Annotated in this window: 57 protein-coding genes and 1 pseudogene (1 of these 58 running past the window's edge); 23 read left to right on the forward strand and 35 right to left on the reverse strand. The window is 71.7% G+C overall.

Features of this window, described 5'->3' with window-relative positions; genetic code table 11:
• Window positions 1-127, reverse strand: partial view of an SOS response-associated peptidase gene (locus ACIP84_RS00580; protein ID WP_401792811.1) — the beginning only. It extends 608 nt beyond the left edge of the window; only the first 127 of its 735 coding nucleotides appear in the window; it begins with the start codon at window positions 125-127; its stop codon lies off the left edge, out of view.
• 239 nt (window positions 128-366) lie between these two features.
• Here ACIP84_RS00580 and ACIP84_RS00585 point away from each other — a divergent pair, with 239 nt between their 5' ends.
• Window positions 367-1311: a YihY/virulence factor BrkB family protein gene (locus tag ACIP84_RS00585; protein WP_401792814.1), complete on the forward strand. Its 945-nt coding sequence runs from the start codon at window positions 367-369 to the stop codon at window positions 1309-1311.
• Between the two features lie 177 nt (window positions 1312-1488).
• On the opposite strand, the gene ACIP84_RS00590 is transcribed toward ACIP84_RS00585, so the two are convergent.
• The 6 genes from ACIP84_RS00590 to ACIP84_RS00615 all read right to left on the reverse strand — a co-directional run bounded on the left by ACIP84_RS00590 (window position 1489) and on the right by ACIP84_RS00615 (window position 6781).
• Window positions 1489-2427, reverse strand: coding sequence for an NAD-dependent protein deacetylase (locus tag ACIP84_RS00590; RefSeq protein ID WP_401792817.1), 939 nt, complete (start codon window positions 2425-2427; stop codon window positions 1489-1491).
• 318 nt (window positions 2428-2745) lie between these two features.
• A complete protein-coding gene (locus ACIP84_RS00595; RefSeq protein ID WP_401792820.1) occupies window positions 2746-3543 on the reverse strand; it encodes an SDR family NAD(P)-dependent oxidoreductase in 798 nt (265 codons plus the stop codon).
• A 27-nt stretch (window positions 3544-3570) separates the two neighbouring features.
• Entirely contained in the window at window positions 3571-4605 is a 1035-nt protein-coding gene (locus ACIP84_RS00600) for a DNA topoisomerase IB (protein ID WP_401792823.1), read from the reverse strand.
• An 8-nt stretch (window positions 4606-4613) separates the two neighbouring features.
• Window positions 4614-4805: a hypothetical protein gene (locus tag ACIP84_RS00605; protein WP_355962110.1), complete on the reverse strand. Its 192-nt coding sequence runs from the start codon at window positions 4803-4805 to the stop codon at window positions 4614-4616.
• A 166-nt stretch (window positions 4806-4971) separates the two neighbouring features.
• Window positions 4972-5346: a VOC family protein gene (locus ACIP84_RS00610; RefSeq protein WP_401792826.1), complete on the reverse strand. Its 375-nt coding sequence runs from the start codon at window positions 5344-5346 to the stop codon at window positions 4972-4974.
• 307 nt (window positions 5347-5653) lie between these two features.
• Complete coding sequence (locus ACIP84_RS00615; RefSeq protein WP_401792829.1) at window positions 5654-6781, reverse strand: hypothetical protein; 1128 nt, start codon at window positions 6779-6781, stop codon at window positions 5654-5656.
• 554 nt (window positions 6782-7335) lie between these two features.
• Here ACIP84_RS00615 and ACIP84_RS00620 point away from each other — a divergent pair.
• Complete coding sequence (locus ACIP84_RS00620) at window positions 7336-7689, forward strand: STAS domain-containing protein (RefSeq protein ID WP_355962119.1); 354 nt, start codon at window positions 7336-7338, stop codon at window positions 7687-7689.
• A gap of 347 nt (window positions 7690-8036) precedes the next feature.
• Here the strand turns inward: ACIP84_RS00620 and ACIP84_RS00625 are convergent, their stop codons facing one another.
• The gene (locus tag ACIP84_RS00625) at window positions 8037-8309 is read right to left on the reverse strand and encodes a DUF3253 domain-containing protein (RefSeq protein ID WP_401792832.1); all 273 of its coding nucleotides are present in this window, start codon (window positions 8307-8309) and stop codon (window positions 8037-8039) included.
• A 339-nt stretch (window positions 8310-8648) separates the two neighbouring features.
• Here ACIP84_RS00625 and ACIP84_RS00630 point away from each other — a divergent pair, with 339 nt between their 5' ends.
• The 3 genes from ACIP84_RS00630 to ACIP84_RS00640 are packed head-to-tail and all read left to right on the forward strand — an operon-like array spanning window position 8649 to window position 11117.
• Window positions 8649-9008 (forward strand): BatC protein, encoded by a 360-nt coding sequence (locus ACIP84_RS00630; RefSeq protein WP_401792835.1) that lies wholly within the window; start codon window positions 8649-8651, stop codon window positions 9006-9008.
• Window positions 9009-9019: 11 nt separating this feature from the next.
• On the forward strand, window positions 9020-10210 hold the full coding sequence (locus ACIP84_RS00635; RefSeq protein ID WP_401792838.1) for a cupin domain-containing protein: 1191 nt from the start codon (window positions 9020-9022) through the stop codon (window positions 10208-10210).
• Window positions 10211-10220: 10 nt separating this feature from the next.
• Window positions 10221-11117, forward strand: coding sequence for a sucrase ferredoxin (locus tag ACIP84_RS00640; RefSeq protein WP_401792841.1), 897 nt, complete (start codon window positions 10221-10223; stop codon window positions 11115-11117).
• Between the two features lie 78 nt (window positions 11118-11195).
• Here ACIP84_RS00640 and ACIP84_RS00645 read toward each other — a convergent pair whose 3' ends face one another.
• From ACIP84_RS00645 to ACIP84_RS00655, 3 genes are all read right to left on the reverse strand, one after another.
• A complete protein-coding gene (locus ACIP84_RS00645; protein ID WP_401792844.1) occupies window positions 11196-13241 on the reverse strand; it encodes a CocE/NonD family hydrolase in 2046 nt (681 codons plus the stop codon).
• A 73-nt stretch (window positions 13242-13314) separates the two neighbouring features.
• On the reverse strand, window positions 13315-14595 hold the full coding sequence (locus ACIP84_RS00650; RefSeq protein WP_401792847.1) for an ATP-grasp domain-containing protein: 1281 nt from the start codon (window positions 14593-14595) through the stop codon (window positions 13315-13317).
• 170 nt (window positions 14596-14765) lie between these two features.
• Window positions 14766-15896, reverse strand: a complete 1131-nt coding sequence (locus ACIP84_RS00655) for an aromatic acid exporter family protein (protein WP_401792850.1) — start codon at window positions 15894-15896, stop codon at window positions 14766-14768.
• A gap of 186 nt (window positions 15897-16082) precedes the next feature.
• Here ACIP84_RS00655 and ACIP84_RS00660 point away from each other — a divergent pair, with 186 nt between their 5' ends.
• From ACIP84_RS00660 to ACIP84_RS00670, 3 genes are all read left to right on the forward strand, one after another.
• Complete coding sequence (locus ACIP84_RS00660) at window positions 16083-16643, forward strand: hypothetical protein (protein WP_355962139.1); 561 nt, start codon at window positions 16083-16085, stop codon at window positions 16641-16643.
• Between the two features lie 99 nt (window positions 16644-16742).
• On the forward strand, window positions 16743-17309 hold the full coding sequence (locus tag ACIP84_RS00665; protein ID WP_401792853.1) for a hypothetical protein: 567 nt from the start codon (window positions 16743-16745) through the stop codon (window positions 17307-17309).
• Between the two features lie 431 nt (window positions 17310-17740).
• Window positions 17741-19555, forward strand: coding sequence for a thiamine pyrophosphate-requiring protein (locus ACIP84_RS00670; RefSeq protein WP_401792856.1), 1815 nt, complete (start codon window positions 17741-17743; stop codon window positions 19553-19555).
• Window positions 19556-19771: 216 nt separating this feature from the next.
• Here ACIP84_RS00670 and ACIP84_RS00675 read toward each other — a convergent pair whose 3' ends face one another.
• From ACIP84_RS00675 to ACIP84_RS00690, 4 genes are all read right to left on the reverse strand, one after another.
• Entirely contained in the window at window positions 19772-20050 is a 279-nt protein-coding gene (locus tag ACIP84_RS00675) for a GlsB/YeaQ/YmgE family stress response membrane protein (RefSeq protein WP_319320888.1), read from the reverse strand.
• Between the two features lie 245 nt (window positions 20051-20295).
• A complete protein-coding gene (locus ACIP84_RS00680) occupies window positions 20296-20649 on the reverse strand; it encodes an STAS domain-containing protein (RefSeq protein WP_401792859.1) in 354 nt (117 codons plus the stop codon).
• Window positions 20646-21935, reverse strand: a complete 1290-nt coding sequence (locus ACIP84_RS00685; protein WP_401795577.1) for a SpoIIE family protein phosphatase — start codon at window positions 21933-21935, stop codon at window positions 20646-20648. The genes ACIP84_RS00680 and ACIP84_RS00685 overlap by 4 nt, the downstream gene beginning before the upstream one ends.
• Entirely contained in the window at window positions 21935-22738 is an 804-nt protein-coding gene (locus ACIP84_RS00690; protein WP_401792862.1) for an alpha/beta fold hydrolase, read from the reverse strand. The genes ACIP84_RS00685 and ACIP84_RS00690 overlap by 1 nt, the downstream gene beginning before the upstream one ends.
• 200 nt (window positions 22739-22938) lie before the next feature.
• Between ACIP84_RS00690 and ACIP84_RS00695 the strand changes: the two genes are divergently transcribed.
• Window positions 22939-24042, forward strand: a complete 1104-nt coding sequence (locus tag ACIP84_RS00695) for a YihY/virulence factor BrkB family protein (protein WP_401792865.1) — start codon at window positions 22939-22941, stop codon at window positions 24040-24042.
• 136 nt (window positions 24043-24178) lie between these two features.
• Here ACIP84_RS00695 and ACIP84_RS00700 read toward each other — a convergent pair whose 3' ends face one another.
• A complete protein-coding gene (locus tag ACIP84_RS00700) occupies window positions 24179-24589 on the reverse strand; it encodes a hypothetical protein (RefSeq protein ID WP_401795580.1) in 411 nt (136 codons plus the stop codon).
• 646 nt (window positions 24590-25235) lie between these two features.
• Between ACIP84_RS00700 and ACIP84_RS00705 the strand changes: the two genes are divergently transcribed.
• The 4 genes from ACIP84_RS00705 to ACIP84_RS00720 are packed head-to-tail and all read left to right on the forward strand — an operon-like array spanning window position 25236 to window position 29026.
• Entirely contained in the window at window positions 25236-26150 is a 915-nt protein-coding gene (locus ACIP84_RS00705; protein WP_355962156.1) for a glycosyltransferase family 1 protein, read from the forward strand.
• Window positions 26147-27214, forward strand: a complete 1068-nt coding sequence (locus tag ACIP84_RS00710; RefSeq protein ID WP_401792868.1) for a glycosyltransferase — start codon at window positions 26147-26149, stop codon at window positions 27212-27214. The genes ACIP84_RS00705 and ACIP84_RS00710 overlap by 4 nt, the downstream gene beginning before the upstream one ends.
• Window positions 27211-28215 (forward strand): glycosyltransferase, encoded by a 1005-nt coding sequence (locus ACIP84_RS00715; protein ID WP_401792871.1) that lies wholly within the window; start codon window positions 27211-27213, stop codon window positions 28213-28215. The genes ACIP84_RS00710 and ACIP84_RS00715 overlap by 4 nt, the downstream gene beginning before the upstream one ends.
• Window positions 28208-29026, forward strand: coding sequence for a galactosyltransferase-related protein (locus ACIP84_RS00720; protein WP_355962164.1), 819 nt, complete (start codon window positions 28208-28210; stop codon window positions 29024-29026). The genes ACIP84_RS00715 and ACIP84_RS00720 overlap by 8 nt, the downstream gene beginning before the upstream one ends.
• An 11-nt stretch (window positions 29027-29037) precedes the next feature.
• Here the strand turns inward: ACIP84_RS00720 and ACIP84_RS00725 are convergent, their stop codons facing one another.
• Window positions 29038-29856 (reverse strand): VOC family protein, encoded by an 819-nt coding sequence (locus ACIP84_RS00725; protein ID WP_401792874.1) that lies wholly within the window; start codon window positions 29854-29856, stop codon window positions 29038-29040.
• 333 nt (window positions 29857-30189) lie between these two features.
• Between ACIP84_RS00725 and ACIP84_RS00730 the strand changes: the two genes are divergently transcribed.
• Window positions 30190-30471: a hypothetical protein gene (locus ACIP84_RS00730; RefSeq protein ID WP_355962167.1), complete on the forward strand. Its 282-nt coding sequence runs from the start codon at window positions 30190-30192 to the stop codon at window positions 30469-30471.
• 25 nt (window positions 30472-30496) lie between these two features.
• Window positions 30497-30790: a hypothetical protein gene (locus tag ACIP84_RS00735; protein WP_401792877.1), complete on the forward strand. Its 294-nt coding sequence runs from the start codon at window positions 30497-30499 to the stop codon at window positions 30788-30790.
• Between the two features lie 194 nt (window positions 30791-30984).
• Here ACIP84_RS00735 and ACIP84_RS00740 read toward each other — a convergent pair whose 3' ends face one another.
• Entirely contained in the window at window positions 30985-31539 is a 555-nt protein-coding gene (locus ACIP84_RS00740) for a cysteine hydrolase family protein (RefSeq protein ID WP_401792880.1), read from the reverse strand.
• A 296-nt stretch (window positions 31540-31835) separates the two neighbouring features.
• Window positions 31836-33113 (reverse strand): peptide ligase PGM1-related protein, encoded by a 1278-nt coding sequence (locus ACIP84_RS00745; RefSeq protein WP_401792883.1) that lies wholly within the window; start codon window positions 33111-33113, stop codon window positions 31836-31838.
• 183 nt (window positions 33114-33296) lie between these two features.
• Here ACIP84_RS00745 and ACIP84_RS00750 point away from each other — a divergent pair, with 183 nt between their 5' ends.
• Window positions 33297-34034, forward strand: a complete 738-nt coding sequence (locus ACIP84_RS00750; RefSeq protein ID WP_401792886.1) for a DUF72 domain-containing protein — start codon at window positions 33297-33299, stop codon at window positions 34032-34034.
• A 175-nt stretch (window positions 34035-34209) separates the two neighbouring features.
• On the opposite strand, the gene ACIP84_RS00755 is transcribed toward ACIP84_RS00750, so the two are convergent.
• The 4 genes from ACIP84_RS00755 to ACIP84_RS00770 all read right to left on the reverse strand — a co-directional run bounded on the left by ACIP84_RS00755 (window position 34210) and on the right by ACIP84_RS00770 (window position 37980).
• The gene (locus ACIP84_RS00755; RefSeq protein ID WP_401792889.1) at window positions 34210-34710 is read right to left on the reverse strand and encodes a metallophosphoesterase family protein; all 501 of its coding nucleotides are present in this window, start codon (window positions 34708-34710) and stop codon (window positions 34210-34212) included.
• Between the two features lie 67 nt (window positions 34711-34777).
• A complete protein-coding gene (locus tag ACIP84_RS00760) occupies window positions 34778-36379 on the reverse strand; it encodes a phytoene desaturase family protein (RefSeq protein ID WP_401792892.1) in 1602 nt (533 codons plus the stop codon).
• A 17-nt stretch (window positions 36380-36396) separates the two neighbouring features.
• Complete coding sequence (locus tag ACIP84_RS00765; RefSeq protein WP_401792894.1) at window positions 36397-36855, reverse strand: SRPBCC family protein; 459 nt, start codon at window positions 36853-36855, stop codon at window positions 36397-36399.
• A gap of 486 nt (window positions 36856-37341) precedes the next feature.
• Entirely contained in the window at window positions 37342-37980 is a 639-nt protein-coding gene (locus ACIP84_RS00770) for a HemK2/MTQ2 family protein methyltransferase (protein WP_401795583.1), read from the reverse strand.
• A gap of 725 nt (window positions 37981-38705) precedes the next feature.
• Between ACIP84_RS00770 and ACIP84_RS00775 the strand changes: the two genes are divergently transcribed.
• Together ACIP84_RS00775 and ACIP84_RS00780 are read left to right on the forward strand one after the other, a co-directional pair.
• Complete coding sequence (locus ACIP84_RS00775; RefSeq protein ID WP_401792897.1) at window positions 38706-39431, forward strand: hypothetical protein; 726 nt, start codon at window positions 38706-38708, stop codon at window positions 39429-39431.
• Between the two features lie 61 nt (window positions 39432-39492).
• Window positions 39493-40122, forward strand: a complete 630-nt coding sequence (locus ACIP84_RS00780) for a class F sortase (RefSeq protein WP_401792899.1) — start codon at window positions 39493-39495, stop codon at window positions 40120-40122.
• Window positions 40123-40401: 279 nt separating this feature from the next.
• On the opposite strand, the gene ACIP84_RS00785 is transcribed toward ACIP84_RS00780, so the two are convergent.
• The 3 genes from ACIP84_RS00785 to ACIP84_RS00795 form a co-directional block, all read right to left on the reverse strand.
• Window positions 40402-40629 carry a DUF2945 domain-containing protein gene (locus tag ACIP84_RS00785; protein ID WP_401792901.1) on the reverse strand — a complete coding sequence of 76 codons (228 nt, stop codon included), beginning with the start codon at window positions 40627-40629 and terminating at the stop codon, window positions 40402-40404.
• Between the two features lie 179 nt (window positions 40630-40808).
• Window positions 40809-41060 carry a hypothetical protein gene (locus tag ACIP84_RS00790; protein ID WP_355962198.1) on the reverse strand — a complete coding sequence of 84 codons (252 nt, stop codon included), beginning with the start codon at window positions 41058-41060 and terminating at the stop codon, window positions 40809-40811.
• 433 nt (window positions 41061-41493) lie between these two features.
• Window positions 41494-42684 (reverse strand): spore photoproduct lyase family protein, encoded by a 1191-nt coding sequence (locus ACIP84_RS00795; RefSeq protein WP_401792904.1) that lies wholly within the window; start codon window positions 42682-42684, stop codon window positions 41494-41496.
• A 127-nt stretch (window positions 42685-42811) separates the two neighbouring features.
• On the opposite strand from ACIP84_RS00795, the pseudogene ACIP84_RS00800 reads away from it, so the two are divergent.
• Window positions 42812-43081: pseudogene (locus ACIP84_RS00800) on the forward strand (hypothetical protein); the annotation flags it as partial.
• A gap of 498 nt (window positions 43082-43579) precedes the next feature.
• On the opposite strand, the gene ACIP84_RS00805 reads toward ACIP84_RS00800, so the two are convergent.
• The 8 genes from ACIP84_RS00805 to ACIP84_RS00840 all read right to left on the reverse strand — a co-directional run bounded on the left by ACIP84_RS00805 (window position 43580) and on the right by ACIP84_RS00840 (window position 49745).
• Entirely contained in the window at window positions 43580-43900 is a 321-nt protein-coding gene (locus ACIP84_RS00805) for a hypothetical protein (protein WP_401792907.1), read from the reverse strand.
• A gap of 169 nt (window positions 43901-44069) precedes the next feature.
• The gene (locus ACIP84_RS00810) at window positions 44070-44336 is read right to left on the reverse strand and encodes a DUF4235 domain-containing protein (RefSeq protein ID WP_355962204.1); all 267 of its coding nucleotides are present in this window, start codon (window positions 44334-44336) and stop codon (window positions 44070-44072) included.
• On the reverse strand, window positions 44333-44797 hold the full coding sequence (locus ACIP84_RS00815) for a DUF3618 domain-containing protein (RefSeq protein ID WP_401792910.1): 465 nt from the start codon (window positions 44795-44797) through the stop codon (window positions 44333-44335). Before ACIP84_RS00815 ends, ACIP84_RS00810 begins: the two co-directional genes overlap by 4 nt.
• 312 nt (window positions 44798-45109) lie before the next feature.
• Window positions 45110-45424, reverse strand: coding sequence for a hypothetical protein (locus ACIP84_RS00820; RefSeq protein WP_355962208.1), 315 nt, complete (start codon window positions 45422-45424; stop codon window positions 45110-45112).
• Window positions 45425-45692: 268 nt separating this feature from the next.
• Entirely contained in the window at window positions 45693-47828 is a 2136-nt protein-coding gene (locus ACIP84_RS00825; RefSeq protein ID WP_401792913.1) for a xanthine dehydrogenase family protein molybdopterin-binding subunit, read from the reverse strand.
• 16 nt (window positions 47829-47844) lie between these two features.
• Window positions 47845-48828 (reverse strand): FAD binding domain-containing protein, encoded by a 984-nt coding sequence (locus ACIP84_RS00830; protein WP_401792916.1) that lies wholly within the window; start codon window positions 48826-48828, stop codon window positions 47845-47847.
• A complete protein-coding gene (locus tag ACIP84_RS00835) occupies window positions 48825-49409 on the reverse strand; it encodes a 2Fe-2S iron-sulfur cluster-binding protein (protein WP_401792918.1) in 585 nt (194 codons plus the stop codon). The genes ACIP84_RS00830 and ACIP84_RS00835 overlap by 4 nt, the downstream gene beginning before the upstream one ends.
• A gap of 174 nt (window positions 49410-49583) precedes the next feature.
• Window positions 49584-49745 carry a hypothetical protein gene (locus tag ACIP84_RS00840; RefSeq protein ID WP_355962216.1) on the reverse strand — a complete coding sequence of 54 codons (162 nt, stop codon included), beginning with the start codon at window positions 49743-49745 and terminating at the stop codon, window positions 49584-49586.
• Between the two features lie 351 nt (window positions 49746-50096).
• Between ACIP84_RS00840 and ACIP84_RS00845 the strand changes: the two genes are divergently transcribed.
• From ACIP84_RS00845 to ACIP84_RS00860, 4 genes are all read left to right on the forward strand, one after another.
• The gene (locus ACIP84_RS00845; protein ID WP_355962218.1) at window positions 50097-50327 is read left to right on the forward strand and encodes a DUF6480 family protein; all 231 of its coding nucleotides are present in this window, start codon (window positions 50097-50099) and stop codon (window positions 50325-50327) included.
• Between the two features lie 157 nt (window positions 50328-50484).
• Window positions 50485-50859 (forward strand): PRC-barrel domain containing protein, encoded by a 375-nt coding sequence (locus ACIP84_RS00850; RefSeq protein ID WP_401792922.1) that lies wholly within the window; start codon window positions 50485-50487, stop codon window positions 50857-50859.
• 226 nt (window positions 50860-51085) lie between these two features.
• Window positions 51086-51529, forward strand: coding sequence for a CBS domain-containing protein (locus ACIP84_RS00855; RefSeq protein ID WP_355962223.1), 444 nt, complete (start codon window positions 51086-51088; stop codon window positions 51527-51529).
• A gap of 130 nt (window positions 51530-51659) precedes the next feature.
• Complete coding sequence (locus ACIP84_RS00860) at window positions 51660-52865, forward strand: amidohydrolase (protein WP_401792925.1); 1206 nt, start codon at window positions 51660-51662, stop codon at window positions 52863-52865.
• A gap of 101 nt (window positions 52866-52966) precedes the next feature.
• On the opposite strand, the gene ACIP84_RS00865 is transcribed toward ACIP84_RS00860, so the two are convergent.
• Window positions 52967-54433 carry an ornithine decarboxylase gene (locus ACIP84_RS00865; RefSeq protein ID WP_355962227.1) on the reverse strand — a complete coding sequence of 489 codons (1467 nt, stop codon included), beginning with the start codon at window positions 54431-54433 and terminating at the stop codon, window positions 52967-52969.
• Between the last annotated feature and the right edge of the window lie 61 nt (window positions 54434-54494).

The raw sequence follows: 54494 nt of genomic DNA on the forward strand, positions 1-54494 counted from the left end.
CGTAGACGCCGTCAGTGGGCGCGACGTTCCAGCTGGGCGCCAACGTCTCGGCCGGATTCCAGTCGGTGACCTGAAAGAGCTGCGTCAGGTCTGCGGGGCTGCGTGTGGAGGCGTAACGGCCGCACATGAAGCCACTGTGTCACAGAGCCCTCAGCCCCGGCACGACGGCCGGGCCTCGCACCCGTCGTGGACGACTTCACGGTCGCAGGCGCTACCACCCGGTGTCCGACCCGATGTCCGACCGCCGTGATCGTCGCCCATCGGGGTCCGTAAGATCGGCCACGCACCTCGGCGCCGCCCCTGCCGTGAGGGGTCCACGGCCGGCCTGACGGGGATGAGATCGGTGACGCAGGGCAGGAAGGCACCGTGACACCGAACACTCGCCACCCGCGTCAAGGAACTCCGGGGCACCGGATCGTCGAGCTGCTGAGACGGGCACGCTCGAACCTCCGGGTCACCGCCGTACGCCTGTGGGACGACAACGTCGCGGACTACGCGGCGGCACTCACCTACTACGCGGTGCTGGCGCTCGTACCCGCCCTGCTCGTCTCGGTCTCCCTGGTGGGACTGGCCGGAGCCGACGCCCGCGAGAATCTGATCCGCGACCTCACCTCCTATGTCCCTCCCCAGTCGGCGCAGGTGCTTCGAGAGGCCCTGGAGGGCCTCACCTCGGCGCCCTCGTCCCTATGGGCGCTGCTCGTCAGCGGCGTCCTGAGCGCACTGTGGTCCGCCTCCAGCTACCTGGCGGTCTTCCGTCGCGCCCTGCACGCGATGCACCGGCTACCCGACACGCGGCCGCCGCTGCGCGCGGCGCACGTACTCGTCCTCACCGCCGGCGCGCTCCTGGCCCTGCTCGTCGCCGGCGCCGCGAGCCTCGTCGCGAGCGGCCCCGTGGCCCGTCAGCTCGCCGCGGCCGCCGGCCATTCCAGTACGGCCGCCATGGCCGTCCTGCGGTGGCCCGTGCTCCTGGTGATCGTCACGGCACTCATCCTCATCCTCTACCGCACCGGACCCGTCCAAGCCCGCCGCGCGCGCCGGGGGTTTGCGGGCGGGGCCCTGGCGGCCTTCCTGTGGCTCGGCGCCTCGGCGCTCTTTACCGTCTACACACAGTTCGGGACCTACAGCCGCCTCTACGGTTCCTTGGCGGGCGTCGTCGTCTTCCTCGTGTGGCTGTGGTTCAGCAACCTGGCCCTGCTCGCCGGCGCCCAGTTCAACGCGGTGCTCGCAGGGACCGAAGAACGGACCGGAGAACGGACCGGAGAACGGGCCGTAGCAGGGATCAGCTCACTGACCTCGAGGACTTCGTCGTAGTGCGGGTCGAGCGCGGTCGGTGGACTCGGTGTCCATGACGGCGAGCATGACCTCGTAACCCAGCGACGTCATCCGTCCCGGAAACCAGTCGTGCCAGCCCCCGGGGCGCGCTGGCGGGCCCCACCGCGCCGCCCAGTGCGCTGCGGCAACGTACGACGACTGTCACGCCTGGCGCCATCACGGGGCGGCCTCACCGCCCTGACCTTCTACGCGATCTCGCCCCGCCACCTGGTCGTCGACGGGGATGCCCAGCCTGCCTGCCACGGTGGTGAGGGCCGCCCCCAAAGGCAGCGCCACCCGCGTGACCGCGTGCCGGTCGCCCCGGGTCGGGTCCCGGTTGACGATCAGCACCGGCTTCCCGGCCTGGGCCGCCTGCCGGACGAACCGGAGCCCGCTCATCACGGTCAGGGAGGATCCCAGAACCAGCAGCGAAACGGCCTGATCCACCAGCTCACGGCAGTGCTCCACCCGCCGTGGCGGGACGGCTTCGCCGAAGAAGACCACATCTGGCTTGAGGACGCCCCCGCAGACGGTGCAGGGCAGCACGCGGAAGTCCCCGACCTGTTCGTCGGTGAGGTCGGCGTCACCGTCCGGGTTGATGCCGGCTGCCGTCGGCGCGAAGCCCGCGTTGGCCTCCTCCAGCCGCCGGGCGAGCTCGCGGCGCGGACTGAGGGCTCCGCAAGAGAGGCAGACGACCCGTTCCAGGCTTCCGTGCAGTTCCACGACGCGCTCGCTACCGGCCGACTGGTGCAGACCGTCGACGTTCTGGGTGATCACTCCTGTGAGCAGGCCGTGCCGTCCGAAAGCGGCCACGGCCCGGTGCCCGGGGTTGGGCCGGGCGCGGCCGAAGGTACGCCAGCCGAGATGGCTACGCGCCCAGTACCGGCGCTGTGCCTGCGCGTCGGCGGTGAATTCCTGGTAGGTCATCGGGGTGTGTCGGCTCAGGCTTCCGCCCGCCCCCCGGTAGTCGGGGATGCCTGACTCCGTGGAGATGCCCGCCCCGCTGAGCACCAGTACACCACCGGCGCGCAGAGCATCGGCGACCGGCGCCAGACTGGTCGTGCCCGGCAGCAGGTCCTCGCTGGGGGTCCAGCTCAATGTGGGGCGCATACGCATGCCGCCAGGGTACGGAGCCGGCCCCACCACGCGCCTGCACCACGGAGGGCGCGCCCAGGCGGGCCGGGGAAGTGCTGCTCCCTGTGACCGGGTCGCGCGTCCGTACGGTGAGCGCCTGGTGCCCGTGGGCACGGCACGCCACGCGAACCATGGCTCGTCACGCGTGGCACGACATGGGGCGGGACGGCGTCGGCCCCCGATGATGAGGTAGCGGGGCGGATCGTGCAGCGCCAGCGGCAGGCGCGCTGTCACCGCTGCTCCAGCAGCGTGGACATCCGGAGCGGGTCCGGCGACACCTGCGGGGTCTGCGGAGGTGGCTCAGGTGTCCTCTCCGGACCCCGGTCTCGCCATGCCACGGTGGGCCTGCGCCTTCAGGCTGTCGGGCAGCACGCGGTTGGCCAGCCCCTGGGCCTTCGTCTTCCAGGAACCGGCGACGACCTTGTCCCTGCCGGCCATCATCGCCTCGAAGCCCTGCGCGGCCACCTGGGCCGGGTCGTCCTTGTCCGCACGGCCGACCTTCGTGTCGAGCATGTCGGCCCGCTCGAAGAACTCCGTCTCGGTCGGACCGGGCATCAGCGAGGTGACCGTGACGCCGGTGTCCTTCAGCTCGTTCTGCAGGGCCTGGGCGAAGGACTGCAGAAACGACTTGCTGGCGTTGTACACAGCCTGGAACGAGCCGGGCATGGTGGACGCGATCGAGGACGTGACCAGCATCCGCCCCTCCCCGGCCTCCACCATGCCCGGCAGGAGCAGCTTGGCGAGGTGGACGGTGGAGGTGACGTTCAGGTCGATGATCTCCAGCTCGTCCGCCAGGTCGTTCTCGAGGAAGGGACCGCCCTTCCCGATGCCGGCGTTCAGCGCCGCGGCTGCCACGGGCCGACGCGTGGCCACGACCGAGCGATGGAGTTCCTCCACCCCTTCTCGCGTACCGAGGTCTGTCTGGACGGCCTGCACGCCCGTGCCGTGGGTGGTCAGCGTCGAGGCTGCCGATGCCAGGGCGTCGTCCTCCGCGGCGATGATCAGGTCGAAGCCGTGCTTCGCGAACTGCCGGGCCAGCTCGTAACCGATGCCGCTCGACGCACCGGTGACGACTGCCAGTGGGTTGGTTGTCTCCATGTCCCGCGGCTACCCGCCCACGCCGGTTCAACCGGCGCCTTCTGCGGAGCCCGCCCTCAGGAGGCGCAGGACCGACCGCTCCACCCCACCGTGAGTGGCCGGCCTGCCGAAGGGACCACCCTCGCCCAGCTCGCCTAGAGAGCCGGCGATGGTCTTCCCTCCCTCGTAGAGCTCGATGACACGAGGATCGATGTACGACGCCCGGCAGACGGCGGGCGTGTTCCCCAGGTAGTCGCTCACCTCGCGGACGGCACGCGCCACGACCCTGCCACGCCGGGCGCGGGAAGCACCGGACGTGGTCTGGGAGACCGCCAGCGCGACCGCAGCGAGCACGGTGGCGTACCAGGTCCTGAAGTCCTTCGCCGTCACGTCTCGCCCCGACCGGTCGCGAAGGTAGGCGTTGAGGTCCTCGGCGTGGACCTCGTGCCAGGCGCCGCGTTCCCAGTACGCGAACAGCCTCGGGCCCTGTTCCTTGCGCCGTAGGAGGGACCGGATCACCGCGTGGGCCTGCTCGTCCACCAGCGTGCGGGTCACGGTCTTGCCGGACTTGGCCGGAAAGCACAGTCGGATCTCGCCGGCACGGCAGACGGCGTGCTCCCGCCGCAGCGTGGTCAGTCCGAAGCTCCCGTTGTCCCGGGCGTAGCGTTCGCCTCCGATCCGGAGGAAGCCCAGGTCGAGCAGCCTCGTCACGCACGCGAGGACACGGGTGCGGGACAATCCGCGCCCGCCGAGATCCCTCGTCACAGCCTTGCGCAACCGGGGCAGGGCACGGGCCACTCCTTGGACGTGCTCGTGCTTGGCGGCGTCCCGCTGCTCACGGAAACGCGGGTGGTAGAGATACTGGCGTCGGCCCGCCGCGTCCGTCCCCACGGCCTGGATGTGCCCGTTCGGCCACGGGCAGATCCAGACGTCCTGCCATGCCGGAGGGATGACAAGCGCCCGGATCCGGTCGCGGTCCGCTGCCGGCAAGCGCCGGCCGTGGGCGTCGAGATACCGGAAACCGCGTCCATGCCGTATCCGGCGCCATCCGACGGCGGCGGGGTCGCTGGTCCGCAGCCGCACGTCAGCCGTCAGCCCTCATCGGGGTGGGCCTCGGTCCGCAGGGTCCACGCCTGTCCCGAGCAGTCGTACGGAAGGGGCGGAAACCGATGCCCACGCACGTCGGTGCTCCTGCTCCACAGATGCTCCTTGCCGCAGTCGCAGGCGTAGATGCCGCTCTGCGGCACGATTTCGCCGGGTTTCCACTGACTGATGTCGTTCATGTCCGGCATCTACCCCTAGAAGAGGACTGCACGCGGATTCGCACGGCCGAGGAGAGCGGACCTTTTCGGCCACCCTGGAACGTGCTGACCCAGCAGCGGGTCGGCCATGGAAGGGTGCGGCCACGTGTCCGCGGCGAACGACGGGTGCCGTAGAGCGGGGGCCGGGTCAGTGGTGGCAGAGACAGAACGGATGGCCGGCCGGGTCCGCGTAAACCCGCCAGTTGGCCTCCGGTCGGAGCTGATCCGTCCGCTCCAGCACCGTTGCCCCGAGGGCGAGCGCACGCTTCTCCTCCCCGTCGAGGTCGTCCACGTCGAAGTCCAGGTGGAGCTGCTGCGGTCGCTGCCGGCCGGGCCACTCGGGCGGGCGGTAACCGTCCACCCGCTGGCAGGCCAGGGGCGTTCCCTCGAACCCGTGCACCTCGACCCAGTCGGGATCCTTCGGGTCCGCGACGACCCGTCCGCCGAGCAGATCCGCGTAGAACTGTGCGAGTCGTACGGGATCCGCGCAGTCCAGCGCGATCGCCTGCAGTTTCCGGATCATCGAGTGCGCCCCTCGTGAGTGGACCACCAGGATGGCACGGGCGGAGTCCTCGCGGACGGCCGTCCGATGCCGTCCTACGCCGTCAGGGTCGCCGTCGCGTCCGGTCGTCGAGCCACTCGGCTTGAGGGCCGTGTCGGCTCCCGGTCCCGGGCGTCGGACCGCACGGGCCCGAGGACCGTGTTCCTCGGGGTCATCGACTGCCCCGGAGCCGTTCGGCCCGAGGACGGTCAGCACACGGCACCTCCGCATGCCGTCGCCGCCGTCCACGAGACCGAAGGGGCTCCGCCCGACCGCCCGGTCTCCCGGGTCAGCGGCGGATGCCCGCGTACGCCGACGGGGAGATGCCGCCCTCCGCGCCCTGGGCGCCGCCGACGGTCCAGACCCGGCCCGCCGCGTCGGTGGCGGCGCCGTAGAGGTACCCGGCTCCGCGCGGGTTCTCCGTGCGCTTGAGCAGTCCGTCGGGTCCGAGCGTCAGGACGTAGTTCCCGGCCGGGTTGACGTCGGGGTTCATGGTCTCCCCCACGATCACCGGGCGGCCGGAGCCGTCGAAGGCGATGTCGAACAGCTGGCCCGTCTCGGCGGGCGTGCGGACGGTGGTCCAGGCGCGACCGTCGAAACGCACGACGACGGGACGGCGCCACAGGTTCTCGTCCCGCATGTGACCGACGGCCCAGATGTCGTTCGCCGAGCGCCGCTCGATGCCGTCGAACATGGCGCCGTCGAGCCCGCTCGGCAGCTCCTGCTTCGTCCACGACGTGCCGTCGAACCGCGAGACGCCGTCGCCGATGGCGAGGACGACCCCGCCGGGGCCCACCTCCAGCTGGGAGACCCAGTTGAGCCCGGTGTCGGCCGGCAGCCGGGTCCAGCCGCCGCTGCCGTCCGCCCTGCCGCGGAACAGAGCCGGCCGGTACTCGCCGGTCTCATCGGTGTATCCGCCGTGGACCCAGACCGCACCGCGCGCGTCCACGTCGACGGCCGACAGGGAGGTGTCGTCCGCCCCCTTGGGGAAGGGCAGCTCGACCGCGCTCCAGGCCTTGCCGTTCCAGTGCTGGAGCAGCGCCCGCCCTCGGTCCCAGTCGTCCTCGCCGACGGCTTCGTGACGGGTGCCCACGGCCCACACCTGGTCGGGCGCGCCCACGGCGAGGTCCTCCAGACGGCCGTGATCGGCGGGCTGCGGGGGCGCCTGCCAGCGGACGCCGGTCCAGCGCAGCGCGACCGGCGCGTAGGGCCGGGTGGTCGCGTCGCTGCGCTTGCCGACGGCCCAGGTCGCGCCGCCCGCGGTCTCGATGTCGAACAGCACGCTGCCGTTGCTGTGGGACGGGCTGACGGCGCGCCAGTTCTGCGCCTCCGCGGCAGCGGGGGCCGCGGCCACGGCCACGAACGAGGCGAGGCCGACGGCGACGGCGGTGGCCGCACGGGGCAGGGAAAGGTTCATAGCGGATTCCTCGCAGGGAGTCGGGTGGGTACGTGCTCTCACCCCTTTGACGCGCTGACCCCCAGGAGATGTTTCATGACTCTTCGTCGGCCGTGGTACGGCCGCACCGCCCTGGCGGTGCCTCCTGGTTGGTCCTCGACGAGCCGCCCGTCCACCCCTCAGGCGCCGTGCGGCACGTCGGCACGAGGACGCCCAACGCCTCGCAGGTGTCGTCGCGGAGCTCCCGGCGGGGCCGCGGGCGCGGAAGCCGTCTACCCGGTTGACGGGGGGTTGGTCCTGCCCAAGTGGCCTTCTGATGCTGTGACTTGGGAGCGGGTTGCTGAGTGTGCAGGCAGCCCGTAGAGGAGGGCACCTGGCCTCTGGCAGGTGCGTGTGGGAGTCTGTGAAGACACCAGCCTGGTCTGGTAGGAGACCCCGAGCCGCCCGCGCAGGCTCTCTGCGGAGGGCCGGGACGCGGTTCGGGTGGTCTTGCTGGTCTGTGCGTGACCCCACGTCACGCTCCTGGCACCCCGCCAAGGTGCGTTGGGCTCGACCCCTAGAGAAAGGGGCGAACCATGAGCAGTCTCACCTTCACCACCTGCGAGAACCCCGCCGGCCCGGTCATCACCCTGTCCGGCGAGATGGACCTCACGTCCCGTACCCCTCTGGAAGCGGCCACCCGGGTGACACCGCCCGCCGGCACACCCCTGTGCCTGGACATGTCCGGGGTGACCTTCATGGACTCCTCAGGTCTGAACTTCCTCCTGACACTCCGACGCCGACTCGCAGCCGACGGCAGCCGTCTGGTTCTCACCGGAATCCGGGACGAGCCGATGCGCGTCCTCGCCCTGACCGGTGCCGACTCAGTCCTCCTCGCGGCCGACGACGGCACCCACGTGCCCACACCGCGCAACACTCCGACCTCCTGAGCCCCCGTAACACCAAGCGTCCACCCATCCGGTCGACGCTTTGCACGCCGCTCCGATGGGCTCACTGAAGTAACGGCGCGCCAGGCAGTCCGCGATTCACCCGTTCTGACAGGGCCCCAGGCCCTGCTTCGTCGGCGGAAGAGAGCGGTGGCCCTTCCCCTCCTGATCCCGGAAGCAGGGGAAGGGCCACCGCTCTCGCGCTCCAACAGGCTGGTATCGAGCGCCCACCAGCTCTGGTCACGGCCGATGCCGCCCTGGGGGCTGCAACGAAGCCGATCGCCCACAGCGTGCACGGGCGGGCGGTCGGGTGCGTGGCGGGTGGGGCGGGTCGGCCTGGCGGGGCAGGATCATCGGGCCCGGCGGATGCGAATCGGGCCTCGGATCTCATCTAGTGCGACCGGGCGGCCACGCTGGGTGATCTCCACCTCGCCCTCGTCGACCAGGTGGCGGGCCGCGAGGCGGGCGGGCTCCATCAGGTCGCGCCAGCCGTCGTCGTCTCCTTGGTACGCGGCGCGTGCCGCGTCCGACGGACAGATGGACGCGCCGGAAGCGCGGCGCCGGAGGAGGTTCAGGATCGTTTGCTCCAGGCGCCGGACCGTCTCGCTTCCGGGTTCCTTCACCTCTCCAGTCTCCACGATCCCGCGGATCCCACGACTGGACGATGTCGGGTCCCGGTGGCGTTCACCCGTCCCCACCGCCCCGGCCGCGTTCGTGTCTCGCCGGGCGATGTCCTCCGGCCCGGATGGCCATGCGGAAGAACAGATCGACAGACGCGAAGGCTCGTACGCGCGGCGCGCCACCGCACGGAGGCGGTCGGTGCCGCGACCGGAGAAGGCAGCATGCGCAGCGACCACGTGCGCGGCTGCTCCGGTTGCCTCTCCTACCTGCGTGGGTGAGCTTGTAGAGGGGGCCCCAACGGGACCGCCCCTCGCAGATCGTCCCCATTCCCAGGAGGAGACATGGCGCACCCCGAGCAGGACCCGAACCAGCAGGAAGGTCCGGCGGACGGTGGCGCCGTCGGCACGCCCGGCGTCCACGACGGCGGAGCGGACGGCGGCGCGGACGGCGGAGCCGACAGCGGTGCGGAAGGGCCCGCGGACGGCGGCGCGACCGGCACACCCGGCGTCCACGACGGCGGTGCGGACGGCGGTGCCGACGGAGACGCGGACGGAGGTGCCGACGGAGGAGCGGACGGGGGTGCCGACGGAGGTGCCGACAGCGGTGCGGAGGGGCCCGCGGACGGTGGCGCGACCGGCACACCCGGGGTCCACGACGGCGGCGCGGACGGCGGTGCCGACGAGGCCGGCGGCCGCCTTTGAGCGCCGCTCCCATGACGCTTCGGGACACGGCCGACGATGTCAAGGGCCGTGTCCTGGAGACACGTCTGATCAGCCTCAGCCGCGAGGAGTTCGCACGGGACGTCTGGGGGCGCACCCCTCTGCTGACGCGCGGAGCCGGTGACTTCTCCGATCTGTTCTCGGCGGCCGCGGTCGACGAGCTGATCTCCCGGCGCGGTCTGCGCACGCCGTTCCTCCGCGTCGCCAAGGACGGCTCCACCGCACCCGAGTCGTCGTTCACCTCCCCGGGCGGAGTCGGCGCGTCGGTCGGGGACCAGCTGGACGACACCGCCTTGTGGCGGAGCTTCGCCGACGGCAGCACCCTGGTGCTGCAGGCGCTGCAGCGGACCTGGGGGCCGGTCACGGACTTCGCGGCGCGGCTCGGCACGGAACTGGGCCACCCGGTCCAGGCCAACGCCTATGTCACCCCGCCGCAGAACCGCGGTTTCGACGACCACTACGACGTTCATGACGTCTTCGTCCTGCAGGTCACCGGTACCAAGCGCTGGATCCTCCACGAGCCCGTGCACCCGGACCCGCTGCGGGACGAGCCCTGGACCGAACACCGCGCCGCGGTCGCCGGTGCCGCCCGGGGCGAGGCGTACATCGACACTGTGCTCGGGCCCGGCGACGTTCTCTATCTGCCGCGCGGCTGGCTGCACGCAGCGGAGGCCCAGGGCTCGGTGTCGATCCATCTGACGCTCGGCATCCACACCTGGACGCGACAGACGGTGGCGGAGCAACTCGCGCAGGCCGCTCTGGAGCTGCTGCGCGAGGACCCCGAGATGCGTCGCTCCCTCCCTCTGGGCGTGGACGGGCCGGGCGCCGAACTCGCCGTCGTGCGCCGGCGTCTCGCCGCCGCCCTCGCCGAGGCCGACCCCACTCCCCTGTTCCACCGCACCCGCCGCGGCCAGGCACGCCCAGCGCCCCTCGGGCCGCTGGAACAACTCGGGGCCCTCGACGCGCTCGGCCCCGGCACAGCGGTGCGGCTCCGTGAGGCGCTGGAGCCACGCTTGGAGGGCCGGCGCCTCGCCACTCGCGTCGGGTGGCTCGAGTTCGCGGCTACGGACCTGCCGTCGGTGCGTCGGATCCTCGACGGGAGCGCCCATTCCGCCGGCGAGCTCGGTCTGCCCTTCGTCGAGCGGCTGCTGCTCGCGGGCGTGCTGATGCCTGCCGATCGATGAGACGGGCGGAATGACGACTCCGGCGCGCTTCTTCTGCGCCGATGCCGCCCGCCTGCGCGGTGACCCGCTCGCGGGCACGGCGCCGTACGGCTCGGTCTGGGTCCTCATCGAGTACCGGGCCGGCTGGCCGACCAACGGCTTCGACGGCCTCGCTCTCGAACCGGGGGTCAAGGCACAGGTGTACGCAGCCGCGCGGGCGGCACGCGCGCGCGTACTGCTCATCAGGCGCCATGGTCGCAGCAGACCGGAGGAACCTGCCCGGTGGGCCGTTCTGCGGTACGAGACCGACGGAGACCACCGTCAGGAGTGGGGCACCTGGTACGACGACAGGGATCTGGCACAGATCGTGGACGCCCTGGACGCTCCCGGGGAACGGGGCCGGCCGCCCGTCGTCCTCGTCTGCGCCCACGGCCTGCACGACACCTGTTGTGCCGTCCGCGGCCGTCCGGTGGCGCGTGCGCTGAGTGACGGCTGGCCGCAGCTGGTATGGGAGTGCACACATGTGGGAGGGGACCGGTTCGCCGCCAACGTGGTCGTCGCGCCCGACGGCGTGTACTACGGCAACCTGGACGCCCCCTCGGCTCTCACCGTGGTCGAGGAGCACCTGGCGGACCGCATCCACCCGGACCACCTGCGCGGCTACACCGACCTTGTCCCGCCGCAGCAGGCCGCCCTGTCCGCTGTGCTCCGCCACGCGGGCCCGTCGGGGCGGCACGACTACGCCATCGAGGAGACGGTCCGGGACGGCGACCGGTGGCAGATCCGCGTCACCGGCCGCCTCGCCGGACTGTCCGCCTTCGAGGTCGAGATCCACGCCCACCGAGCACAGCCGCACCAACTCACCTGCCGCGGCCTGTCCCTCAGCTCGGCCGTGCACTACGAGGTCGCGTCCCTTCGCGTCGGCTGACCGTCCTCATGCGCCCGGGGTACGGGTCTCTGGGTCGGGCAAGGCGTCGCGGGCCCAGGCGGGGCCTCCGGACGCGACCTAGACGTACGTCCGTGGCACGTGCTCGTTCCAGGTACGGGAGAACACCCGGCGTCCTCCCTCGTACCCGTCGAGGGTCGCGTCGACGTGGAAGGCGTCGGCGTCCGAAGTGAGGACGGTGCGTGTCTCGACGCGTACGTCCCAGTCCGGCCGGGCGAAGGTCATGGTCCAGGCCGACTCCCCGCGCACCGAGCCGAAGTCCTCGGCGATCCAGCTGTACTGCTCGCACGCCCTCAGCCCCACGTCGATGCCCGCGTTCTCGTACCGCTGGACCCCCTGGTCCTTCACGATGTCGAGCACCGACCGGTAGTTCACCAGGTCGCGTGAGACCGTCCAGGCCTGCTCCGGTTCGCTCAGCCGCGTGACGGCGGGCGGTGCGCAGCCCTCCGGTTCGCCGAAGGGGCGCAGCTCCGCGTCGGTCGTGACGTCGGCGTCGCGCACCGGCAGGGTCAGGGAGCTGCCGTTCTCGTACACGGTGAGCAGCACAGGTCCGGGGGCGGGCCAGACGAGCGGCCAGTACGACGTGGACAGCGACAGCCGGATGCGGTGACCGGGCGGGAACGCCTGGGCGACGCCGTGCAGCGGCACCCTGACCGTGTAGCGCCGGCCGGGGGTCAGCTCGCCGGGGTCGGCCTCGCTGTCGCGGTGTACGAGGTTGAGCACGCCGTAGGTCACGCGGGTCGAGCGGCCGTCCGGCGCGACGTCGGAGAGCCGGACGTTGAGCTGGGCCACGGGGGCGTCGGCCGACAGCTCCACGACGGCCGCCGGCGCGCCGAGGATCTCGATGCGCTCGGTCAGGGGTTCGGTCTGGAAGACGAGCGAGCCGCCGTCCTCCTCGCGCTGGTCGTAGGGAAGGTCCGGCGGGGCGTTGTACGACGCCCACTTGCCGGCGAACTGGCCGACGGACAGGGGGGACTGGACCGTGTGCGCCTGGTCCGCGGCCGGGTGTCCGTCGTCCGGACCGGGCTTCCCGGGCATCCGGAGGGCGCCGTCCCGCAGGAGGAGTGCGGTCTCGGTGACGTTCGGGGAGGGCCAGGAGGGCTCGCCGATCCACCGGCCCGGCCGTTCCTCGTACGAGGTGGAGGGAGGGACGCTCTCCTGCATCCACGTCCGCAGCACGGGCCCGTCCATGACGCCGTTGTCGACGCCCTTGAGCCAGTGGTCCCACCACCGGACCACCTCTTGGAGGTATCCGATGGCGGGGCCGGGTTGGCCGAGGTGCGGGAACTTGTGGGACCACGGGCCGATCAGGCCCTTGCGTGGCACGTCGACGTGGGTCAGGAGCCGTGTCACGGCGTTGGAGTAACCGTCGGCCCAGCCGCTGGAGGCGAGTACCGGGCACCGCAGGGCGCTGTAGTCCTCGCTCAGGCTGGCGTGGCGCCAGTAGTCGTCGCGCTGCGGGTGGCGGAGCCATTCCAGGACCCACGGGCGGGCCGCCTCCAGGCGTTCGCCCCACATCTCGCGCCAGCGGTTGCCGACCACGGCCGGGTCGGGCGGGCAGGTGGCGTAGGCGAACATGGTTCCGGCCTCCGCCAGGTTGTCGGAGAGCATGGCGCCGCCCAGGTAGTGCATGTCGTCCGCGTACCGGTCGTCGGTGAACGAGGAGACGCAGATCGCGCGCAGACTCGGGGGTTGTCGGGCCGCCACCTGGAGGGCGGCGAAGGCACCCCAGGAGATGCCCATCATTCCGGTGTTGCCGTCGCACCAGGGCTGTTCGGCGAGCCAGGCGAGTACCGCCTCGGCGTCGGCCTGCTCCTGTTCGAGGTACTCGTCGAGGAGGACGCCGTCGGATTCTCCGGTGCCGCGGATGTCGACCCGGACACAGGCGTAGCCGTGTCCGGCGACGTAGGGGTGGTGGAGGGCGTCGCGGGTGGAGGTGAGGTCGTTCTTCCGGTAGGGGATGTACTCCAGGACCGCGGGGACGGGTTCGGTGTCGGAGGAGGAGGGGCGCCAGATCCTCGCCGAGAGCCGGGCTCCGTCGGCCATCGGGATCGTGACGTGCTTCTCCTCCGTTATCGCGTACGGCAGTTGGTCCACGTATCGCATGTAGGAGCGACCTCCTGTGTGCTCGGTGCGTGTGGCGTCGTGGGCGGTTCGGCCACCGGGCCGCGGTGCCCGGTCAGCCGAAGGTGAGGCCGAGGGCCGCCACCGCGCGGTCGAACTTGCGGCGGAGGTCCGACTCGTCGTCGCCACCGGTGAAGATGTGGGCCACTTCGTAGCTGTAGCTGTCCTGTTGGGACACCGTGGAGAGCTTCTGCCCCTCCTGGGGGACGACGTCGATCCGGACTCCGGGGATCTCCCGCTCGATGGCGGCGATGCGCTCGGGGCTCGGTATCTCGTGGACCGTGCCGTCGGCGAACCAGCGGTAGTACCACTTGGCGGCCATGGCGTACTCGCCCTGGCCGCTGGGCAGCGCGGGGTCGCGGTCGAGCGCCAGGCTGATCATCCGGCTGTGGTTGGGGGCGCCGTCGACGTACTGGAAGAGTTCCGCGTGCGACTGGGAGTGCCGGGGGTTGATCTCCAGCAGGCTGACGTCGCCGGTGCGGGGGTCGTAGAAGTACTCGATGGAGAAGGTCGCCGAGTCGAAGCCGATCTGCCGCATGGTCCGCTCGCTGATCCGGTGCAGCGAACGGAGCACCTCGGGCGGGAGGGTGCTGGGGTACTGGTGCCTCAGGAAGCACGGCGAGTCGGGGTAGTTGATCGAGTCCAGCACGCCGTAGACCGTCGGCCGGCCGTGGTACACGTATCCCTCTACGGCCACCTGGATGCCGGTCATGGCCTCCTCCGCCAGGCAGACCTCGCCGCCGATCCCGCGCATCTCCTCCGGCAGTTCCAGCAGGTCGAGGACGGTCTGGAAGGGCCGCCCGACGCGGCCGATGCCGTGCCGGATCTCCTCCACCGCAGCCCGGAACCCGGCCTCGTCGTCGACGCCGAAGGCGAGCTCCGAGGAGTAGGCCAGCGCGGGCTTGAGCCACATGGGGAAGGACACCCCGTCGGGCGGGCGCGGGTCGTCGGTGTCCAGGTCGACGCGGCCGAAGCGCGGATACGCGTCGACGGCCTTCCGCTGTTCGAGGCGGCTCCAGTACTTGTGCTCGCACTTGACCACGGACTCCAGGCTCGTGGTACGGGTGCCGTACTCCTTGCCGAGCATCGGGACGAGGGTGCTGACGGGGAAGTCCCAGTAGCCGACGATCGCGTCGATGCTTCCCTCGTGGGCGTCCAGAACGGACCGGGCTCGTTCGAGGAGGTGGTTCACGGAGACCTCCCCTTCCTGGAGCTCCTCGATGGTGAGCAGGCGGTGGAAGCGGTAGGAGTCCGCGTCCGGGACGGCTTGCAGAGTCGGCAGGTTGGCGTCGTCGAGTCCGACGACGAAGATGTTCTTGAGCTGGTCCTTGGGCACGTCGATGTCCTTCCGAAGCGGGCCGTTCCCGCACGTCGGTCCGCCTGCCCGTGCCGGCGCACCTCATGCGGGGACGTGTCCTTCGCCTCGTCCGGCGTACCGCGGCGGCTCCGTGCCCGGACGAGCGGGGGGCGCTCCCTGCCGGACATCCCCAACTCCGCCCCCGGACGTCACGCCCTTGCGGCGATGGCGTGGAGGTGCGAACGCATGTCGGCCATGAGGCGTGCGGCGTCGGTCAGCAGCGTCCCCTGGAGCGTGGGGGCGGCAGGGACCGCCTGCGGTCCCTGGAGCGGCCGGAGACGGTCCAGATGTTCGTCTGCCCGCGCGAAGTGGTCGTCCAGGCGCCGGAGATCGGTCCGTTCGACCCGGCCGATCTCCTCCAGGACGTCGGCCGCCCGGTTCAGGAAGCCCGCGTACTCGCTGCGGAACGGCGGCAGCAGGGCCTCGACGTGTCCGTCGGACACGGCGTGGTCCAGGGTCCGCGTGACGGACTGCAGGTGGTCCAGAAAGCGTTGGGCGATGGTCAGCGCCTCTCGGGCACGGGGCATCGCCTCCTGGCGGGTGTCTGCGGTGCGCCGGGGGTTGAGCCGCGAGTTCTCCGTCTCGGCGTCCACCTCACCGTGCAGACGCTCGCACTCCGAGGCCAGGCGGCGCCATCCCGCGCGCAGGCGCCGCACGGCGTCCGCGTCGCCCTCCCCGGTGGCCGACGCGTCGGCGAGCAGGCGCGTGTCGGCGGAGACCCGGCGGCAGAGGCCTGCGACCGCCTCCTGGTGCCGGCGGGTGTGCCGGGCGGGGGCGAGGAGGAGGTGCGCCCCGATTCCGCACGCGGCTCCGACCGCCACGGACGCGGTGAGGTGGCCGATGTAGTCGATGCGTCCGCCTCCGGCGGAGAAGGCGAACAACCCGACCACCGCGACCTGGGCGCCCTGGCTCCCGAAGGGGCGGAACCTCCCCACGGCCAGGCCGAGCAGGACGAGCAAGGTGAACACCCACCAGTGGATCCCCGCCCAGGCCGCCAGGGCGGCGGCCAGCACGGCGCCCGCGGCCATGGCCATCAGGTACTGGGCGCACTCGCGTACGGACCGGTAGACGGTCGCCTGCAGCACGACCAGCACGGTGAACGGGGCGAAGGTCGTCACGGTCGCCGGCAGCAGGTGGCGTGCCAGCACCCAGGCCACCGTCGCGGCTCCCACGCTCTTCGCGCCGAGCACCAGGTCGTCCCGCTCCGGCCCGGGAGCGCGCAGCCCCCTGCCCACGTGCCCGACCGCGGCGGCGACCGCGTCCCCCACTCTGTGCAGCATGCCCGTCCCCTCGTCCTCGTGCGCGGCGTCATGTCCTCCTTCCGCGTGTGCCCCGCCGGGCTCCGTCCACCCCGGGTCACCTCCTGGACGGTCCCGGTCCGGGCACGGCGTGCCCGTGGCGTTTCAGGACGTTCCCCTCGGGAAGCCGCCGTGACAACGGACGACTTCCCGAGGGGAGCGAGGCCGATGTCAACAGGAACGATTCTGGCCATTGTCATACCCGTGGTGGTGGTGATCGCGCTGATCGTCGTGGCCGTGGCCCTCAGCAAGCGTCGTCGGCGTCGGCTCCGTGAGCGGTTCGGGCCGGAGTACGACCGCACGGTCGAGGACACCGGGAGCAGACGAGCCGCCGAGCAGGAGTTGGGCGCCCGCGAGGAGCGCCATGAAGCCTTGGACATCAGACCGTTGTCGACGCGGCAGAGGGAGACGTACGCCCAGGAGTGGCGCGGAGTGCAGGAGGAGTTCGTGGACCGGCCCGAAGGCGCGGTGCACGACGCGGACCGGCTCGTGACCTCCCTCATGCACGAGCGGGGCTATCCCACCGAGGGCTTCGAGCAGCAGGCACGGGATCTCTCCGTCGAACACGGGCGCACGTTGGAGCACTACTGGGCGGCGCACGAGATCAGCACGCTCAGCACCACTCAGCGGGCCACCACCGAGCAACTGCGGGGAGCCATGGTGCACTACCGGGCTCTCTTCGACGAACTCCTCACCAACGGAAGCCCGACCGACCCCGGCCGGGCCTGAGAGGACAGGCGCGTCATGCGCGAGCATGAGACACCGTCGCAGACCACGAGCGGCCTGTCGACCGAGGACCTCGCCCAGCGGACCGGCCGCGGTACGGGAGTGGAGACCGGGCGTAGCACGGACGAGGAGACCGGCCGCGAGACGCAAACGGATCGACAGGAGCAGGATCTGGAACAGGACCGGGGGCAGGATCTGGAACAGGACCAAGCGCAGGACCGAGGGCGGGAGGGTACCGCCCTGAATGCACCCGTGTACCCCGGGGAGAGCACTGCGGTCGGCGACGCTCCGGGAGCCGATGAGAAGCCGGGGAGCAACGCTCCCGCGCCGGGGACGCGCACCGAGACGAACGCGGAGCCGGCAGGGACCGAGCCTGCCGCGGAAGAGCAGGACGGCGGCTCGGCTCGGCTGCTGGACAGTGACGACGACGCGTCGTTCCGTGCGCGCTGGAGCGACATCCAGAGCATGTTCGTCGACGATCCCCGGGAAGCCGTTCACGCGGCCGACGCCCTGGTCGCCGATGTGATGCAACAGCTCGCCGCGACCTTCGCCGACCACAAGAGGAATCTCGAAGGGCAGTGGGGCGAGGACGACCGTGTCGACACGGAGAGCCTGCGGGTGGCCCTCCGCCAGTACCGGTCCTTCTTCAACCGGCTCCTCTCCCGCTGACGCGGGTCCACCCGTCCGGCGGGCTCCGCATCGCTCCGCCGTGCTCCCGCCGGACCCACGACCCGGAGGGTGCGCGGCGGACCCGCGTCCCGTGCCCGCACACCACCCGGGGCACACGACGAGCGGGCTTCCGGGACGGGAGGTGTCAGGGCGGACCGGGCGGGTAGCGGCGAAGTAGCCGATGCACCTGATCCTCAGCCGTGCGCCATGCCGCCTGGTCACCGACATCTCGTCTTGTCACCGCCATCTCGTCTCGTCGCCACCATGCCGTCTGGTCGCACTGCGGGGGCCCTGTCGGCGTGCCTGCCGTCCGCCGGGGCGGGCACACCTCCGGGCGGCCGGCGCCGACCGCCCACGTCCCCGCCGTCGGGTGTACCGCGGACCAGGGAGGCCACGCGCCCCACCCCGCAAGGAACACGAGAAGGAGCATCATGGCGATCAAGGTCTCCGACCTCATCCTCCAGCGCCTGCGCGCGTGGGGCGTGGAGCACGTCTTCGGCTACCCGGGAGACGGCATCAACGGCCTCCTGGCCGCATGGGTTCGCGCCGACGACACCCCTCGCTTCATCCAGTCGCGCCACGAGGAGATGTCCGCCTTCCAAGCGGTCGGCTACGCCAAGTTCTCCGGCCGCGTCGGCGTCTGCACAGCGACCTCGGGCCCAGGAGCGATCCACCTGCTCAACGGCCTGTACGACGCGAAACTCGACCATGTGCCGGTGGTCGCCCTGGTCGGGCAGATCGACCGCAGCGCCATGGGCGGCTCCTACCAGCAGGAGGTCGACCTGCTGAGCCTCTACAAGGACGTGGCCTCCGAGTTCTGCGAGATGGTCACCGTCCCGGAGCAGCTGCCGAACGTCATCGACCGGGCCGTGCGCACCGCGTACGCCACGCGCTCGGTGACCGCCGTCATCGTCCCCGCCGACGTGCAGGAACTGGACTACTCCCCTCCGACGCACTCCTTCAAGATGGTCCCGTCGAGCCTCGGCCTCCCTTCCTACGCGCCCGTGCCCTCCCCCGCCGACATCGCGCGGGCCGCCGCCGTCCTCGACGAGGGGAAGAAGGTGGCCGTGCTGATCGGCCAGGGAGCGCGCGGTGCCCGTCCCGAGGTCGAGGAGCTGGCGGACCTCCTGGGTGCCGGAGTCGCCAAGGCGCTCCTTGGCAAGGACGCCCTGCCGGACGACCTGCCCTACGTGACCGGCTCGATCGGTCTGCTCGGTACCCGCCCCTCGTACGAGATGATGCGGGACTGCGACACCCTGCTGGTGGTGGGATCCAGCTTCCCGTACAGCCAGTTCCTGCCGGAGTTCGACCAGGCGCGCGCCGTGCAGATCGACATCGACCCCTTCATGGTCGGCCTGCGCTATCCCTTCGAGGTGAACCTCGTCGGGGACGCGAAGGAGACCCTGAGGGCCCTGCTGCCACAGCTGAAGCGCAAGAAGCACGGGCCCTGGCGCAGGAAGATCGAGAAGGACGTCGCCCGGTGGTGGCAGGTCATGGAACGCCGAGCCGCGGTCCACGCCGATCCCGTCAACCCCGAGTTCGTCGTCCACACCCTCGATGCCCTGCTGCCGGACGAGGTGATGCTGGCGGCCGACTCCGGTTCGGCGGCCAACTGGTACGCACGTCATCTGCGGCTCAGGGGAGCCATGCGCGGATCGCTCTCCGGGACCCTGGCGACGATGGGTCCCGGGGTGCCGTACGCGATCGGCGCGAAGTTCGCTCATCCCGACCGCCCGGCGGTGGCCCTGGTCGGCGACGGCGCCATGCAGATGAACGGCATGGCGGAGCTCATCACCGCCGCCAAGTACCACCAGGACTGGCAGGACCCGCGACTGGTCGTCGCCGTGCTCAACAACCTCGACCTCAACCAGGTCACCTGGGAGATGCGGGCCCTGTCCGGCTCCCCGCAGTTCCTTCCCTCACAGGCGCTCCCCGACGTCCCCTACGCGGATTTCGCGCGCTCCATCGGGCTCGACGGCGTACGCGTGGAGAGGCCGGCGGACGTGGAGGACGCCTGGAAGCGGGCGCTCGCCGCCGACCGTCCCTTCGTCATCGACTTCCGCACCGACCCCGCCGTCCCTCCCGTCCCGCCGCACGCCGATCTCGACCAGATCGAAGCCACCGCGTCCGCGGTCCTCAAGGGGGACAGTGATCGCGCCGGGATGATCCGGCAGGGGCTCAAGGCCAAGATCCAGGAGATCCTTCCGGGGCGCGGCCGCGGCCGCGCCGACAAGGACGGCGTGTGACCGGCAAGCGATGACATCCCCCGCCTCGGAACCCCACGCCGCGCGTGGGGGGCACTCCTGTCGCCTAGACCGAGCAGGTCCAGCGCCGTACCGGCCTCGTCGCGGCCCGCCGTGCGGCCTCGCCGTGCGGGGCGGTCAGCTCCACGCATGCGGCCCGCCGGCACGAGCGCTCGGGCTCGGGCCGGCGGGTGGAAGGTGACCACAACTCTTGGGCACTCAGGCGTGGCGGTGGTGTCGCTTGTTGCCGGAGACCAATCGGTAGACGGCCAGGAGGATGACGGAGCCGACGATGGCGGCGATCCAGGTGGAAAGGTCGAAGAATCCGTCTATGGAGTCGACGCCGAAGATGACCTTGCCGAGCCAGCCGCCGAGCAGGCCGCCCGCGATACCGATCAGCATCGTGATGATGATGCCGCCCGGGTCCTTGCCCGGCATCAGGGCCTTGGCGATGAAGCCCGCGAGCAGTCCGATCAAGATCCAGGCAATGATGCCCATGTGCTTCTCCTGCCTCGATGAATAGTGCTGTCAGCTTTCGTCTTCACCGTGCCGGGAATTCCAAACACAGCGAGCGGAGATGACCGCGACGGCAGCCGGAGCCGACGGCGGGGCGCACCCGGCGCCGTGTGCCGCCGACGAATCGGTGACCGGGGTGGGCTCGCCCGGGCGCGATGTGCGGTCGTCTGCCCGGACCCGGCCCCCGCTCCGGCCGTGCCCCGGAGCAGGCGGTGTCCGGGGCCGGGTCAGGACGTCACGGAGCAGGAGGCCGTGGCCGTCGCGGTGTCCGGGTGAATGGTGAAGACACGGTCCAGACCGACCATGGTCAGGATGCGGGCGGTGTTGGCGGGGACTGCGGCCAGGGCGATGTCGCCGCCCTGTTCGATGGCCAGGTTCCGGGTGGCCAGCAGAGCGGTGATGCCGCTGGAGTCGCAGAACGTCAGGCCGTCGAGGTCCAGGACCAGCAGCTGCCCGGCGGCAAGGGTCAGGTGGTCCGCGGCCTTGCGGAGCTGGGGTGCCGTCGCATGGTCGAGGTCCCCGGTGATCTCCAGTACGGGACCGGTGGCCGCCTCGGAAGCGGTGATCGTCAGCGGGCTCATCTCAGGTCTTCACTCGCGGGGGTGGGAAGGGAGGAGGGGAGCAGAGCGGGCACGCCGAGGGCCAGCAGCGCGGTGTCGTCGTCGAGTCCGTCGCCGAATCCGGCGATCAGTCCCGTCAGGCCGCTGATCAGTGCCTGCGGGCCGGCCGGGGGCCGACCGGCGACGAAGGCGCGCAGGGCGTCCTCGCCGTACAGTTCGCGCTTGGGCCCGGTGCGGGCCTCGGTGAGGCCGTCGGTGTAGGCGAGCAGAGTGTCGCCCGAGGACAGCCGGGTGCGTGCGGCGGTGAACTGGACCTCCGGCAGGACGCCGATGAGCATGCCACCGGGGGTGGGGAGGTAGTCGGCGCTGCCGTCCGCGCGCTGGACCAGTGCCGAGGGGTGTCCGCCGGAGGCCAGGTGTACCTCGACGTGGCCGTCGCCAGGGTGCAGGGTGCCGAATATGGCGGTGCAGTAGCGGGGGTCGCCGCTGGTGTACCGCTGGTGGAGCACGGTGTTCAGGGTGTTCAGCACGGTGACCGGGTCGGGGTCGTGCAGGGCGGCCGCGCGCAGGGTGTAGCGGGTCAGCGAGGTCACCGCCGCGGCCTGGGGGCCCTTGCCGCACACGTCGCCGAGGAAGAACGCCCACCGGTCGGTACCGAGGGAGAACAGGTCGTAGAAGTCTCCGCCGAGCAGGTCCGGGGAGGCCGTGTGGTAGTGGGCGGCGGCCTCCAGGCCCGGGACGGAGGGCAGCTGGGCGGGAAGCAGGCTCTGCTGAAGGACGGCGAGGGCTTCCTGGAGCCGGTCACGGTCGGCTTCGGCCCGTCGGCGTGCTTCTTCGGCCGCCTGGCGGCTGCGCAACAGTTCCTTCTCATAGGCTCGGCGGTCGCGCGCGTCGAAGACGGTGGTGCGGATCAGCATCGGCTCACCGCTCTGGCTGGTCTTCACCTTCGAGGTGACCAGCACCGGCATCCGCTGTCCGCCGGCGGCTTTGATGTCCAGGGCGACACCGCTGACCTCGCCCTCCATCTGCAGCGTCGGGGCGAAGTGGGTCTCGTGGTACAGCTTGCCGCCTATGGTCAGCAGGTCGGGGAACCGCATCCGCCCCACCACCTGGGGCCGCTCCAGACCCAGCCACTCCAGCAGGGTGCAGTTGATCTTCGCGATGGTGCCGTCCATCAACGTGGACAGATACCCGCACGGAGCCTGCTCGTACAACTCCTCCGGGCTGTCCTCCAGCATGGAGGTGAACGCAACATCCGCCATGTCCACGTCGGGCTCCCCGTCCGGGTCCTGCGCGGTGCGGCACATCATCCGGTCGACCCGAGGAAGCTGGTGATCGCGGCGGCGGTGGCCCCGGGTGCGCTCAGCTGCGGGCAGTGCCCGGTCGCCTCCAGCGTCACCAGCCGGCTCCCGGGGATGGCGGCGTGGACGAAGGCGCCGACCTCACGGGGAGCGATCACGTCCTGCTCACACTCCAGAACCAGCGTCGGCACCGTGACCGTCTTCAGGTCCTCGCGGCTGTCGGACAGGAAGGTCGTACGGGCGAAGACCCGCGCCATGTCCGGATCGGTCGCGCAGAACGCGGCGGTCAGCTCCTCGCCGAGTTCCGGCCGGTCCTCGTTCCCCATGATGACGGGGGCCATCGCAGCCGACCAGCCCAGGTAGTTCGACTCCAACGACTCCAGCAGCTCGTCGATGTCGTCCGCGCCGAACCCGCCCCGATACCCCTCGTCGTCGATGTAGCGGGGAGAGGGTGCCACCATCACCAGCCGGGAGAACCGCTGCGGCACCTTCGCCGCGGCGAGGACCCCGACCATCGCACTGACCGAATGCCCCACGAAGGTCACGTCCCGCAGGTCCAGCTCCTCGCAGACCTCCAGCACGTCCAGCGCGTAGCCCTCCAGCGAGCTGTAGCGCCGGTCATCCCAAGCCGCAGCATCCGCCCGACCCGAGCCCACGTAGTCGAAGAGGACCACCCGGTACTCCGTGGCCAGGGCGGGGAGCACCAGACGCCACATGTTCTGGTCGCAACCGAACCCGTGCGCCAACAGGAGCACCGGCCCCTCCGCACGGCCGGTGACGGTGACGTTGTTCCTGCGGCGGATATCCATGTCGGCCAGTCTCCCATCACTTCTCCCGGGCCTGTCTCCGGGTACGAGTCGGTACGGTAGAGGGACGTGGCGTCAGTGATGATCAAGGTCGCGGAGTCGCTCCGACGGGAAGGGCGCCCTTTCGGGGCTCGGCCTCCATGCGAGTGAGCCCCGGCGCCCGCGACCGCGTGCACCGGACGAACCTGGGTACCAGGCATTTCATGACGCGAATACCACTAACCCGGCATCACCGGATCTCAGACACGAGCGGCGAAAGCCGCGCGGGCGCCGAGAAGCGAGGGCGCACCGGTTCACCTGGAGGCGAGGACTCCCGCCAGGACTACGGACCCGACCCGCAGGTCGAGCGAAGAGCACCTGACGCTCCCACTCAGCTGAGCCGGAAGTCGTGGCGGAGCGTGCTGCGCGGAACCGTTACGGAGTTCAGGAAGGACGAACTGACCGACCGCGCGGCGGCGCTGACCTACTACGGAATCCTGGCGCTCTTCCCCGCCCTGCTGGTACTGGTCTCGCTTCTCGGCCTGGTCGGCCGGTCTACCACTGACGCGGTGCTGGAGAACGTCACCACACTCACCCCCGGCGCTGCGCGCGACGTGATCACGAACGCGGTGCAGCAGTTGCAGGGCAGCGCCGGACTCGGTTCGGTGATGGCGATCGTCGGCCTGCTGCTTGCGCTATGGGCGGCCTCCGGTTACGTAGCCGCGTTCATCCGAAGCGCGAACGCCGTCTACGACGTGCCCGAGGGCCGGCCTGTGTGGAAGGTGCTGCCCGTTCGCGTCGGCGTCACTGCGCTGCTGCTGGTTCTGGCAGTGATCAGCGCGCTCATCGTGGTCTTCACCGGCTCTCTCGCCCGGCAGGTCGGCAGCGCACTGGGCATCGGGGACACCGCCCTGACCGTGTGGTCGATCGCCAAGTGGCCCGTGCTCGTGCTGCTGGTCATCGTCATGATCGCGACCCTCTACTGGGCGACGCCGAACGCCAAGGTCCGCGGTTTCCGATGGATCACTCCGGGCAGCTTCCTGGCACTGCTGATCTGGATGGTCGTCTCCGCGGGCTTCGCCGTCTACGTCGCGAACTTCGCCTCGTACAACAAGACCTATGGCACCTTCGCCGGGATCATCATCTTTCTGGTGTGGCTGTGGATCACGAACCTGGCGATCCTCCTCGGCCTCGAATTCGACGCCGAGATCTCCCGCCAGCGGGCCATCGCCGGCGGTCACCCGGAGCAAGAGGAACCGTATGTAGAGCCGCGCGACACCCGCGCCTGGGACGAGGAGGACAAGGAGCGTCTGCGCGGTCAGGACTGACCAGAAGGCCGGCTGTGACGGTCGCCGTCGAGCGAGCTCCAGAGCAGCGGACCTCGACCCGCGTGGCACGTCGTGTGGCACGGCCTACGCCGTCGGCCCGCCGCCGCCCGCAGCCGTCGGCAGCCGTCGGCAGCCGTCAAAGGGTGTGGTCGGGGTGTCCGTCGGTACGCCGGCGCCGCTTCAGGCGCGCCTCGTGCAGATGACTGCGGCCGTGGGCCAGCTGAGCGACGATGTCCCGCTCGATGTCGACGAAGGGCCGGTAGTAGGTGTCGTTGTAAGCCTCGACGATCTGGAACGTCCAATGCCCCGGGATGACGTTCCGCCCGAGGACCTCCCGCTCCACCCGGCGCGCCGCTTCCTCATGGCCCGCTTCCCGCAACAGCCGCACGGCGTCGTCCAACTGGAAGTCCGCCGTTCCCGTCAGCTGGTGGAACCCGTACAGATGTCCTCGCGCCCGCTCCGTCGTCTCCAATGCCTTGGACAAAGCGCCCAGGGCGGCCACGGTCGTCTCACTGACCTCGTCGGGTACCTGATGTGCATCATCCAGCGACTCTTCCACCTACCCATTGAGCCCCAGAAGCACGTGGAAGAGCGGGCGACACGACGGAGACCCGCCGCCGTCTGATTCTCGCTCGGCAGCGGAGTCGGTGCCCGGTGCCCCCACCGACTCGACGGGTAGCCGGCGCCTGGGAGGGGCCGCCCCGCTTTCGCCGGCAGGCTCACCGCGGCCCGATCTGCCTGCGAGCGGCCGGGGCGTCACCGTACCCAGGACGGCGGACAGTCACGTACACACCGACGCACGCGCCGTGACGGGCCCGGCCCCGTTGGACCTCCCCTCCCCCGTCCGGCGTAGACCCGGGACCGTCGTTCACGGCACGCACGACTACGGCCGGCAGTCCGGCCACCGCGGCGCGCGAATGCGTCTTCCGGACCTGTCCAACAGACTGGACAGAGCCTCGGAGGTCACATGCGGCCCCCTCGGCCCTCGTCCCCGAACCGAAGGAGCAGACGTGGCCGCCGAACACCCGCCGGTGCCTGATCGCCCTCACCGCGGGATCCGGGTCGCCTCGGTACCCGCGGGCCACGTCTACGTGCGGCATTGCGCCGCGGCGGAATCCGACGACGTCACACGCCTCCGGGACCCCCGGCCGACGGGTGTGCCCAGTACCTCGCAACGCTGGTGGCCGCCGGTCATGCTGGACCCGGACTGGGTGAGCAGCCACCACGACGACTTCGACGTGTTCCACCTGCACTTCGGGTTCGATGCGCAGAGCCCCGCCCAGCTGTCCGCACTCGCCGATGCCCTCAGACGGCACGGCAAGCCCCTGGTCTACACCGTGCACGACCTTCGCAATCCCCATCAGCCCGACCCGGCCGCCCACGAGGCCGCGCTCGACGTCGTGATCCCCGCGGCCGACCGACTCATCACCCTCACCCCAGGCGCCGCCCGGAGCATCCGCAGCCGCTGGAACCGCACGGCGACCGTGCTGCCCCACCCGCACGTGGTGGACATGCCGCGTCTGCTCCGCGCCAGGCCGGGCCGCGACCGTTTCCGGGTCGGGGTGCACGCCAAGAGCCTGCGCCCCAACATGTCGGTCCTCCCGGTCGTTCGCGTACTCGCCGAAACCGTCGCCGAGCTCCCCGGCGCGGAGTTGCGGGTCAACATCCACCGGGAAGTGGCCGACCCCGCCGCCGCGGCCTACGCACCGGAACTCCTCGGGGCGCTCGGCACCCTGCACAGCAAAGGGCGCCTCACCCTCACCGTCCACGACTACTTCGACGACGAGCAGCTCTGGGACTACCTCGAATCCCTCGACCTGTCGGTGCTGCCCTACGTGTTCGGTACGCACTCCGGCTGGCTCGAAGCCTGCCATGACCTCGGTACCGCCGTCGCGGCCCCGGACTGCGGCTTCTACGCCCAGCAGCGCCCCTGCCTGACCTACGGGCACACGCAGCAAGGGGGGCTGGACGAGTGGTCGCTGCGCGAGGCGGTGATGACGGCTTTCGAGGAGAGGCCCGCGCCACGCGCCACCGCGAGGGACCGTGCGTCCGAACGCGGCGAGATCGCCGCCGCCCACCGTGCCCTCTACACGAGCCTGCTGCGATGAGCAGCCTCCGGGTCGCTCTCATCGCGTCCATGCGCTTCCCGATCGCAGAGCCCTTCGCAGGAGGGCTGGAGGCCCATACCTGGACGCTCGCCCACGCTCTGACGCGGCGCGGCCATCGCGTGCACCTCTTCGCGGCCCCCGGGTCGGACCCCGCGCTCGGTGCGCGTGAACTGCCCGTCCGCCGCGTGGTGCTGAGCGCCGCGGCCCGCTCGGACGCCAGCATGCCCGGGACCGCGTGGATGGAAGAGCACCACGCATACCTGGGACTGATGCTGGAGCTGGCCCGTGACGGCGAGCACCGGTTCGACATCGTGCACAACAACAGCCTGCACTACCTTCCCGTCGCCATGGCCTCGGCCCTGCGTGTCCCCGTGATCACCACTCTGCACACGCCGCCCACCCCAGGTCTGGAGTCCGCCATCCAGACCGGGGACGACTGTCCCGTCACCTTCACGGCGGTGAGCCGGTTCACCGCCTCCTCCTGGCGGCCGACCGTTCGTGCCGCACGGGTCGTGCACAACGGCGTGGACACCGACTTCTGGACGCCGGGCCCCGGCGGCGGCAATCTCGTCTGGTCCGGCCGGCTGGTCCCGGAGAAGGCACCCCACCTGGCGATCCTGGCGGCCCGCGCGGCCGGCGTCCCCCTGCTCCTCGCGGGCCCGATCGCGGACCGCCGGTACTTCGACGAGCAGGTGGAGCCCCTGCTGGGGCAAGGCGCCACGTACGTCGGCCATCTGAGCCGACGGCGTCTCGCCGCGCTCCTCGGGACAGCCGCCGCCGCTCTGGTGACACCCGAATGGGACGAACCGTACGGTCTCGTCGTCGCCGAGGCCCTCGCCTGCGGCACCCCCGTCTGCGGCTTCGACCGCGGCGCCCTCGCGGAGATCCTGGAGCCGCCTCACGGGCTGCTGGCGCCACCGGGGGACGTGCGGGCCCTGGCCGGTCTCATTCCCCGCACCATGAGGCTGGACCGCGGGGACGCCCGCCGACGGGCTACCGGCTTCTGCTCCCTCGACCGGATGGCCGACGCCTACACCGACCTCTACGAGGAGGTGAAGCGGTGATCGGCTACTACGTCCATCACCAGGGCCGCGGACACCTGCACCGCGCGCTGTGCATCGCCGCCCACACTCCGGAGGACGTCACCGTCCTGACCTCCCTGCCTCGGCCCGCGGCCTGGCGTGGTGGCTGGGTGCACCTGCCGCCGGACGACGCCGACTCCCCCGACGACCCGACGGCCCGGGGCCGCCTGCACTGGGTCCCCCTGCACCACCCCGGCCACCGCGAGCGGATGGCGATCATCGCCGAGTGGATCGGAGGCGCCGACCCGGCCCTGTTCGTCAGCGACGTCTCCGTGGAGGCCGCCACCCTGGCACGGCTCATGGGGACCCCCGTCGTCGTCGCCGCCATGCGGGGCGAGCGCCAGGACGAGGCCCACCGACTCGCCTACGACCTCGCGGACGCCCTCCTGGCGCCCTGGCCGTCCTGCCTCCCCGAACCGGGCTGGCCCGCGCACTGGCGCGCCAAGACCGTGCACACCGGAGGTATCTCCCGCTACGACGGCCGCCCCCGCCCCGGCACCGGAGCCCACCCCCGCCGCAAGGAGGTGGTGGTGATGATGGGCGCCGGTGGCACGGACCTCGGCGCGTCCCAGCTCCGGGAGGCACGCCGATCCACCCCCGACTGGATCTGGACCGTCCTCGGAGGACCCCGTGCCTCGTGGATCGAGGACCCGTGGCCCGTCCTGTGCCGAGCAAGCGTGGTGATCACCCACGCGGGACAGAACGCCGTCGCGGAGTGCGCGGCCGCTCGGGCCCCGAGCATCGTCATCCCTCAGGAGAGACCCCACCAGGAGCAGCACGCCACCGCCCGGGCGCTGGCCGCGGGCGGCCTGGCGACCGTGTGCGACACCTGGCCCGCCCCCCACGCGTGGCCGTCGCTGCTACACGAGGCCGCCGCCCGCCCGGACCGCTGGGCGCGGTGGTCTCCGGGGGACGGAGCCCGGCGGGCGGCGAGACTGCTCACGGAACTGGCCCTGCGCCCCACGGGAGGAACCGGTGCGTAGCGCCGTCATCACCCTGGCGAAAGGCCGGCACGCGCACCTGCGCCTCCAGCAGGCCGGGCTCGCCCGGAGCACGCTCCGCCCCGACCAGTACGTGGTCGTCTCCATGGCCGACCCGGGCATCGAGAACGTGGTCGGCACCGGCCGGCCGCCGGCTGCCACGGTGCTCGAACTGCCGCTTCGCGACGGGCGGCTCCCGCTCGCCGCAGCGCGGAACGCGGGAGCCGCACACGCTCTGGCGTCGGCGGCGGAACTGCTGGTGTTCCTCGACGTGGACTGCGTACCCGGCCCCTCCCTCCTCGCGGGATACGCGCGTGCCGCGCAGGACGGGGCCCTGCTGTGCGGCACCGTCGCCTACCTGCCGCCTCCGCCTTCGGACGGCTACCGCCTCGACCTGCTGCCGGAGACGGCCTCACCCCACCCCGCTCGGCCGGCTCCCCCCGACGGCGTGGTTCTGAGGGGCGGCGACCCGCGCCTCTTCTGGTCGCTGTCCTTCGCCCTCACCGCGCGCACCTGGACCCGCATCGGAGGTTTCTGCGAGTCCTACACCGGCTACGGAGCGGAGGACACCGACTTCGCCGCCACGGCGGCCCTCCGCGGGGTGGATCTGCGGTGGGTGGGCGGGGCTCCCGCCTACCACCAGTACCACCCGACCTCCCGTCCGCCCTTCCAGCACATCGACGACATCCTCCGTAACGGAGCGCTCTACAAACGACGGTGGGGTTACTGGCCGATGGAGGGGTGGCTGCACGACTTCGCCGCCCACAGCCTGGTCGAGTACGTGCCGGCGACGGACACGTGGCGCAGAACCTGAGCCGGCACGCCTCAGCGGGTCGAGAACGTGTTCTGCGGTGCGACCGCGGTGAAGTGCGCCCCGTCGGAGTCGGCGAGGTCGACCCACCGGGTTGTCGTGGACGTGTGCACCGGGGCTACGGGCCCGCCTCCCAGCTCCATGGCCGCCGCCATCGCCACTTCCAGGTTCTGTACGGGGAAGTGGACGTGCCAGCACGGGCGGATCCCCGGGTCCGGCGCCTCGTCGACCGATCCGCCGCTGATGCGCGCGACCGTGTCGTGGCCGTGACGCAGGACGACGTGGTCGTGCTCGTAGGAGGCCACGCAGGAGCCGGGACGTTCCCCGGCCCAGTCGAGAACCTCGCCGTAGAAGATCGAGGCGGCGAAGACGTCGCGCGTGTGCAGCTCCAACCAGGCAGGGGCACCGCCATGGCCCACCGACCAGTCCGGGACGACGTCTCCCTCCCAGAAACCGAAGATCGCTCCCGCCGGATCGGCCGCGAGCCCCGCGCGGCCGGTACCGAACGCGAGGGGCCCCACCGCCATGGTCGCCCCGCGTTCACTGACCCGTGCGGCAGTGACGTCGGCATCCGGGACAGCGAAGTACGGCGTCCACGCCACCGGCATGTCGGGGCGCTCGGCGAGGGCGCCGATCCCCGCGACGGGCATCCCCTCACGGAGAGCCACCGAGAAGCCGTCGCCGAATCGGCTGGGCCGGAACGCCCAGCCGAGCACACCGGCGTAGAAGCGTTTCGCGGCGGCCAGGTCCCGGGCCATCAGACTGACCCAGCACGGGGCGCCCGCGATCTCATGGCTCGACGTGGACACGGCCGTGACCCTCGGATCGCTCATGGGGGGCGGGACACTCCTACCGTAAACCCCGTACGAGCAGCAGGCCACGAGCAGGACCCACCGACGGCTTCCGATCATGGCCTCGCCGCGCAGCTCACGCGCCGTGTGAAGGTCCCGGCGGCGGACCGCCCTCGCGACCCCCGCGGACGACCGACCGCGGCGGCTCGTCCAGAACCGTGTTCCCCGCCGTCACGACGTCCGTGCTCCGCTGATGCCTGCCGAAGGACGGGGCCGGACGACCGCGCGACGCGCCCCGATGTGGAGGCGCGGTGTTTGTGCCCGCCTTCTGGGGGCAGAGGCGGCTCATCGATCACAGAGCGGAAAGAGGCCGGCGTGCTCATCAGCCACGATTCTGAGAACGGCGTACTGCGGCTGGTGCTGCTGCGCGATCTCGACGTCACCACGCGCGCCGCGGCCGCGGTGCAGGTGGAAGCGCTCCTCCACGCACATCATCCCCAGCACGTTCGGTGGCAGTGGCCGACGGCCAGCCCCTCGGCCGCGTCGCTCAGCGTCCTCGCCCGCGCCCGGCGGCTGTGCGATGCCCTGGGCGCCTCCCTGACCGTCCTCAACGCCACGACCCCGGTCCGTCCAGGCCCTCAGGCCGCGGCGGCGTAACCGATCACCCTGTGGGGAGGGAGCCATGTCCCACGAACTGCTCGACCGCGTCCAGCACGTCCTCGAACGGGCGGGCTACGGTCCGGACAGCGGCATCGCCCTGCACCGCCACGCGCACGGGGTGATCATCAGCTGGAACGCCGAGCATCTGGTCCGCCCCTCGATCGCCGCGAACGCCGCCGACGCCCACGTCCACGCCGGCGCGGCGACTCCGGGCGTCCACAACGCTCCCGACATCGCCCTCACCAGCGTCCTGCGCAAGGCAGGCCTCACGGCCGCACATCACCCCGACGGATTCATCCTCGTCCACATCCGGTGAGGGCCTGCGCACGGCTGACCACCTCCTTCGCGGCTGGTTCGAGGACCAGGGCCCAGAGGCCCCGCCGCCCGTGAGCCCTGGCCGCCCCGCCGTCTGCCGTCTGCTTCCCGGTTCCGACACGGCCCCTCGGCCCGGCGCTCCGCCGAGGCCGCCTGTCAGGCGGCCGTACCGGCGCACCCGCAGGCGCGTCCGCGTCAGTGCGCCGGCCCGGCGTCGAAGGCGATGTCGTCCACCCGGGAGATGACGGCGGACATGTTGGTCTGCATCATCCGCAGGGCCGCCTTGGCCAACTCCGCGTCGATGTGGGCGACCCCGTCGGCTGCCACCACGACGTCGAAGTGCCGGATGTGGGCGTCCAGGGCCGAGTACAGCACGCACTGCTCGGTCACCTGACCGCACAGGACCAGACGCTCGGTTCCGAGTTGGCCCAGGAGGTAGGCCAGAGGGGTTTCGAAGAAGATCGAGTGCCGTGCCTTGACCACGAAGAGCGAGTTCTCGTCGGGTGCGACGGGCGCCACCAGGTCGGCGTGCCGGCCGGCGAGAGCGGCCCTCAGGATCTCCCCGTGGTGGGAGCGCCACTCGCCGAAGTTGTCGTTCACGTAGACCACCGGCGACGCGCTGAGCCGGGCCCGCTCGAGCAGCTTCGTGATCTTGGGGAGGGCTTCACGGACGGAGGGCACCAGGGCCTCGGCGTCGTCATGGGCGTAGGTGTTGAGCATGTCGATCACGATCAGCGCCGTACCGGGCATGGAGTCGTCACCTTTCACTCGTCGTGCTGCCCGCGCGAGACGGATCGGCCGGCGGGCGATGACCGCGCGCTCCGGCCCATCAGCGGCACTGTGCCCCACCAGTCTGCCCCGCGGGTGTCCATTCCGCCCCGCTGGCGAGCCGGGAAGCCGGAACGGGGCGCCCATCCGGTGCAAGGCGCTCCAGGACCCGCGAGCGGAGGCGTCCGAGAGCGAAGGGCCTCCGCCTCGGCGAAGCCGGAGCCGCCGCACGTGGCGGCCGCGCGGGCGCGCCCGCGCGGCGCGGGACGCGTGGCCGCTCATTCGAGTCCGAGGGCTTCGACCACCCCGCGCTCCCGTTCGCTCACCCCCTCCGCGTGCTCCGCGACGACCGCGTAGCGCCACGAGCGGCCGTCCGGTGGGGCGTCCGCATAGAGCACCACCCCTTCCCCTCGCTCCGGGTCGAACGCGAGCCCGTGAGCCTGAAGCCGGTCGAGGGCTTCGGGCAGACCGAAGGCGACCCGGGTGTGCCCCCTCGACACCGCCCACGCCGGGTGGGTTGTGCCGGACGCGGACGTGAGCCGGGTGACCATGGCGTGGGGCGTGGTGGTGGCCGTCCTGCGGACGTTGCTCTCACCGGCGTACGGCACTCCGTCCGTGTCGATCAGTGCGTCGAGTCCGAACGGGCCGAGGTAGCCGTGGTCGGCCAGGTGGCGGCCCAGTCGCAGCCCCCACTTCTCCAGTTCGCCGGCCACGTGCGCGCACGACGGCGGCAGGGGTGAGACGTACCCCGTGAAGGAGCCTCGTTCCGTGCGCATCGCCCCACTGAACAGGGCTCGGGTCCCGGAGGCCGTGTTCTCCATCTGGATGCTGACCGACGCGACCGCGGCCACGTACTCCTCCACCACCCAGGTGCCCTGCGGGCCGCCGACCGCGTCCAGTGCCGGCCCTGTCGCTCCTACGTCGTTCCGTGAGAGGAAGAGCATCCCGTGTCCCCCTGCCGAGCGGTCGGGCTTGACCACCACCTGATCGTGCTGCGCCACGAGCTGCCGTGCGACATCTCCGACTTCGGCCCGTCGGCACACCCGTCCCGCGGGCAGTCGCATACCCAGCCGTTCGGCGGTCAGGCGGAAGCCGGCCTTCGTGTTCAGCAGCATCGTCACCGGGAGGGCAGCGGCCGCCTCGTCGACCGTCGCGTACGAGTGGACGGCCACCCCGAGCTCACGCGCGAACGCGACGGCGGATACGTCGAGGGCGGTCGGCAGCAGCGCCGTACCCGGCCGGCGCACGTGAGCGGCGACCCGATCCATCAGCCCGGCCTCGCGGACCGCCTGGGCCAGCGGGACGGCCCCGGCCGGCGGTACCTCGATGATCGCGGTCTGCTCGCGGGGCACCCCCGTCAAGTCGCTGACGTACTGCCGGAACTCACTGCTCAGCGGGGCGGGGGTCACCAGTGCGTCGCCGGCCCGCAGCAGCCACGCCTTGCGTGGCGCCTGCTGGGCCCACTGCGCCAGGACCCGGCCTTCCGCCAGGTCCACAGCCACGTCGGAGAGGAAGTTGGCGAAGACCAACAGGGGATCCGCACCCGGTTCTTTCACTGCCGTTCCTTTCACGCGGCCCGCCGCCCGTCCTTCCGGCCGGGCCTTGCTACCACCATCCTGCGGCCGCGCGGCGGCTCGGCGCAGCCGACAGTCGCGCCTACGGCGAACCGTCGATGCCGTGCGTCGGCAGGCGCGAGCGCCGAGGGGGTATGGTGCGGCCGGTCCGGGCAGGGGCACTGTATGGCCCTCTTCGTCGGCACGTCGGGATGGCAGTACCGAGACTGGTCGGGCGTCTTCTACCCGCCGGACCGGCCACAACGCCTGTGGCTGGAGGAGTACGCGCGGCACTTCCCCACGGTGGAGGTCAACAACGCCTTCTATCGGCTGCCCGCGCCCGAGACCTTCACGCGGTGGCGATCCCGCACTCCCCCAGGCTTCGTCATGGCCGTCAAGGCGAGCCGTTTCCTGACCCACGTCAAGCGTCTGCGCGAGCCGGAGGAACCGGTGCAACGCCTGATGACGAACGCCACCTTTCTGGGCGACCGGCTGGGTCCCGTCCTCCTCCAGCTGCCGCCGACGCTGCGGGCCGATGCGGCGGCGCTCGACGCCTGCCTGGCCTGCTTCCCCGCCGGCACGCGCGTCGCCGTCGAACCGCGCCACCCGTCCTGGTGGACCGCTGAGGTGCGCGCGGTCCTCGTGGACCGCGGCGCGGCCCTGTGCTGGGCCGACCGCGGCTCGCGGCCCGTCACACCGATGTGGCGGACAGCGGACTGGGCGTACGTGCGCTTCCACGAGGGCCGGGCCAGGCCGGCTCCCCGCTACGGTCGGACAGCCCTGCGCAGTTGGGCGGACCGCGTCGCGGAGACGTGGCCGCGGGGCGCGGACGTCTTCGCCTACTTCAACAACGACCCGGGCGGTGCAGCCGTGGTCGACGCGCAGGCGTTCCACCGTCTGCTGTCCAACCGGGTGAAGGGGTGACCGGTGGGCTACCGGGACCGCACGTATCGGCCGTCCCCGCCGGACCGCTCCCGCAGGCAGGGGTCGAGCCCTTCGGTGCGGACGACACGGGCAGCGCTTCCCGAGCGGGTGACCCACCGTGCCGGCGGCGCTCGCCCCTCCCTGCGGCTCCTCGCGAGCGGCCGCCGACGACAGCTCAGCGCCGCCGGGGCAGACGGTGGAGCGTCACGTCGTACGCCCTCCCGTCCTCGACCGTCAGCGTCATGAACGTGCAAGAGGGCTGGCGTCTGCGGTCCGTGGGCGAGCCCGGGTTGAGCAGGCGCAGACTCCCGGTGGTGGTGTCCCACGGGATGTGGCTGTGGCCGAAGACCAGGACGTCCACGTCGGGAAACCGTGCGGCGCAGCGCCGCTCCCGTCCGGCGGCCGCCCCGGTCTCATGCACGACCCCAAAGCGCACTCCTTCCAGGTCGGCGTAGGCGACCTCCGGGAGTCTGCGGCGCAGTTCCGGGCCGTCGTTGTTGCCGTACACGCCGATCAGCCGACGGGACCTGGACTCCAGCAGGTCGAGCGTGGCCTCGTCGATCCAGTCCCCGGCGTGGACGACGGCGTCGGCGTCGCCGACGGCGGCCATGAGGGCCGCCGGGAGAGACGCGGCGCGGACGGGGAGGTGGGTGTCCGACGTGAGCACGAGCCGCATGTGTCCCACCGTAGGGCGTGTCACCCGCGAGCGCCGCTGCGTACGCGGTCCGAGATGCGCGCCGGCGCTACACGGCCCGCGGGAGCCGCCGCCGGCGCACGGTCAGCACCGTCGGCAGATGGCTCCGCAAGGCGGCTCTGGCCGCGTTGGCCCCCGGGGCTCCGTGCACGCCGCCGCCGGGGTGGGCGGACGCCGACGCGAGGAAGAGCCCCTTGACGGGCGTTCCGGGGCGTCCGGTACCGGGAACGGGTCTGAACACGAGCTGCTGGTGCAAGGCGGCCGTGCCTCCGTTGAGGGCGCCGCCATGCAGGTTGGCGTCCATCGCCTCCATGGTGGGCGGTGCCAGGATCCTGCGGCGCAGAACGCGCGCGCGGAAGCCAGGGGCGTAGCGTTCGACGACCTCCTCCATGCGGTCGGCCATGGCTTCGCTCTCGCTGCCCTCCCAGCGCCCCGTCAGGCCCTGCCCGCCCGCGTCCCCCTTGATCCTGTGGGGCAGGTGCGTGTAGGCCCAGGCGGACTCCGTGCCCGCCGGGGAGCGGGACGGGTCGGCCGCGGTCATCTGCCCGAAGACGAGGAACGGGGCCTCGGGTACGAGTCCCATGGCGATCCGGGCGGCGAAGGATGTCAGGCCGTCGACGCCGTCCGCCAGGTGTACGGTGCCGGCGGTCGCCGCCTGTGGGGCCGTCCAGGGCACGCGGGAGTCCAGCGCCCAGTCCACCTTGAACGTGGCGAAGTCCCACTGGAACCGCCGCAGGCCGTTCAGGACGCTGCCGGGCAGGTGTTCCTCGGCGACCAGGGAGCCGTACAGCGCGGGTGCCGACACGTCGGCCAGGACGGCCCGCCGGGCCGCCACGCGCTCGTCGGCGGCCGTGCGTACGCCGACGGCCCGACCCCCGCGTACGACGACCTCGACGACCCGTGTGTCGCACCGGACCACGCCGCCCCGCCGCTCCAGCCGCCGTACCAGAGCGGCGGTGAGCTCGCCCGCGCCGCCCGTGGGGACGGGGAATCCGTGGTGCTGGCCGAGCATCGACATGAGCCACCCGTAGCCGCCGCTGCCGGCCGCCTCCGGGGGAAGGTCGGCGTGCAGGGCGTTGCCCGCGAGGAGAAGGGCCCCCGCCTCGGCACGGAACTCCTCCTCCCCCAGCCTTCGTACGGGCAGCAGCAGACGACGTACGAGCCCCATTCCCCCGGTGCGACGGACGCCCTCGAAGAGCCGGGCCGCGGAGATCAGCGGCGGGAAGGGCGTGAACAGGCCGCGCACGATGTCGGGACCGAGCCGGTCCCAGACCTTGCACAGGTCCGTCCAAGCGGCCCCGTCGCCCGGCGCGAACTCCTCCAGTCCCGCCGCGGTGTCGTGCGGCAGCCGGTCCAGCACCGCGCACCGGCCGTCGGCCAGCGGGTGGGCGAGAACACGTGGCGCATGGCTCCATACGAGGCCCTCACGGTCCAGGCCGAGGGAGGCGATGACGGGCGACGCTGCGGCCAGCGGGTAGAAGGCGCTGAACAGGTCGCTGACGTAGTCGGGGTGCACTCCGCGGTCACTGCGTACAGCGCCCCCCGGTGTGGGCTGTGCTTCCAGGACCTCCACGCTCCAGCCGGCGTCGGCGAGCAGGTTGGCGGCGACCAGCCCGTTGGGGCCGGCTCCGATCACGATCGCGTCGTGCATCGCGTCTCCCCTCGGCCTCAGACGCCTTCGTGCGCGGAAACCCGGGCGTCTTCTTCGACGACGTCGGCGAGCCGTCGCAGCATGTCGCGGTGGCGCAGCTGGATCAAGGCGTCGAAGGCGGCGTTGTGCAGGGCGCCGCCTATCCCGCGCAGCGGGTGCTCGTCCACGATGACCAAGGACTCCTCGCCCCAGGGGCGAACCTCGATCGCCACCCGGGCGGTGCCGAGGCGGCCGCTGTCGACTTCGAGTTCGAGTGTTCGCGGGGCGTCCACCCTGCGGACCACCGTGGTGCCCGAGACCGTCCACGGGCCGACTCGGACGGTGTACTCGAGAGCCGAGCCCAGTTCGGGCCACGGCCCCCGCACAGCCCGCGAGTCGCTCGTGCCGACCACCCAGTCCGAGTAGCGGGAGGCGTCGGCGAGGACACCCCACACCTGGGGCGGAGCGGCGTGGATCAGTCGGTGTCGTACGGCCATGATCACTCCCGGTGATGGAGGTACGGATCAGGGGTCCGCGTCGCCGCCTCGCGCGGCCCCCGGGGCGGCGGCGCCGGGTCCGAGGAGGCCGGTCGGCGACGGGAACGGCCGACCAAGGGCCCGCGGCCGCCCGAGCGCTCACGCCGGTCGTAACGGGTCATGCCCGGCGTCTGCCCACCCGGCGGACTCCTACACGGGGCACGCGGCTGGGACGGGGAGACGCCCCTTACATGGGGGCGATGGCTGGTGCCGCACCACGGGTACGGACGGCTGCGGGTGCGGGTGCGGGTACGGCTACGGCTACGGCTACGGCTGGGGCTGCGGCCACGGCGGCACGTGCAGACCGCGGCCCCCGACAGGTCGGGCCGGGTGAGGGCACCGTCGGCGAGGGCTGCGTCGACCGCCCCCTCCAGGGGGTCGAATGCGCCCGCTTCCGAAGCCGCCCCGCCGACAGCAGCCTGCGAGGGCTCGGGCCGTGCGCGGCGGTCAGACGCTCCGGGCACGGACGACCACCAACTCCTCCCACTGCTCGGCTTCGGCGGCCAGGCCCCGCTTCTCCAGCCAGGCCCGTCGTGATCGCAGTACGGGGCCCCAGGGCACCACGGACCTGGCCACGACCATCACTGCCAAGCCCTCCTTGCTCAGCCGGTCGACGGTTTCCTGGGCCCCGCACATACCCGAATGCACCATGAGCAGGACGCCGTCGGGACGCAGCAGCGCCGGAGCGCTCGCGCAGATCCGGTCGATGACTCCGCGCCCGTCCGGGCCGGCGTCCCAGGCCCGCTCGGGCCCCCGCGAGGGCAGGAGTCCCGGCGCCGGTACGTAGGGAGGATTCGAGATGACCAGATCGAAGCGCCTACCTGCGGTACGCGCCGCGAAATCGCCGTGCAGGACGCGCAGTGGCAGTCGTCCGCGTGCGGCGTTGAGCCGTGCGGTGAACACGGCGCGCCACGAGACGTCGACCGCCGTGACCGTGGCGCCCCTTCGCGCGGCTTGCAGGGCAAGTGCGCCCGTGCCCGTGCCGATCTCCAGCACGTCCGCACCGGGCGTCACATCCTCCTGGGCGAGGGCATGCGCGAGCAGGTGGGTGTCCGCCTGCGGTGAGTAGACGCCCGGAAGGGTCATGAGGTCTTCGGGCAGGGGGCCCAGGGGCAGAGCCGTACTGGCCACGGCATACCTCCGTGATGGGTGTGACCCGCAAGCGCGGGAAGTCGCTTCCTGCGGCTGCCCGCTGCGACTCGGGTCATTCCGAGTTCCGTCGCCGTGCCACCCCCACCATCCTGGAGGGCTGGCCCCGATCGCGCGCGCCGGGTGGCCGCGCGCGGGGCTCCTGCCCCGAGGGCGCCCGCCGTGAAAGCGGGAGTTCGATGTGCTTTCGATCGGCTGCGATCGGCACCACGGCGGCCATCACCGGGTGGGCGTGGTTCACGCTCTCGCCCGAAGGGGCTGTCACGTCGACCAAGTCCCTTTCAGCCACGTCGAGTTAAGCCGAGCCCCGTTGGGTCGAGGCGAGTTCAGCCGGCCTCACTCGGGTCGGCCTCAGTCCGACCGGCTCAGGTCCGACAGCCGCAAGGAACGCCCTGCCTGGCGCCACCGTCGTGCAGCACCTCCACGGCGGCACGTCCATGACCGGGAGGCCGCCTCCGGTCTCCGCGCCCCCTTGCCCGGGGCCGGGCAGACCGCTCCCGCTGCTGGTCAGGCGCCTGGTCATCACGTTCCGTATCACCGTCCGCCAGTCAGGTGGTTCTGGCGATTCGGGGGCGCCGCCTCCCTCGATTCCGCCGATTCATGGCATCTGATGAGCCGCGGCTCAAAAGTATGAAAATCAGGCCAACTCGAAGGAGCTCATCATGTCTCTGTCCACCTCGCTTCGCCTGCGCGGCGTCCGTACCGGTGCCACCGCGGCCGCCGCGGTGGCCGTCGCCGGAATCACCCTGGCCGGGGCGCCGGCCGCTCATGCCGCTCCCGGAGACAGCGGTGACCTCAACGTCCGTTCGGCGGGGTGGCATTCGCAGGGTCAGGACGGAGTCCAGGTCTGCGCGTTCACACTGGTCGCCAACAACTTCGAGTCGCTTCGGGCAGTCCCGTGGACGATCACGGCACAGCCGCCGACCACGCCCCCGGGTGACACCCTGGTCAGCACGCTGCCGCTGATCAACGGCGCGGCCCGCAGCGAGCGGTACCTGCTCCCGGAGGGCACGTACGAGCTGGTGTGGACGGTCCCGGCGGGCGCGAAGCACAGGACCTTCAAGGTCGACTGCGCCAGCCGCGCCTCGGGCCAGGGCGCCCAGCGCCCGGCGCGCCCGAGCAGCCCGAACGGCTCGGGCAGCTCGAACAGCTCGGGCAGCGGCTCGAACAGCCCGGCAGCGGAGATCGGCCCGGGCTCTGACTCCCGCCAGCCGTCCGGTGCGGTACCCGCGGGTGGCGGCGGCGTCGCGGACCTGGAGACCCTCAGCGCGGAGGGTGACTCGGGCATCGGCTCCACCGTCGGAACGACCGCCGGTATCGCGGCCGCCGTGGCGGCTCTGGTCATGGTCCGCCGGTCCTCGCTGCGCCGTGCCCGTAACAAGGCATAACACTCCCTGTCGGCCTCCGCGGCCACGGCGGCGGGGGCCGAGCCGAATGGTCCGTCTCGGCATGACACTGTCGGTGACCTTCGGCTTGCTGGGCGGCATCCTGTCGGCCTGCTCGGGGTCGTCCGAGGAGCTCGGGGCGGCGACTGCCGCCGTCCGCGCCGATGACGGAGCGGGCGGCGGCCCGCCCGCGTCGGCGCGGCAGACGGCGCCGGCGCCGCCCCTGGTGCGCTCACCGCCGATCAGCGTCGCCGTCCCCGTCATCTTCATCGAAGCCCGCATCCGTCCTCTGGGTCTGGATTCCCAGGGGCGGCTGGGGGCCCCGCCCCTGACCACGCCGATGATCGTGGGCTGGCACCGCCGGGGGCCCGCACCCGGCGAACTGGGCACAGCGGTCCTCGTCGGGCACCGCGACACCCTCACGGGACCGGCGATCTTCCTCAACCTCAAGGCGCTCCGCCGAGGGGACGCGGTCACGGTCACACGTGCCGACCACCAGGTCGCCGTCTTCTCCGTCGACGAGGTGAAGACGTACGCCAAGGACGCCTTTCCCAGCAACGAGGTCTACGGGCCCAGGGGTCGGGCGGAACTGAGGCTCATCACCTGCGGCGGGCGTTTCGACAAGAAGAGCGGTTACGCCGCCAACGTCGTCGTCTTCGCCCACCTGACCTCGTCGAGAACCCGGTCGGCCTGAACGGCGTCGGCTCCGGCGAACGGACCGGATGGCGTTCCCGCCGCAGTGGGGCGAGCCTGCACCCGGCTCCGCTCAGGCCGTCCGCGAAGCCGCCGCAGCTCTTCGCAGGCCGTCTCGAAGCGTCGCCCCTCCTCCCGGCGGCCCACGCGAGCGACCGGACAGCCCCCACCGTCTCGATGCGGTGCGGGCCGCCCGCCAAGGCGAAGACCGGTCGGACCGCACGCACCCGGCGAAACGTCAGCGCTTCGGGCGTGGCCCCCGTTCATGAGCGAGGAGCGGTCAGGGTGCCTTCCCCTTCTTGCGTAGGGCGCCGGGCTTGTGCACGGCGGAACGGCCGGTCTTGTCGCTCTCCACTTCGTACTGCGGTTCTTCTTTGGAGGCGTCGACCGTCCGCCCCGCGGCCTCGCTCCGGGCTGTGATCTTCTTCTTGATCTTTCCCGACACGTTCTGTCCATGGCTCTTCCACGACACCTTGTCGCCCTTGCCCAGGTCGTCCTTCTTCGCCATCACGTCTCCTCGTCGGGTCGCGGGGCCGCGAGGGGATGCCCCGGTCGAGCCGCGGGGCGGTTCGTCCGCCAGCCCCGGCCATCCCTGCGCGTTGCTGTGATGCGCCGTGCGGCGCATCTGGGCCTGCCCCGGTCGGCCTCCGGCCGCCGGGAACGTCGGGCTCGCCGCGATGCGGGCGCTCACCCGTCACGGAGCGCGTCGGCGCAGCCGGAGCAGCGCAAGTCCTCTTTGCCGGGTGGCACCCACGGCACGTCCGGGCCGTCGGGTTGGTCGGACAGGCGCTCCATGTCTGCTGCCGGCCTTCCGCACAGGGTGCGGTCGCCCGGGTCCACAGGCACGGCATGGACCGCCTCGATGCGTGCGATCGGATCACCAGGATCGACGTCCTCCGACATCTCCTCGCGTAGTTCCTGCACCACGATGATCTCCATGCCACCAGCTTCGGCTCCGACGCAGTCCCCCGCATCCCGGATCTGAGCGCGCTCACGGACAGGCCGCCCGCCCAGGAGGGCTCAGGGCAGTCGGCCGGGCGCGGATTCGTGGCACCCTGGTCCGCGGCTGCGGTGCGGTCCTGCGGGAAGAACGCCGCCGGGGAATGGGCTGGTCGAGTGTGGGGGCGTCCCCGATGGAGAGGATCAGCGGGTACGTCGCAGGGCCGGCGGGGTCCGGTCGCCGGTGAGGGCGGGCTGATGGGGCCGGTCGAGGCGCCCTCATCCGTCCGATGCCCCCGGAAGGCCACAGCCACGCGCGCTCCCGGAGTTCCGGGGCGGCCCGGGCTGCGTCAAGGACTGCCGGACGTCGTGGACCATGACCACGGCCCCGGCGTCGCCCCGTCCTGAGGTCGCACGGAGAGTGAGCCGAAGGTCAGAAGGCGTAGCGCACCCGCATCCATGGGGCTCGCTCCTCGATCAAGCGGGACAGCGTGTCGACGGCCTGCGCCTTGGTGGCGTTGCGGTAGCGCACGTTCCAGCTGCCGTTCTCGGAGCGCTTCGGCTGCTGGATGTCCTGGCGCCACAGCACATCCTCCGCGCGCGGGTGCCAGCCGAGATTGACCTGGTGCAGGTCCTGGTTGTGGGTGAGCAGGATGATCTCCGCCGCCGCCTGGTCCTTCACCCGCTGCGGGAGTACGTCGTCCATGGTCCGGAGCAGGTCGGCCCAGGCCTGTTCCCAGCCGGGGCGGATGACCACCGGCGAGAGGTTGAAGTGCACCTCGTACCCCGCGTCGAGGAAGTCCGCAGCGGCCGCGAGTCGGTCCGGGACCGGGCTGGTCCGGATGTCGAGGAGCCGGGAGTCGTCGGGCGGCATGACGGAGAACCGGATGCGGGTACGGCCCTGCGGGTCGAGCCGCAGCAGATCGGGGTTCACGAACTTGGTGGCGAACGACGCCTTGGCCGTGGGCCAGCGTCGGAACGCGCGGATCAGGTCGGCGGTGTTGTCACTGATGAGGTCGTCGACCGAGCAGTCGCCGTTCTCGCCGATGTCGTACACCCAGGCCTGCGCATCGCATTGGTTGGGTTCATCCTTGCGGCCCAGCCCCGCGATGTGACGACCCAGACTGCCCAGCACGCGCTCGACGTTGGTGAACACGGTGATGGGGTTCGCGAACCCCTTGCGCCTCGGGACATAGCAGTACGCACAAGCCATCGCGCAACCGTTGGAGAGGCCCGGGGCGATCCAGTCGGCCGAGCGTCCGTTGGGCCGGATCCCGAAAGACTTCCGCTCACCCAGGACCAGCGTCTCGCGCTTGAGTCTCACCCACCGCTCCACGTTTCCTTCGTTGCCGTGCAGGTGCGGAATGCGCCAGTGGGAGTCCGTACCGATGACACGGGCCTCGGGAAAGCGGGCGATGATCTGCCGTCCTCGCAGCGAATCCGCGGCGGCAGGCTCGGCGTAGATCTCCGTCACATGGAGCAGCCTGTGCGCCCGGGGCCCGTCGTGGAACCGCCGGCCGTCCGCGGCATCGCCCGGCGCCGCGGCGGCAGCCAGGTCGCCCATGCTGAACAAGCCGTCGGCGTCGTCCCCCGGCTCCCCCGGGTCTCCGGAACCCTGTCGCATCCACCCTCCACTGCCACGCACGCCGCCGATGTCCGCGCTGACCGGCCGGACCGAGCCGACTCGTGTACGCGTGGACTCAGCCTACGGAGGGGGACTGACAATCCGGTGATTTCGGCGGGGCGGTGGCCAGGTGAAGGCCGAGGACGCGCTGCGTGACACCGCGCGGGCGCTGACCCGGCTCTTCGATGTGACGGCCACCAAGGACTGGGCGAACTGCGCGGCGCGCGCCGACGTCACGGTCGACGGACGGGTGTTGGTGGAGCAGGTGCCGGTCGCCTAACTGCTCTTCCTGGAGAAGCAGCTGACGGACATCAACACCTTCGTCCGCAAGCTTCCGGTGCTGGACGCCGCCGAGTCCTGGACGCAGGACCCGTCGACCGACTCGTGGAAGACCGAGGGTTCCAGTGGAGGTTCGAGTCCTCCTCCCGGCACTTCCCGCCGGGATGGCCCAACCAGGCAGAGGCAGACCGCGGTCAATCTCAGACTATTGCTCCAGACTCAGCATGCGCCGCTCATCGCCGGATCGACCGGGCCCGGGCCCTGGTGCGTCGAAATGCCAGTTCGAATCTGGTCCGCCGAGCTCGATCGGCGGTGGTCCAAAGGCAGGACGCGACGCAATGACGAATGACCCGGGTCCTCAAGTGTGCCGGCGTGTGATGTGAGCGGCATCCACAGGGTCCGGGGGCAGGCTACGCCCTCGGACCCGCTCCTTTTGCCGGAGCCGGTCTGCGCGCTCCGCGCCGGGATCCGGGCGGGAGACGGTCGGCGGCAGGTGCCGCAGCGCGGGGTCGAGTGGAGCGTCCGGGAAAGCACGGGTGCGTACCGCGCTCGGCCGTCGGCGGCGATGCCCGCTCGCTGGTCGCCCAGGAATGGCGCCGACGCGAACCCGGGCGCGTCAGTCCACCGGTTCGTCGACGTCGGGGTTCTCGTGCTGCGTGTCGGCGTCGCCCCGACGTCCGGTTCCCGCCACGTCGGTCTCGGGCGCCGCGGAGTCGGGCCAGTCCGGTACGGGTATGGCCAGGGGGTCCTCTCCCTGCTCCGCCTGCTGGTTCTGCGGGTCGCGGGGGAGCGGCCCGTCCGCTCCTTCCGGCTCGTCGGGCTCGTAGCGCGCGTCTGGCTCGTGATCAGTGTGCGTCCCGTGATCAGCGTCCGTCTCGTGGCGCGCTTCCGTCTCATCGCGCCGATCCGTCCGCTCGGGCTCCTGCTGGGTACTCATGGGGCTTACCTTCCTCGGGTGGCGGTTCCTGGTGACGGAGCCGTGGTGACCGCTGTCGGGGCGGGCGTGGTGCCGTGCCCGTGCGCATGCCCGTCTCGGGCGGTAGAACGGCGAGATCACCGAGGCGGGGACGGGCGGGCGCCGTCGTCGGGCGGACGGCGCCCGGGCATCAGCTGGGCCAGGTTCCCGTCAGGCGCCGGACCGAGGTGGCCCCAGCGCGGTCGACGGCGGCCTTGACGAGGGCGAAGACCGCTCCTTGCAGGGCTGCCGCGAACAGGATCTCGCGCCAGGTGCGTTCCTCGTCCATCGCGTCCGGGGCGTCGTCGTCGTGCCCGGCCCACTTCCACATCTGGTTGAAGGCGGCGCGGGCCGCGAGGCCGCCGGCGAATCCGAACGCGAGGCCTATCGGACGGTAAGCGAGCTTGGCGGTCTTCATCGATGCCTCCGGCTCCGGCGCACGAGCAGGAGGACGCCGAGCGCGGCGACCCCTACGAGCAGCGGGGTCCGATAGGTCCGGGCTGCGGCCGCCCCGTGGCCGAGCTTGTCGGCGACGAGGTCCGGTGTCCGGTCGGCGGCGAGCTGCCCCGCGCGAGCAGCCGTGCTCCGCAGTTGCGCGGCTGCGTGCGCCGCCTTGTCCACAGCGGGGTCGGGGGTCTTGTCCTTGGCGAGCCGGGCTGCGTGCTCCGCGGTCTCGCGGAGCTGACCGGTGAGGGTGGCGGCCTTGGCGGCGGCATGCGTCCTGAGGTCGGCCGCCTTCTCCATGGCCTGGGCCCTCACGTCGGCCTTGGCCGCCAGGGCGTCCACGGTCTGTCCGAGCTTCTCGCGGGTGTGTGCGACCGTCTTGCGCAGTTCCTCGGGTCGCGGCGCGGATCTGTCGCTTCGGGGGTGCTGACTCATCGGTGTGCCTTCTCCTTGATCTCGCACGTTCGGCCTTGACGCTGACGATGGGTTACCCGGGGGGACCCGGTCAGAGGCGGGTTCGACGGCGGGTGTCGCCCGCTTGGCGCCTACCCCGTCACCGCCAGACCACCCGTTCTCCACCCGGATCGCGGTCCGGCCGGGTGGTCGGGGCCGAGGGGTGGACGCCGGCGAGGAGACGACCGGCCTCTCCCCCACCCCCCTGGCCCCGTGCCACCAAGGCTTCGGAGCCCACCCGGACACGCGGAGCGGCACAGAGGCGGTCGGCTGCCCCCGCGACCCCGACGCCGATCAGTCCGCGTCGCTTGCGATCTCCAGAGCCAGGGCCTGCAGGATCTGCTCGGTGGGCTCTCCGGACTCCGTCTGGTCGTACGCGTCGGCCACCGACTCGAAGGCGAGGATGAACCCGCGCACCAGAGCGCTGACCGGGCCCGTGAGCTGGGTGAGAACCGCCGCTCCGACTTCGACCGCGTCGTCGGTGTCGGGAACCAGGAACTGTGTCGGAATGACCTCACCGAGCAGGTCGGAGACGTAGTCCTGGGCGACTCCCCCGCGCAGGGCCGTGAGCGCCGCGATTGCCTTGAGCTGGATCTCACTCTCGGTCATACGACGAGCCTAGGCATTTCCGGCCGGCATCGAGGCGGCCACGCCGATCGACGGAACGCCTATCGGATGCGGAGCCTGCTTCGAGCCGGCGGACGACCCGCGCCGCCGCTCGGGCGGGCCGCGCGGGTAGCGTCCGAGGAACACGGCATGCCCGCCGGTACGAAGCACCAGCGGGTCTCGCCGGCCGCCCACCGCTCGAACCCCCGGCACGGCGAGGCCCACGACCGTGCCGCGGCGGAGGCCCACGGCTCCCGTCACGACCCGTGGATCAGGCGGGCAGGTGCGGGAGCAGGCGGTCAGGGGTCAGGGGCAGGTCCCGCAGGCGTACGCCCACCGCGTGGTGCACGGCGTTCGCGATCGCGGCCGCCGTCCCCACGATGCCGATCTCCCCCATCCCCTTGCTGCCCATGGGGTTGAGATGGGGATCCTCCTCGTCGAGCCAGTGCGCTTCGAGCGTCGGTACGTCGGCGCAGACGGGGACGTGGTAGGAGGCCAGGTCCCGTTCCGCGAAGTCCCCGAAGGCGCGGTCCAGGGTGCTGCTCTCGGTCAGCGCCATGCCCAGCCCCATGGTCATGCCGCCGATGAGCTGCGAGCGCCCGGTGCGCCGGCTGAGTACCCGGCCGACCGCGAAGACCCCGAGCAGGCGGCTGACCCGCACCTCCCCCGTCACGGTGTCCACGTCGACCTCCGCGAACTGCGCACCGAACGCGTGACGTGCGTACGGGGACTCCCGGCCGGCCTCCTCGGCGGTGTCCGCCCGGGCGGTGAGTCCTTCGGGCGGAAGCGGGCCGGAGTGCGCGCGCACCATGTCGGCCAGGACCGTGCAGGCCTTGTGGACGGCCCACCCCCAGGAGGAGGTGCCCGACGAGCCGCCCGCCAGCGGAGCGGTCGGCAGGGCGCTGCTCCCGAGTTCCACGCGTACCGAGGCCGGCGGGACGGCGAGTGCCTCGGCGGCGATCTGGGCGAGGACGGTCCGGGCCCCCGTTCCGATGTCGGTGGCGGCGACCCGTACGACGTGTGCGCCGTCCGGCGCGGCGTGCGCGGAGGCCGACGAGGGGCTCAGGAGGTAGGGGTAGGTCGACGCGGCCACTCCGGTGCCGGTCAGTCGGTCGCCGGCCCGTCGTACTCCTGGCCGGGGGTCGCGGCCCTCCCAGCCGAAGAGCCGCGCACCCTCCCGCAGGCATTCCGTGAGGCCCCTGCTGCTGAACGGCCTGCCGCTGTCGGGCTCGGTGTCGGGTTCGTTGCGCAGCCGGAGTTCGACCGGGTCGACGCCCGAGGCGACGGCGAGTTCGTCCATGGCCGCTTCGAGGGCGTACATGCCGGAAGCCTCGCCCGGGGCCCGCATCCACGAGGGCGTCGGCACGTCCAGGGCCACCACGTGGTGGCTCGTCCGGCTGTGGGGCGAGGTGTACATGATGCGGGTTGGAACGGCCGCCTGCTCGACGAACTCCTTGACCGTGGAGGTCTGGGTGACGACCTCGTGGGCGAGGGCGCTGATCACGCCGTCGGCGTTCGCGCCGATGCGGACCCGCTGGACCGTGGGGGCCCGGTGGCCGACGACCGCGGCGAGTTCGCGGCGCGGGAAGACCAGCTTCACGGGCCGCCCGAGCTGCAGGGCGGCCATCGAGGCGAGGACGGCCTGGGGCCGCGGGGTGCCCTTGGAGCCGAAGCCGCCGCCGACGTACGCGGAGACGACCGTGACGCGGTGTCCCGGCATCTGGAACAGCCGTGCGAGGACGTCTCGTACCTTCGTGGCCCCCTGACTGGAGTCGTGCACGGTCAGCGCGTCGTCCTCCCACCACGCGGTGGCGGCGTGCGGCTCCATCGGGTGGTTGTGCTGGGCGGTCATGGTGTACGTGGCATCGACGCGCACGGCCGACGTGGCGAAGACCGCGTCGAAGTCCCCGCGCTCGCGCAGCGCGGGATGGCCGCCGTTGGCCTCCTCGGGTGCGTAGAGGCCGGGATGGCCGGCGGGCGGGCCGGGGTCGTGGTCCTCGGTGGCGTACTCGATCCGCAGGTCGTCGGCGGCGGCGCGGGCGTTCTCCGGGGTGTCGGCGACCACGAGGGCGACGTACCAGCCCCGGTGCGGTACGCGATCATTCTGGAGCAGTGCCAGCGTCGGGTCCTCGGCATCGCCGAGGCGGGGCGCGTTCGTGTGGCTGAGGACGGCGTGGACGCCTGGCCGTCGCAGGATCTCGTCGGCGTGGACAGCGGTCACCGTGCCCCGTGCGACCGTGGCGGGCACGGGGACGGCGTGGAGGCAGCCGGGCGGGGTGTGCTCGGCGGCGTAGCGCGCCGCGCCGGTCACCTTCTCCCCGGCGTCACGACGGACGTCGGGGTCACGACGGACGGCGGCACCTTCGTCGGGCGCGCTGGAGGCCTGGGGCGGGGAGTTCGTGGGCATGACGGTGGCCGGCTCCTCAGTGGCGGGACGCGAGATCGGTGAGCACGCGGACGGCGAGACGGCGGGCGAGCGGCACCTTGAAGGCGTTGTCGCGCAACGGGTCGGCCGCGGCGAGCTCGGCGTCGGCGGCGCGGGCGCAGGTCTCTTCCGTGGGGGGCGCTCCCAGCAGGACCTCCTCGGCAGCGCGGGCCCGCCACGGTGCGTGCGCGACCCCGCCGAAGGCGAGGGCGACGTGACGGACGACTCCCTCCTCGACGGTGAGGGCCGCGGCGACGGAGACGAGCGCGAAGGCGTACGAGGCGCGGTCGCGGGCCTTCCGGTAGGCGCTGTGCGTTCCGGCGGGCGGCGGGAGCGTCACCGCCGTGACGAGTTCACCGGGCCGGAGGACGGTGTCGTGCTCCGGCGTGTCACCGGGCAGCCGGTGGAACTCGGTGAGGGGTACGGTGCGCTCCCCGTCGAGGCTGAGGAGGTTCACCCGGGCGTCGAGGGCGGCGAGCGCGACCGCCATGTCCGAGGGGTGGGTGGCGACGCACCGCGCGGAATGGCCGAGCACCGCCAGGTCCCGGTGGACGCCCTCTCGGGCGGGGCAGCCCGTGCCCGGCGCACGCTTGTTGCAGGGCTTCGAGGTGTCCTGGAAGTACAGGCAGCGGGTGCGCTGGAGCAGGTTGCCACCGGTGGTGGCGGCGTTGCGCAGCTGTGTGGTGGCTCCTGCGAGGAGCGCCTGCGACAGTGCGGTGTAGCGGGTCCGTACGAGCGGATGCACAGCCAGGTCGCTGTTGCGGACGGTCGCGCCGATGCGCAGGCCGCCGTCCGGGGTCTCGTCGATGCCGTCCAGCGGCAGCCGGCTGATGTCGACGAGGAACGACGGGTCGGCCACTCCGAGCTTCATGAGGTCGACGAGGTTGGTGCCGCCGGCGATGTAGCGGGCGCCGGGGTGTGCTGCGTACGCGGCGAGGGCCTCGTCGGCACCGTGGGCGCGGAGGTATCCGAAGGGCTTCACGAGGCGACCTCCTGGATGGCGTCCACGATGTTCGCGTAGGCGCCGCACCGGCAGAGGTTGCCGCTCATCCGCTCCCGGATCTCCTCCGGGGTGAGGAGCCCGGGATCGCCGCCGACCGGGCGGTCCGGTGGTGTGACGTGGGAGGGGTGCCCCGCGGCGGCTTCGTCCAGCATGGCCACGGCAGAGCAGATCTGGCCCGGTGTGCAGTAGCCGCACTGCAGGGCGTCTCGGGAGACGAACGCCTCCTGAAGGGGGTGGAGACGGTCGGGGCGCGCGAGACCCTCGATCGTGGTGACGGGTTCGTCGCAGGTGACGGCGAGCATCAGACAGCTGTTCATCCGCCGGCCGCCCACGAGCACGGTGCAGGCGCCGCACTGGCCGTGGTCGCAGCCCTTCTTCGCTCCGGTGAGGTCCAGGTGCTCGCGCAGGGTGTCCAGGAGGGTCGTGCGGTTGTCGAGCCGCAGCTCGTGCGTGTTCCCGTTGATCCGGAGCGAGACCCGCGACGTGGTGTCGGGGTTTCTCGTCTCCGTCCCGCGTTCAGGGTCGGTCCGGTTCCCACGGGTCGCTCCGGAATCGTCCACGGTGCTCGCTCCTCCGACGGCGATCGGGGTCACCTGCTGGCCGTCGTCTCCCTCCCCGACTTCCCCGGCTTCCCCGCATTCTTCGCCGTGAGTCCCCCTTGTCCGCCGAACGGCGCAGAGGGCCGCCCGGACCGGCCCACACGTGAGCCAGGGGATCCGGGAACCCGACCGGGCCTAGGTCGGGGGCCGCGGCAGACGACGCCGCTCGCGCGCCGATCGGCCCTCGTCGCGCATCCGGCGCCCTTCGTCCCGCAGGGACGGATCCTGCAGGGCCTTGCCCTCGGACTCCTTCATCAGCCCCCGGACCTGCATGTACGCGGCTTTCACGACACCCATCGGTTACTGCCTTTCGGGCTCGGCTCCTGGGGCGGGCTTGCCCCTCAGGAGTGACACCAATTGATCGCTTTGTACGGTTTGCCCATGTCCTGGCGACGGAAACGTGCAGAGCCGGTACGGCGGGCGTCCGCAGGGAGCCACACCCTCGACGGGGACGCCCACGCCCCTCCACGGGCGTGCCGCAGCAGGGGACGCCGCCTCCGCTGCCCTGCCGGCTTCCGACACATGTCTCGCAGGACCGTTTGGGACACGTCGGTGGCGGCTAGGCGCAGGGCATGGTGCGTTCGGACGAGCACTGTCGACCGCGCGCAGTTCGTACGCTCCTCCTGCGACTACCAGGAGATGAACGTCATGACCGGTCCCAGCAACCCCGACCCGGGCCCCGACCCCCGCGAACTCTCCGAAAGCGAAACCCGGCCGGGCACGACACCACCCGCGGAATCGGGTACGAGCACGGGCACCGGCCCGTACCGCCCGCCGCGGCGCGGCTGGGCGACAGGCCCCCTCGTGATCATCTGGGCGATGGTCATCCTGTTCGCCCTGTTCTTCCTCGTGTACGCGATCATTCTCGCCACCGACTGACCCGGCCGCCGGCACGTGGGAAACCGGAGGCCGGGGCGACGCCGACCGTGACAGGTGCCTGCCGTACGACAGGCCGGACACCTGCTTTGTGTGGGCGCCGATGAGGGGGGCAGACGCGTCCCGAAACGCGACGGAGCGGGGAGCGGGGAGCGACACCATGCCGGAGGACCTGTGGACCTACAGTGCGACGTGTGGCCATCTGCCGGCAACCGATCTGACCGGATGGGACGTCGAGGCGACCGACGGCCCCGTCGGGCCGGTCACCGAGCACGCCGACGACGCGGGTGAGGCGCACCTGGTCGTCGACGCCGGCGCATGGATCTTCGGCGAGGTGCTCATTCCCGCCGGCGGGGTCGCGGAGGTCGACACGGAGCGGCGCGTCCTGCGGCTGACTCTGACCAGGGAGCAGGTGAAGGACGCGCCGCAGTTCCTCTCCGACCGGCATCTCGCCGACCCTCAGTACCGGGAGGACGTCGCGGCCTACTACCGGCTGGCTGTCGCATCGTGTGAGGGCAGCGCCGGAGCCTCCTGACGCTCGACGCGCGGGGGCCCGTCGGATCGGGGCAGGGGCCCAACGGTGGCCTGGTCGTCGCGTGACCGCCTGGCGGACGACCTCCGCCTCGTCGCGTTCCCGGAGTTCCCGGAGTTCCCGGAGTTCCCGGCGCAGCGTGGCAGACGTCGGAGATGCGTGTCGCGACGGAAGAACAGGGAAGCGGACCCGTAGGCACCCATTCGGTGCCCCGACGGGAGGAGTGATCATGGCACAGAACAAGCCGCTCAAGGCACGCGACATCATGACACCGGGCACCCAGTGCGTCGGTCAGCACGAGTCCCTGCAGGATGCGGCGCGGATGATGCGCGACATGCAGGTGGGGGCGCTGCCCATCTGCGGTGACGACGACCGGCTGATGGGCATGGTCACCGACCGCGACATCGTCGTTGAGTGTGTGGCCGTCGGTGACGACCCGGCCCAGGTCGAGTGCGGCTCCCTCGGCGGTGAGCTGCACTGGATCGACGCGGACGCGTCGGCGACGGACGCCCTGCACGTCATGGAGGAGAACCAGGTGAAGCGACTGCCGGTGATCGACGTGCAGGACGGACACCGTCTCTGCGGGATGATCTCGGAGGCCAACCTCGCCCAGAACCTCTCCGACCAGCAGATCGCCGAGTTCGCGAACAAGGTGTACGCGGGCGCCCACTGAGGACCCGCCTCTCAGGCCGACGCGCGGCGGACGACGAGGAGACCCGCGTCCCGCCGCCGCCGGTGGGCGCTCGTGCACCCGAGAGACCGACCAGGCACCGCGGCGCTCGACCCGTCCCGAGGAGGTCCACGTGTCCCAGGCCGCCGAGTCTCTGTACGCCCGCGTCAGGCAAGAGGTGTCCGCCCGTGAGGAACGGCTCTGGGAGGTGAGCCTCGCGCTGCATCGGCAACCGGAGACCGCCTACGAGGAGCACCGGGCGGCACGGCTGCTGGCGGGCGAACTCGAACGGGACGGCTTCGAGGTGGAGCGCGGGGTGGCCGACCTGCCGACCGCGTTCCTGGCCCGCACGGGCTCGGGGAGCGGGTCGGGTGGTGGGCCCTGTGTCGCCCTGCTGATGGAGTACGACGCGCTGCCGCTCCTCGGCCATGCCTGCGGACACAATCTGATCGCCGCGGCGGGCCTCGGTGCGGCGCTCGCCGCGCGGGCCGCGCTCGGCGAGGTCCAGGGGGCACTGCTGGCGGTCGGAACGCCCGCGGAGGAGCGCGGCGGCGGCAAGGTCGCGGCCGTGGCGGCGGGGCTCTTCGAAGGCGTGGACGCGGCGCTGATGTTCCATCCGGGGGTCCACGACTGGACATGGGCGCCGCTGACGGCCAGCGCGCAGGTCCGGGTGGGTTTCCACGGTCGCGCCGCGCACCCCACCGGGCGCCCTACGGAGGGAATCGACGCGCTGGGGGCGCTGATCCAGCTCTTCAACACGCTCGGCGTCCTGGCCAAGCGGCTTCCCGCGGGATCACACGTCCACGGCATCGTGACGGACGGCGGGCGGGCCACGAACATCGTCCCCGAGTACGCGGAGGGTCTGTTCGGGCTGCGTGGGGCGACGGCATCCGCACTGGAGGAGCTGGTGGAGGAGTTGCGTTCCTGCGCGCTGGGCGTGGCGTCGGCCACGCGTACCAGGGCGGAGGTGACCGACGTGGGCGGGCGGTACGAGCACTTCCGTGACAACGAGGTGCTCTCGGGTCTGTTCGCCGAGCACCTGGACCGGGCGGGCATCCGGTTGTCGGAGCCCGAGCCCGGCGTGTACCTGGGATCGTCCGACTTCGGGAACGTCAGCACGCGGGTGCCGGGGATCCACCCGTGGGTCGCCATCATGGGGTCCGACGGGTCCGACCACACGCCCGAGTTCGCGGAGGCGGCGGCCGGGCCCCGTGCGCGGCGGGTGATGGCGGCCGCGGCGGAGGCGCTCGCGTGCACGGCTGTCGATGTGCTCACGCGTCCGGAGGTACGGGAGCGGGCATGGGAGCTGCTGAGGGCGAAGGCAGCCGCGGGACGGTGAGCGGGCGCGGGTGGCCGCGCCGGGACCCGGTCCCCGGTCCCGGTCACGTCCGCGCCGGGACCTGTCCCCGGTCGCCGGCCACGTCGGCCCCACTCCCCCGGCTACTCCTCGACGGCCACGCGTACGGTCTTGACCTCGGTGTCGGCCGCGTCCGGCACGACCATGCCGGCGTCCACGCCCTCCCGGAGATAGCGCAGGACCCCGGCGTCGAGTCGCTCTCCCGGCAGCGCGGCCGGGATGCCGGGCGGGTAGGGCGTCAGCATCTCGGCGCTGACGCGGCCGACGGCCTGCTCCCACGGCACCTGCTCGGCCCGCCCGAAGAAGGCGTCGCGCGGCAGCATGGCCTGTTCCAGTCGCAGCTCCTCCGGGCCGGGTACGTGCAGCCGGGGTGCCGGGCGGAGCTCGTGGACATGCTCGACGACATCGGTCAGTGCGGTGATCAGCGCCTCGGCGCTGTCGGCGTCGTCAGCGTGGGTGAGCTGTGCGCTGGTGCGGCGGTGATCGGACAGATGCAGGTTGATGTGGTGGTGGGAGCGGATCCAGTCGGCGATCCGGTAGCCGCTGGTGCCGAGTGCGCTGATGTCGACGATGACCTGGAGAGGGTCGAGGTCGGCGGCACGGGTGGGACCGCAGAAGTCGTCCCGCCCGTGGACGCGGAGCCCGTCGATCTCCGCGATCCGTGCCCGTACGGACTTGGCGAGGGCGAGCGCGTCGTCGTAGAGGGCGTGCCCGTGCTGGACCATCTGGCGGCGCCAGCCGTCGAGGGCCGCGTAGACGAGCACGGACGGGCTCGTCGTTCCCAGCAGGTCTTCGCGGTTCTTGAGCACCTCGGGTCGGATCAGATCACCCTGGAGGTGGAAGACCGAGCTCTGCTCCAGCCCTGATCCCATCTTGTGCACCGAGGTGACACAGACGTCCGCCCCGGCGTCCATGGCCCAGGTCGGCAGGTGGGGGTGGAAGGGCAGGTGGGCGCCCCATGCCTCGTCGACGATGAGGGGCACGCCGTGTTCATGGCAGGCCTCGGCGATGCCTGCGAGGTCGGAGCAGGTGCCGTACGGAGTCGGCGAGGTGACCAGGGCTCCCCTCGCGTCGGGGTGCTCGGCGAGGGCGGCGCGGAAGGCTTCCGCGGACGGTGGATGGGCGAGGTGGCGCTCCGGGTCCCACTGGGGATCGACCCAGATCGGCACGATGCCGGCGAGGACGAGCCCCGACACCACCGCCTTGTGCGCGTCCCGCCCCACGAGCAGCTTCTCGTACGGTCCCGCCACGGACAGCATGGCGGCCTTGACCGAGAGCGAGCTGCCGCAGGTGGAGAAGAACGTGTGCTGCGCGCCGACGGCGTCCGCCATCAGCTCCTGGGCCTCGGCGATCACGCCCTTGGACGAGGTCCGGTCGTCCAGGCCGCTGACGGCGAGGACGTCGGACCGGAACACGCTGTCGCCGAGGACCGCCCGGACACGGGGGTCCGCACCCTTTCCCTGCTTGTGGCCGGGCGGGGTGAAGGGTGTCTGGTTCTCCGCGTGGTACGCGACCAGCGCGTCGAGCACGGGTGCCTTTGAATGGTCCATGGAATTGCGGCTTCCCCTGAACAGGGCGGAAACACCTTCGTCAGCCGCCCGCGCCCGGTCC

This window comes from Streptomyces sp. NPDC088707, assembly GCF_044752725.1.
GTDB lineage: Bacteria > Actinomycetota > Actinomycetes > Streptomycetales > Streptomycetaceae > Streptomyces.

Excerpts from the sequence above, each read along its gene's own strand:
- ACIP84_RS00590 (WP_401792817.1), bottom strand. The coding sequence starts at position 2,427 with ATGCGTATGCGCCCCACATTGAGCTGGACCCCCAGCGAGGACCTGCTG.
- ACIP84_RS00595 (WP_401792820.1), bottom strand. The coding sequence starts at position 3,543 with ATGGAGACAACCAACCCACTGGCAGTCGTCACCGGTGCGTCGAGCGGC.
- ACIP84_RS00605 (WP_355962110.1), bottom strand. The coding sequence starts at position 4,805 with ATGAACGACATCAGTCAGTGGAAACCCGGCGAAATCGTGCCGCAGAGC.
- ACIP84_RS00610 (WP_401792826.1), bottom strand. The coding sequence starts at position 5,346 with ATGATCCGGAAACTGCAGGCGATCGCGCTGGACTGCGCGGATCCCGTA.
- ACIP84_RS00615 (WP_401792829.1), bottom strand. The coding sequence starts at position 6,781 with ATGAACCTTTCCCTGCCCCGTGCGGCCACCGCCGTCGCCGTCGGCCTC.
- ACIP84_RS00620 (WP_355962119.1), top strand. The coding sequence starts at position 7,336 with ATGAGCAGTCTCACCTTCACCACCTGCGAGAACCCCGCCGGCCCGGTC.
- ACIP84_RS00630 (WP_401792835.1), top strand. The coding sequence starts at position 8,649 with ATGGCGCACCCCGAGCAGGACCCGAACCAGCAGGAAGGTCCGGCGGAC.
- ACIP84_RS00635 (WP_401792838.1), top strand. The coding sequence starts at position 9,020 with ATGACGCTTCGGGACACGGCCGACGATGTCAAGGGCCGTGTCCTGGAG.
- ACIP84_RS00640 (WP_401792841.1), top strand. The coding sequence starts at position 10,221 with ATGACGACTCCGGCGCGCTTCTTCTGCGCCGATGCCGCCCGCCTGCGC.
- ACIP84_RS00645 (WP_401792844.1), bottom strand. The coding sequence starts at position 13,241 with ATGCGATACGTGGACCAACTGCCGTACGCGATAACGGAGGAGAAGCAC.
- ACIP84_RS00655 (WP_401792850.1), bottom strand. The coding sequence starts at position 15,896 with ATGCTGCACAGAGTGGGGGACGCGGTCGCCGCCGCGGTCGGGCACGTG.
- ACIP84_RS00660 (WP_355962139.1), top strand. The coding sequence starts at position 16,083 with ATGTCAACAGGAACGATTCTGGCCATTGTCATACCCGTGGTGGTGGTG.
- ACIP84_RS00670 (WP_401792856.1), top strand. The coding sequence starts at position 17,741 with ATGGCGATCAAGGTCTCCGACCTCATCCTCCAGCGCCTGCGCGCGTGG.
- ACIP84_RS00675 (WP_319320888.1), bottom strand. The coding sequence starts at position 20,050 with ATGGGCATCATTGCCTGGATCTTGATCGGACTGCTCGCGGGCTTCATC.
- ACIP84_RS00680 (WP_401792859.1), bottom strand. The coding sequence starts at position 20,649 with ATGAGCCCGCTGACGATCACCGCTTCCGAGGCGGCCACCGGTCCCGTA.
- ACIP84_RS00685 (WP_401795577.1), bottom strand. The coding sequence starts at position 21,935 with ATGTGCCGCACCGCGCAGGACCCGGACGGGGAGCCCGACGTGGACATG.
- ACIP84_RS00690 (WP_401792862.1), bottom strand. The coding sequence starts at position 22,738 with ATGGATATCCGCCGCAGGAACAACGTCACCGTCACCGGCCGTGCGGAG.
- ACIP84_RS00695 (WP_401792865.1), top strand. The coding sequence starts at position 22,939 with ATGACGCGAATACCACTAACCCGGCATCACCGGATCTCAGACACGAGC.
- ACIP84_RS00705 (WP_355962156.1), top strand. The coding sequence starts at position 25,236 with ATGCTGGACCCGGACTGGGTGAGCAGCCACCACGACGACTTCGACGTG.
- ACIP84_RS00710 (WP_401792868.1), top strand. The coding sequence starts at position 26,147 with ATGAGCAGCCTCCGGGTCGCTCTCATCGCGTCCATGCGCTTCCCGATC.
- ACIP84_RS00725 (WP_401792874.1), bottom strand. The coding sequence starts at position 29,856 with ATGAGCGATCCGAGGGTCACGGCCGTGTCCACGTCGAGCCATGAGATC.
- ACIP84_RS00735 (WP_401792877.1), top strand. The coding sequence starts at position 30,497 with ATGTCCCACGAACTGCTCGACCGCGTCCAGCACGTCCTCGAACGGGCG.
- ACIP84_RS00740 (WP_401792880.1), bottom strand. The coding sequence starts at position 31,539 with ATGCCCGGTACGGCGCTGATCGTGATCGACATGCTCAACACCTACGCC.
- ACIP84_RS00750 (WP_401792886.1), top strand. The coding sequence starts at position 33,297 with ATGGCCCTCTTCGTCGGCACGTCGGGATGGCAGTACCGAGACTGGTCG.
- ACIP84_RS00755 (WP_401792889.1), bottom strand. The coding sequence starts at position 34,710 with ATGCGGCTCGTGCTCACGTCGGACACCCACCTCCCCGTCCGCGCCGCG.
- ACIP84_RS00760 (WP_401792892.1), bottom strand. The coding sequence starts at position 36,379 with ATGCACGACGCGATCGTGATCGGAGCCGGCCCCAACGGGCTGGTCGCC.
- ACIP84_RS00765 (WP_401792894.1), bottom strand. The coding sequence starts at position 36,855 with ATGGCCGTACGACACCGACTGATCCACGCCGCTCCGCCCCAGGTGTGG.
- ACIP84_RS00770 (WP_401795583.1), bottom strand. The coding sequence starts at position 37,980 with ATGACCCTTCCGGGCGTCTACTCACCGCAGGCGGACACCCACCTGCTC.
- ACIP84_RS00775 (WP_401792897.1), top strand. The coding sequence starts at position 38,706 with ATGTCTCTGTCCACCTCGCTTCGCCTGCGCGGCGTCCGTACCGGTGCC.
- ACIP84_RS00780 (WP_401792899.1), top strand. The coding sequence starts at position 39,493 with ATGACACTGTCGGTGACCTTCGGCTTGCTGGGCGGCATCCTGTCGGCC.
- ACIP84_RS00785 (WP_401792901.1), bottom strand. The coding sequence starts at position 40,629 with ATGGCGAAGAAGGACGACCTGGGCAAGGGCGACAAGGTGTCGTGGAAG.
- ACIP84_RS00790 (WP_355962198.1), bottom strand. The coding sequence starts at position 41,060 with ATGGAGATCATCGTGGTGCAGGAACTACGCGAGGAGATGTCGGAGGAC.
- ACIP84_RS00795 (WP_401792904.1), bottom strand. The coding sequence starts at position 42,684 with ATGCGACAGGGTTCCGGAGACCCGGGGGAGCCGGGGGACGACGCCGAC.
- ACIP84_RS00805 (WP_401792907.1), bottom strand. The coding sequence starts at position 43,900 with ATGAGTACCCAGCAGGAGCCCGAGCGGACGGATCGGCGCGATGAGACG.
- ACIP84_RS00810 (WP_355962204.1), bottom strand. The coding sequence starts at position 44,336 with ATGAAGACCGCCAAGCTCGCTTACCGTCCGATAGGCCTCGCGTTCGGA.
- ACIP84_RS00815 (WP_401792910.1), bottom strand. The coding sequence starts at position 44,797 with ATGAGTCAGCACCCCCGAAGCGACAGATCCGCGCCGCGACCCGAGGAA.
- ACIP84_RS00820 (WP_355962208.1), bottom strand. The coding sequence starts at position 45,424 with ATGACCGAGAGTGAGATCCAGCTCAAGGCAATCGCGGCGCTCACGGCC.
- ACIP84_RS00825 (WP_401792913.1), bottom strand. The coding sequence starts at position 47,828 with ATGCCCACGAACTCCCCGCCCCAGGCCTCCAGCGCGCCCGACGAAGGT.
- ACIP84_RS00840 (WP_355962216.1), bottom strand. The coding sequence starts at position 49,745 with ATGGGTGTCGTGAAAGCCGCGTACATGCAGGTCCGGGGGCTGATGAAG.
- ACIP84_RS00845 (WP_355962218.1), top strand. The coding sequence starts at position 50,097 with ATGACCGGTCCCAGCAACCCCGACCCGGGCCCCGACCCCCGCGAACTC.
- ACIP84_RS00850 (WP_401792922.1), top strand. The coding sequence starts at position 50,485 with ATGCCGGAGGACCTGTGGACCTACAGTGCGACGTGTGGCCATCTGCCG.
- ACIP84_RS00855 (WP_355962223.1), top strand. The coding sequence starts at position 51,086 with ATGGCACAGAACAAGCCGCTCAAGGCACGCGACATCATGACACCGGGC.
- ACIP84_RS00865 (WP_355962227.1), bottom strand. The coding sequence starts at position 54,433 with ATGGACCATTCAAAGGCACCCGTGCTCGACGCGCTGGTCGCGTACCAC.